This window comes from Salinisphaera dokdonensis CL-ES53 (genome assembly GCF_040361215.1).
GTDB lineage: Bacteria > Pseudomonadota > Gammaproteobacteria > Nevskiales > Salinisphaeraceae > Salinisphaera > Salinisphaera dokdonensis.
In genome coordinates this window covers 968,321-1,024,156 of record NZ_APND01000001.1, presented here as the reverse complement: position 1 = coordinate 1,024,156, position 55,836 = coordinate 968,321, and the positions used below count along the sequence as shown (strand labels likewise).

Annotated in this window: 53 protein-coding genes (2 of these 53 only partly in view); 23 read left to right on the top strand and 30 right to left on the bottom strand. The window is 64.8% G+C overall.

Annotation, left to right across the window (positions count from 1 at the left end; translation table 11 throughout):
- The 3 genes in view from pdxA to SADO_RS04730 are tightly spaced (at most 16 nt apart) and all read right to left on the bottom strand, a layout consistent with a single transcriptional unit that may run on beyond the window.
- Positions 1 to 661, bottom strand: the 5' portion of a protein-coding gene (gene pdxA / locus SADO_RS04740; protein WP_353109642.1) for a 4-hydroxythreonine-4-phosphate dehydrogenase PdxA. The gene continues 335 nt to the left of window position 1, outside the view; only the first 661 of its 996 coding nucleotides appear in the window; it begins with the start codon at positions 659 to 661; the stop codon falls past the left edge of the window.
- Positions 662 to 677: 16 nt separating this feature from the next.
- Entirely contained in the window at positions 678 to 2,078 is a 1,401-nt protein-coding gene (locus SADO_RS04735; protein ID WP_353109640.1) for a peptidylprolyl isomerase, read from the bottom strand.
- Complete coding sequence (locus SADO_RS04730) at positions 2,075 to 4,324, bottom strand: LPS-assembly protein LptD (RefSeq protein ID WP_353109638.1); 2,250 nt, start codon at positions 4,322 to 4,324, stop codon at positions 2,075 to 2,077. The genes SADO_RS04735 and SADO_RS04730 overlap by 4 nt, the downstream gene beginning before the upstream one ends.
- A gap of 329 nt (positions 4,325 to 4,653) precedes the next feature.
- Between SADO_RS04730 and SADO_RS04725 the strand changes: the two genes are divergently transcribed.
- The 4 genes from SADO_RS04725 to SADO_RS04710 all read left to right on the top strand — a co-directional run bounded on the left by SADO_RS04725 (position 4,654) and on the right by SADO_RS04710 (position 7,840).
- Positions 4,654 to 5,637 (top strand): aminoglycoside phosphotransferase family protein, encoded by a 984-nt coding sequence (locus SADO_RS04725; protein WP_353110082.1) that lies wholly within the window; start codon positions 4,654 to 4,656, stop codon positions 5,635 to 5,637.
- Positions 5,634 to 6,296 carry an N-acetylmuramate alpha-1-phosphate uridylyltransferase MurU gene (gene murU, locus SADO_RS04720; RefSeq protein WP_353109636.1) on the top strand — a complete coding sequence of 221 codons (663 nt, stop codon included), beginning with the start codon at positions 5,634 to 5,636 and terminating at the stop codon, positions 6,294 to 6,296. Before SADO_RS04725 ends, murU begins: the two co-directional genes overlap by 4 nt.
- Before the next feature lie 111 nt (positions 6,297 to 6,407).
- Positions 6,408 to 6,848, top strand: a complete 441-nt coding sequence (locus tag SADO_RS04715; RefSeq protein ID WP_353109635.1) for a hypothetical protein — start codon at positions 6,408 to 6,410, stop codon at positions 6,846 to 6,848.
- On the top strand, positions 6,845 to 7,840 hold the full coding sequence (locus SADO_RS04710; RefSeq protein WP_353109633.1) for an OmpA family protein: 996 nt from the start codon (positions 6,845 to 6,847) through the stop codon (positions 7,838 to 7,840). The genes SADO_RS04715 and SADO_RS04710 overlap by 4 nt, the downstream gene beginning before the upstream one ends.
- Positions 7,841 to 7,877: 37 nt before the next feature.
- Here the strand turns inward: SADO_RS04710 and lexA are convergent, their stop codons facing one another.
- Entirely contained in the window at positions 7,878 to 8,510 is a 633-nt protein-coding gene (gene lexA / locus SADO_RS04705; protein ID WP_353109631.1) for a transcriptional repressor LexA, read from the bottom strand.
- 303 nt (positions 8,511 to 8,813) lie between these two features.
- Here lexA and SADO_RS04700 point away from each other — a divergent pair, with 303 nt between their 5' ends.
- Positions 8,814 to 9,467 carry a hypothetical protein gene (locus tag SADO_RS04700; protein WP_353109629.1) on the top strand — a complete coding sequence of 218 codons (654 nt, stop codon included), beginning with the start codon at positions 8,814 to 8,816 and terminating at the stop codon, positions 9,465 to 9,467.
- Between the two features lie 158 nt (positions 9,468 to 9,625).
- Here the strand turns inward: SADO_RS04700 and folE2 are convergent, their stop codons facing one another.
- On the bottom strand, positions 9,626 to 10,492 hold the full coding sequence (folE2, locus tag SADO_RS04695) for a GTP cyclohydrolase FolE2 (protein ID WP_353109628.1): 867 nt from the start codon (positions 10,490 to 10,492) through the stop codon (positions 9,626 to 9,628).
- A gap of 143 nt (positions 10,493 to 10,635) precedes the next feature.
- Complete coding sequence (locus SADO_RS04690) at positions 10,636 to 10,977, bottom strand: histidine triad nucleotide-binding protein (protein WP_353109627.1); 342 nt, start codon at positions 10,975 to 10,977, stop codon at positions 10,636 to 10,638.
- Between the two features lie 160 nt (positions 10,978 to 11,137).
- Between SADO_RS04690 and SADO_RS04685 the strand changes: the two genes are divergently transcribed.
- The gene (locus SADO_RS04685) at positions 11,138 to 13,144 is read left to right on the top strand and encodes an SDR family oxidoreductase (protein WP_353109625.1); all 2,007 of its coding nucleotides are present in this window, start codon (positions 11,138 to 11,140) and stop codon (positions 13,142 to 13,144) included.
- Positions 13,145 to 14,093: 949 nt separating this feature from the next.
- Here SADO_RS04685 and SADO_RS04680 read toward each other — a convergent pair.
- Positions 14,094 to 15,170 (bottom strand): 3-deoxy-7-phosphoheptulonate synthase, encoded by a 1,077-nt coding sequence (locus SADO_RS04680; RefSeq protein WP_353109624.1) that lies wholly within the window; start codon positions 15,168 to 15,170, stop codon positions 14,094 to 14,096.
- A gap of 187 nt (positions 15,171 to 15,357) precedes the next feature.
- Here SADO_RS04680 and SADO_RS04675 point away from each other — a divergent pair, with 187 nt between their 5' ends.
- From SADO_RS04675 to SADO_RS04665, 3 genes are all read left to right on the top strand, one after another.
- The gene (locus SADO_RS04675) at positions 15,358 to 17,514 is read left to right on the top strand and encodes a dihydrolipoyl dehydrogenase family protein (RefSeq protein ID WP_353109622.1); all 2,157 of its coding nucleotides are present in this window, start codon (positions 15,358 to 15,360) and stop codon (positions 17,512 to 17,514) included.
- Between the two features lie 104 nt (positions 17,515 to 17,618).
- Entirely contained in the window at positions 17,619 to 18,356 is a 738-nt protein-coding gene (locus tag SADO_RS04670; protein WP_353109620.1) for a sulfite exporter TauE/SafE family protein, read from the top strand.
- A gap of 34 nt (positions 18,357 to 18,390) precedes the next feature.
- The gene (locus SADO_RS04665; protein ID WP_353109618.1) at positions 18,391 to 18,834 is read left to right on the top strand and encodes a PaaI family thioesterase; all 444 of its coding nucleotides are present in this window, start codon (positions 18,391 to 18,393) and stop codon (positions 18,832 to 18,834) included.
- Here SADO_RS04665 and SADO_RS04660 read toward each other — a convergent pair.
- The 10 genes from SADO_RS04660 to SADO_RS04615 all read right to left on the bottom strand — a co-directional run bounded on the left by SADO_RS04660 (position 18,818) and on the right by SADO_RS04615 (position 28,567).
- Entirely contained in the window at positions 18,818 to 19,471 is a 654-nt protein-coding gene (locus tag SADO_RS04660; protein WP_353109617.1) for a hypothetical protein, read from the bottom strand. The genes SADO_RS04665 and SADO_RS04660 overlap by 17 nt on opposite strands.
- 127 nt (positions 19,472 to 19,598) lie before the next feature.
- A complete protein-coding gene (locus tag SADO_RS04655; protein ID WP_353109616.1) occupies positions 19,599 to 19,850 on the bottom strand; it encodes a GlsB/YeaQ/YmgE family stress response membrane protein in 252 nt (83 codons plus the stop codon).
- 72 nt (positions 19,851 to 19,922) lie between these two features.
- Positions 19,923 to 20,732 carry an SDR family NAD(P)-dependent oxidoreductase gene (locus tag SADO_RS04650; RefSeq protein ID WP_353109615.1) on the bottom strand — a complete coding sequence of 270 codons (810 nt, stop codon included), beginning with the start codon at positions 20,730 to 20,732 and terminating at the stop codon, positions 19,923 to 19,925.
- A gap of 20 nt (positions 20,733 to 20,752) precedes the next feature.
- Positions 20,753 to 21,175: a YkvA family protein gene (locus SADO_RS04645; protein ID WP_353109614.1), complete on the bottom strand. Its 423-nt coding sequence runs from the start codon at positions 21,173 to 21,175 to the stop codon at positions 20,753 to 20,755.
- A 100-nt stretch (positions 21,176 to 21,275) separates the two neighbouring features.
- Entirely contained in the window at positions 21,276 to 22,865 is a 1,590-nt protein-coding gene (locus tag SADO_RS04640) for an FMN-binding glutamate synthase family protein (RefSeq protein ID WP_353109612.1), read from the bottom strand.
- A gap of 49 nt (positions 22,866 to 22,914) precedes the next feature.
- Positions 22,915 to 23,730: a bifunctional DNA-formamidopyrimidine glycosylase/DNA-(apurinic or apyrimidinic site) lyase gene (gene mutM, locus SADO_RS04635; protein WP_353109610.1), complete on the bottom strand. Its 816-nt coding sequence runs from the start codon at positions 23,728 to 23,730 to the stop codon at positions 22,915 to 22,917.
- A gap of 838 nt (positions 23,731 to 24,568) precedes the next feature.
- Positions 24,569 to 25,525, bottom strand: a complete 957-nt coding sequence (locus SADO_RS04630) for a DUF4340 domain-containing protein (protein WP_353109608.1) — start codon at positions 25,523 to 25,525, stop codon at positions 24,569 to 24,571.
- A complete protein-coding gene (locus tag SADO_RS04625) occupies positions 25,522 to 26,856 on the bottom strand; it encodes a GldG family protein (RefSeq protein ID WP_353109607.1) in 1,335 nt (444 codons plus the stop codon). Before SADO_RS04625 ends, SADO_RS04630 begins: the two co-directional genes overlap by 4 nt.
- Entirely contained in the window at positions 26,856 to 27,626 is a 771-nt protein-coding gene (locus tag SADO_RS04620) for an ABC transporter permease (protein ID WP_353109605.1), read from the bottom strand. Before SADO_RS04620 ends, SADO_RS04625 begins: the two co-directional genes overlap by 1 nt.
- Positions 27,623 to 28,567, bottom strand: a complete 945-nt coding sequence (locus SADO_RS04615) for an ABC transporter ATP-binding protein (RefSeq protein WP_353109604.1) — start codon at positions 28,565 to 28,567, stop codon at positions 27,623 to 27,625. Before SADO_RS04615 ends, SADO_RS04620 begins: the two co-directional genes overlap by 4 nt.
- Before the next feature lie 70 nt (positions 28,568 to 28,637).
- On the opposite strand from SADO_RS04615, the gene SADO_RS04610 reads away from it, so the two are divergent.
- Positions 28,638 to 30,656 carry a hydantoinase/oxoprolinase family protein gene (locus tag SADO_RS04610; protein WP_353109602.1) on the top strand — a complete coding sequence of 673 codons (2,019 nt, stop codon included), beginning with the start codon at positions 28,638 to 28,640 and terminating at the stop codon, positions 30,654 to 30,656.
- A 19-nt stretch (positions 30,657 to 30,675) separates the two neighbouring features.
- Here the strand turns inward: SADO_RS04610 and SADO_RS04605 are convergent, their stop codons facing one another.
- From SADO_RS04605 to radC, 5 genes are all read right to left on the bottom strand, one after another.
- A complete protein-coding gene (locus SADO_RS04605) occupies positions 30,676 to 31,407 on the bottom strand; it encodes a hypothetical protein (RefSeq protein ID WP_353109600.1) in 732 nt (243 codons plus the stop codon).
- 171 nt (positions 31,408 to 31,578) lie between these two features.
- On the bottom strand, positions 31,579 to 31,734 hold the full coding sequence (rpmG, locus tag SADO_RS04600; RefSeq protein WP_209060564.1) for a 50S ribosomal protein L33: 156 nt from the start codon (positions 31,732 to 31,734) through the stop codon (positions 31,579 to 31,581).
- A complete protein-coding gene (gene rpmB / locus SADO_RS04595) occupies positions 31,734 to 31,967 on the bottom strand; it encodes a 50S ribosomal protein L28 (RefSeq protein ID WP_353109598.1) in 234 nt (77 codons plus the stop codon). The genes rpmG and rpmB overlap by 1 nt, the downstream gene beginning before the upstream one ends.
- A gap of 145 nt (positions 31,968 to 32,112) precedes the next feature.
- Positions 32,113 to 32,772 (bottom strand): hypothetical protein, encoded by a 660-nt coding sequence (locus SADO_RS04590; RefSeq protein ID WP_353109596.1) that lies wholly within the window; start codon positions 32,770 to 32,772, stop codon positions 32,113 to 32,115.
- 132 nt (positions 32,773 to 32,904) lie between these two features.
- Entirely contained in the window at positions 32,905 to 33,579 is a 675-nt protein-coding gene (radC, locus tag SADO_RS04585) for a RadC family protein (protein WP_353109594.1), read from the bottom strand.
- 86 nt (positions 33,580 to 33,665) lie between these two features.
- On the opposite strand from radC, the gene coaBC reads away from it, so the two are divergent.
- The 6 genes from coaBC to SADO_RS04555 all read left to right on the top strand — a co-directional run bounded on the left by coaBC (position 33,666) and on the right by SADO_RS04555 (position 39,722).
- Positions 33,666 to 34,910: a bifunctional phosphopantothenoylcysteine decarboxylase/phosphopantothenate--cysteine ligase CoaBC gene (coaBC, locus tag SADO_RS04580; protein ID WP_353109593.1), complete on the top strand. Its 1,245-nt coding sequence runs from the start codon at positions 33,666 to 33,668 to the stop codon at positions 34,908 to 34,910.
- A gap of 6 nt (positions 34,911 to 34,916) precedes the next feature.
- Positions 34,917 to 35,360 (top strand): MAPEG family protein, encoded by a 444-nt coding sequence (locus SADO_RS04575; protein ID WP_353109592.1) that lies wholly within the window; start codon positions 34,917 to 34,919, stop codon positions 35,358 to 35,360.
- 11 nt (positions 35,361 to 35,371) lie between these two features.
- The gene (gene dut, locus SADO_RS04570) at positions 35,372 to 35,827 is read left to right on the top strand and encodes a dUTP diphosphatase (RefSeq protein ID WP_353109590.1); all 456 of its coding nucleotides are present in this window, start codon (positions 35,372 to 35,374) and stop codon (positions 35,825 to 35,827) included.
- Positions 35,828 to 35,853: 26 nt separating this feature from the next.
- Positions 35,854 to 36,765, top strand: a complete 912-nt coding sequence (argB, locus tag SADO_RS04565; RefSeq protein ID WP_434547886.1) for an acetylglutamate kinase — start codon at positions 35,854 to 35,856, stop codon at positions 36,763 to 36,765.
- A gap of 414 nt (positions 36,766 to 37,179) precedes the next feature.
- A complete protein-coding gene (locus tag SADO_RS04560; protein ID WP_353109587.1) occupies positions 37,180 to 38,886 on the top strand; it encodes a PHA/PHB synthase family protein in 1,707 nt (568 codons plus the stop codon).
- Positions 38,883 to 39,722 carry an alpha/beta fold hydrolase gene (locus SADO_RS04555; protein WP_353109586.1) on the top strand — a complete coding sequence of 280 codons (840 nt, stop codon included), beginning with the start codon at positions 38,883 to 38,885 and terminating at the stop codon, positions 39,720 to 39,722. The genes SADO_RS04560 and SADO_RS04555 overlap by 4 nt, the downstream gene beginning before the upstream one ends.
- 19 nt (positions 39,723 to 39,741) lie before the next feature.
- Here the strand turns inward: SADO_RS04555 and pyrE are convergent, their stop codons facing one another.
- Complete coding sequence (gene pyrE / locus SADO_RS04550; protein WP_353109585.1) at positions 39,742 to 40,398, bottom strand: orotate phosphoribosyltransferase; 657 nt, start codon at positions 40,396 to 40,398, stop codon at positions 39,742 to 39,744.
- 87 nt (positions 40,399 to 40,485) lie between these two features.
- Between pyrE and SADO_RS04545 the strand changes: the two genes are divergently transcribed.
- The 3 genes from SADO_RS04545 to SADO_RS04535 are packed head-to-tail and all read left to right on the top strand — an operon-like array spanning position 40,486 to position 44,013.
- Positions 40,486 to 41,277 (top strand): exodeoxyribonuclease III, encoded by a 792-nt coding sequence (locus SADO_RS04545; protein WP_353109584.1) that lies wholly within the window; start codon positions 40,486 to 40,488, stop codon positions 41,275 to 41,277.
- Positions 41,261 to 42,655, top strand: a complete 1,395-nt coding sequence (locus tag SADO_RS04540) for an AmpG family muropeptide MFS transporter (protein ID WP_353109582.1) — start codon at positions 41,261 to 41,263, stop codon at positions 42,653 to 42,655. Before SADO_RS04545 ends, SADO_RS04540 begins: the two co-directional genes overlap by 17 nt.
- Positions 42,652 to 44,013: a DUF4139 domain-containing protein gene (locus SADO_RS04535; protein ID WP_353109580.1), complete on the top strand. Its 1,362-nt coding sequence runs from the start codon at positions 42,652 to 42,654 to the stop codon at positions 44,011 to 44,013. Before SADO_RS04540 ends, SADO_RS04535 begins: the two co-directional genes overlap by 4 nt.
- Positions 44,014 to 44,057: 44 nt before the next feature.
- On the opposite strand, the gene SADO_RS04530 is transcribed toward SADO_RS04535, so the two are convergent.
- On the bottom strand, positions 44,058 to 44,945 hold the full coding sequence (locus SADO_RS04530) for a polyprenyl synthetase family protein (protein WP_353109579.1): 888 nt from the start codon (positions 44,943 to 44,945) through the stop codon (positions 44,058 to 44,060).
- Between the two features lie 255 nt (positions 44,946 to 45,200).
- On the opposite strand from SADO_RS04530, the gene SADO_RS04525 reads away from it, so the two are divergent.
- Together SADO_RS04525 and SADO_RS04520 are read left to right on the top strand one after the other, a co-directional pair.
- Positions 45,201 to 45,956: a phosphorylase family protein gene (locus tag SADO_RS04525; protein ID WP_353109577.1), complete on the top strand. Its 756-nt coding sequence runs from the start codon at positions 45,201 to 45,203 to the stop codon at positions 45,954 to 45,956.
- A gap of 118 nt (positions 45,957 to 46,074) precedes the next feature.
- Positions 46,075 to 46,701, top strand: a complete 627-nt coding sequence (locus tag SADO_RS04520; RefSeq protein ID WP_353109575.1) for an ABC transporter substrate-binding protein — start codon at positions 46,075 to 46,077, stop codon at positions 46,699 to 46,701.
- A gap of 21 nt (positions 46,702 to 46,722) precedes the next feature.
- Here the strand turns inward: SADO_RS04520 and idi are convergent, their stop codons facing one another.
- The 4 genes from idi to mvaD all read right to left on the bottom strand — a co-directional run bounded on the left by idi (position 46,723) and on the right by mvaD (position 51,699).
- Complete coding sequence (gene idi, locus SADO_RS04515; protein ID WP_353109573.1) at positions 46,723 to 47,304, bottom strand: isopentenyl-diphosphate Delta-isomerase; 582 nt, start codon at positions 47,302 to 47,304, stop codon at positions 46,723 to 46,725.
- An 11-nt stretch (positions 47,305 to 47,315) separates the two neighbouring features.
- Positions 47,316 to 49,592 (bottom strand): hydroxymethylglutaryl-CoA reductase, degradative, encoded by a 2,277-nt coding sequence (locus SADO_RS04510; RefSeq protein WP_353109571.1) that lies wholly within the window; start codon positions 49,590 to 49,592, stop codon positions 47,316 to 47,318.
- Between the two features lie 69 nt (positions 49,593 to 49,661).
- On the bottom strand, positions 49,662 to 50,708 hold the full coding sequence (locus tag SADO_RS04505) for a mevalonate kinase family protein (protein WP_353109569.1): 1,047 nt from the start codon (positions 50,706 to 50,708) through the stop codon (positions 49,662 to 49,664).
- A 4-nt stretch (positions 50,709 to 50,712) separates the two neighbouring features.
- Positions 50,713 to 51,699: a diphosphomevalonate decarboxylase gene (mvaD, locus tag SADO_RS04500; RefSeq protein ID WP_353109567.1), complete on the bottom strand. Its 987-nt coding sequence runs from the start codon at positions 51,697 to 51,699 to the stop codon at positions 50,713 to 50,715.
- Positions 51,700 to 51,860: 161 nt separating this feature from the next.
- Here mvaD and SADO_RS04495 point away from each other — a divergent pair, with 161 nt between their 5' ends.
- Positions 51,861 to 53,330, top strand: a complete 1,470-nt coding sequence (locus SADO_RS04495) for a hydroxymethylglutaryl-CoA synthase (RefSeq protein WP_353109565.1) — start codon at positions 51,861 to 51,863, stop codon at positions 53,328 to 53,330.
- A gap of 86 nt (positions 53,331 to 53,416) precedes the next feature.
- Here the strand turns inward: SADO_RS04495 and SADO_RS04490 are convergent, their stop codons facing one another.
- Together SADO_RS04490 and SADO_RS04485 are read right to left on the bottom strand one after the other, a co-directional pair.
- Positions 53,417 to 54,457 (bottom strand): NADP(H)-dependent aldo-keto reductase, encoded by a 1,041-nt coding sequence (locus SADO_RS04490; protein WP_353109563.1) that lies wholly within the window; start codon positions 54,455 to 54,457, stop codon positions 53,417 to 53,419.
- A gap of 37 nt (positions 54,458 to 54,494) precedes the next feature.
- Positions 54,495 to 55,379, bottom strand: coding sequence for a phosphoribulokinase (locus SADO_RS04485; protein WP_353109561.1), 885 nt, complete (start codon positions 55,377 to 55,379; stop codon positions 54,495 to 54,497).
- A 232-nt stretch (positions 55,380 to 55,611) separates the two neighbouring features.
- On the opposite strand from SADO_RS04485, the gene dctP reads away from it, so the two are divergent.
- A protein-coding gene (gene dctP, locus SADO_RS04480) for a TRAP transporter substrate-binding protein DctP (protein ID WP_353109560.1) crosses the window boundary here: on the top strand, positions 55,612 to 55,836 show its 5' end (the start). It continues 978 nt past the right edge of the window; 225 of the gene's 1,203 nt are visible here — the first part of the coding sequence; it begins with the start codon at positions 55,612 to 55,614; its stop codon lies off the right edge, out of view.

Here is a 55,836-nt window from a genome sequence, read left to right as displayed (position 1 = left end):
GCCCGAGATAGCCGTTTTCGCCCGCATGCGGGTTCAAGCCTGCGACCAACAGGCGCGGTCGATCGATGCCGAAGCGATCGCGCAGGCCACGTTCGGTCACGCCGAGCACATGGGCCAGATTTTCGCGCGTGAGGGCGGCCGGTACGTCGGCCAGCGGAATATGAACGGTCGCAAGGGCTACGCGCAGGGCCCCGTCGTCGGTGGCCAGCATCATCACGGGCTCGCCGCTGTGGCAACGATGCGCGAGATAACCGGTATGGCCCGAGAAGGCGATGCCGGCGTCGTTGATCACGGCCTTGTGCACCGGGCCGGTCACGAGCCCGTCGCAGTGCCCTGACAGACAGAGATCGGTCGCCCGATCGAGGGTGTCGAGCACGTAGCGCGCGTTGGCGGTGTCGACGTGGCCCGGAGTGGTCGGGCGCGCGCACTGCACGGGATCGATCGCCAACGTGCCGGCGGGCGTGGTTTGTGGCGCGGCGTCGAAATCGACCGGTACCAGCTTCAGCGGCAGGCCCAGCTGCTCGGCGCGTGCCTGCAAAAGGCCCGGGTCGGCAATCGCGACCAGTTCCACGGACTGCGCGCGCTGCGCGATACGAACCGCGAGATCGGGTCCGATGCCGGCCGGTTCACCCGGCGTGAAGGCGAGGCGCGCGGTGCTCAACCGGGATCAGGCGCGATCAGCTGCCGCTCGTGGACTGGTAGCCGGGCATACGGACGTCGACATAGGCCTCGTCGCGCAGCTTGCGTAGCCACATTTCGCCTTCCTCGGTGGACTTTTGTTCCCCGAGTGCGCGCCGTGCGCGTTCGCGTACGGCCTCACGTGTCTGATCACGTTCACGGCGATCGGCCACGCGAAGAATCTCGTAGCCTTCGGCGGTCTGAAAAATCGGGCTCACATCGCCCGTCGCGAGGTCGCTCAGCTGGCGCCGGGTTGCGGGATCCAGACGTTGCGGCTGAACCCAGCCAAGTTCGCCGCCCTGGTTGGCGGTTGCGCTGTCATCCGAATACTCGCGTGCGAGCGCTGCGAAATCGTCGCCGGCTTCGAGGCGTTCGCGCAGCTGGCGTGCCAGGTCGCGGGTGCGCTCGTCGTCACGAATTTCGTTCGGCTTGAGCAGGATATGGCTGGCCTGGACTTCCTGAACCATGACCTTCCGGTCGGGCATGACCGATTCGCCGCCGCGCACGTCCTCGAGCTGAACGAGGTGAAACCCGTCGGCGTCGCGAAATACGTCGCTGGTCTCGCCGGGCTGCAGCCGCGGGACCACGTCGGCGAACGTCGACGGCAGATAGCCGCCGTCCATCCATCCCATGTCGCCGCCTTCCATAGCGTTTTCGCCCTGAGACTGGCTCGCGGCCACGTCGGCGAAGTCGGCATCACCCGCGACGATCTCGTCGCGCAATGTCTGTAGCCGTTCGCGAGTGGATTCGACGGTTTCCGAGTCGGCGCCTTGCGGTACGGGCACCACGATATGGCGTACGCGGTACTCGCGATCTTCCGCGGCACGCAGAGACTGGTTCTCGAGATAGCGATCGACATCGTCGTCGCTGACCGTGACCTGCGACATCACTTCCTGACGCCGCAGCTTGGAGATCATCAGCTCCTGGCGGATCTGTTCGCGCAGCTGCGACATGGTCATGCCGTCCGAAGCCACCGCGCGGGCGAGCTGCTGCATGTTCATGCTGTTCTGCTGGGCGATACGGCGCAGGCCGTCGTCGACTTCCTGTTCGCTGATCTCGACATTGCGATCGCGCGCGCGCTGAATCTGCAGGCGCTGCATGATCAGCTTATCGAGCACCTGCGAACGCAGCAGGTTCGGCGGCATCTGGCTCGCCCGGCTGCCGGCGCGTGCCTGGATCCGCATCACGGCCTGGTCGAGTTCGCTTTCGAGAACCACGTCGTCGCCGACCACGGCAATGATCTTGTCGAGCGTCTGGGCGCCCGATTCACCGCTGCTCGGTGTCGTCGCCGAGAGGGAAAAATCGTCCGGCATGCCGAGGCTTTGTGCCGCGGCGGGCAGGGCGGTGAACGCCAGCGGCGTGATCGCGAGCACGAGGCTCGTAGCGAGGAGATGTCTCATGGGAAACGGATGGTATCAAAAGAGCTGCTCGAACTGCGGCCCCGGTCGTCTTCGTCATAGACGTCGTCGTCTACAAAGGACTGCACGGTGTCGCCGAACTGACCGAGGCCATTGAGCACGAACTGGAACATGATCGCGGTATCGAAGCTGCCATCGTCGTCGGCGACGTAACGGCGCCAGGCGACGCGGCCGGCCCAGCAGCACGAGGGGCGATACTCGAAGCCGGCCAGCGTTTCGACATTCTGGCTGCGTTCGAGCGAGTAATTCCAGCGGCCGAGCACGTCCAGATTGGCCGTGACCGGCGCGCGCAGGCCAACGGCCGTCTGCTCGAGGCTTTCGTATTCGCCGGGTACGACCTGGGCTTGGCGGGTATCGCCCACCACGGTGATTTCGCGCTGTGGGCGGTAGTCGCGATAGCGCCGATAGGCCAGATCAAGCTGGTAACCGCCGTCGGTCTTGTAGCTCGCCGATGCGATCGCGCGATTGACGCGGCTGTCGTCCGGATCGTACTGGACTGTGGTTCGGGCCGAGATGTTGTCGGTCGGACGCAATTCCAGTCCGGCAACATAGTCCGAACCCCGATCGCCGTAGCCGACTTCGCCGCTGTTGGGCAGGTTCACTCGCAGATCCCGAAACCCGGTGACCCGGCCGAGATCGAGTTTGGCCACGGTGCGCCCGCTGTCCGGCTCGATGAAGCGCGAAGACACGCCGAGCGTGAGCTGGTTGGCGTCGCCGATGCGGTCCGAGCCGACGAAACGGTTGTCGGAAAACAGGCGGTCGAAATGCAGATCGGCCACGCCGGAGTCGAACACCGGGATGTCGGACTGATCCTCGTAGCCGGTGTAGAGATACTGCATGCGCGGCTCGAGCGTCTGCACCCAGCCGTCGTTGAAGGTGCGCGCAAAGCGCAGGCCGGTCTCGGCGTTGAACTGCGGGATGCCGCGGGTGATGACATCGTCATCGCCCACATCGGCCCGGGTGAAATTCTGCGCGTCGTCGAAGCCGCGCAGGCTGTAGCGGGTCAGCCGGTAGGAGGCTTCGCTATTGGCATACCAACCGCCCTGGTCGACGCCCCAGAGCAGGCGTGGTTGCACTTCGCTGCGGGTCGCGTCGATATCGTCGTCGCGCTGAAAGTTGGTGAACTCGGCGTTTAGGCCAGCTCGAAACGGCGAACTCGGCGACAGCATCTCGAGCCGCGCCTGCGGCAGGCGCCTGTAGGGATCGTTGCTGAAGGCCCGATCGAAGTTGTCGTCGTCTTCATCCTGAAGATCGTCGAGGGTTTGGAAATCCTGCGCCAGCACGGTGAAGCGCACGCCGGTATCGGCCAGAGTCAGGCGCACGGCGCGCTCCAGCTGGGAGGTCGAGGTGCTGGCGAGGTCGTTGCTCAGATCATCGAAATATTCGTCGTCGCTGACTTGGGTGTAGTTCGCCTCGACGCCGACATACTCGTTGAGCTGGCCGATATGTTCGAAATGGAACAGCGCGCGGTCGTCGCCGTACTCGTTGTCGCTGGGCAGATATTCGCCGTCGAACTCGCCGCGGTGGTGTTCATGCAGGTAGCGGAACTGCCCGCCGAGCTGCAGGCCGCGATCGGCGAGCACGCGAGGCACGATGGTCGCATCGTAGTTGGGCGCGATATTGATGTAGTAGGGCACCGCCAGCTCGAAGCCGGAATCGCTCGAGCTGCCGAAGGTCGGCGGCAATACGCCCGTATGGCGTTTGTCGTCGATCGGGAAGTTCAGGTACGGCGTATAGAACACCGGTACGCCGTAGAAGCGCATCACCGAGTTGAACGCCTCGCCGCGGCCGCTTTCGCGATCGAGCTCGATACGGTCGGCCGAGAGCAGCCACGCCTTGGTCTCGCCTTCACAGGTGGTGTAGTCGGCGTCGGTCAGTTCGTATGCGCCGCCGCCGAGCGCGGTTACGGTGCCCGCCTTGCCGCGGCCGCCATTGGTGATGATCGAATAAGTCGCGGCGTTGAAATTGCCGGTTTCGTCGTTGATCTGGACGTCGCCGTTGTCGGCGGTCAAGTAGATGCCGGGGCGGTAGTACTGCATGCCGTCGCGCGCCTGGGCGCGCCCGCTCTCGCGGTTGTAGCGCACGAAAGGCGCTTCCAGGGCCTGGCCGTTGCGTTCGAGACGCACGTTGCCGGTGGCTTCGGCCACGCCGTCCTGGAGACTGGCCTGGTCGGCGACCAGCGTGGATTCGGCGCTTTCCTGCGGCAACGCCATCGGCGGTGGCACCACCGGACACCCCATTTCGGCGGCGATGCTAGGCTTTGCGGCCAGTGTGCCGACGCATACGAGCGAAGCGCCCACGCACAGCGGTGTCACCAGTCCATGGCGGCACGCCCCAAGACCAGCACGAAGACGGGAATGGTAATAAGCGATACGAATCACGGCGGGATCTGTCACCCATTGACGCGACGACCCACGACACGACTCATGCATCGCGGCGCCGCTGAAAGCGGTTGTGTTCGCAAGCGAACCCCCAAGTCCAACCGATTATGCGCACCCGGGATGCGCCCCGCAATAAAACACGGCGAAGCACCCGTGATGGGAGTCGCGGCATGAACATGCCTGTCGATGCGCGCCGCCAAGCGCTGGAAGCCTGGGTGGCCGACGAACTCAACGCCGCGCCGGAATGGGCAGTCGCCTCGGCCGATGCCAGTTTTCGCCGCTATTTTCGTGCGCAGGTACGTCAGGGCGAGGAAACGGTCAGCTATATCGCGATGGATGCGCCGCCCGAGCGCGAGAACAATGCTGCCTTTATCCAGATCGCGGGCCTGATGGCGGAAGCCGGCCTCAACGTACCCCGTGTGCTGGCTGCGGATCACGAGCGTGGTTTTCTGCTGCTGACCGATCTTGGCACGCGCACCTTCCTCGACGTGCTCGACGAGGACAACGCCGATGCGCTGTTCGGCGCGGCCAGCGGCGCGCTGATCGACTGGCAGCAGGCCAGCCGCCCCGGCGTGCTTCCCGACTATGATCGCGCCACGCTGGCCGCCGAGCTCGAGTTGTTCCGTGACTGGTATCTCGCCCGGCATCTGCAGTACGCGCCTACGGCTGAAGAGCATGCAGCGATCGACCGTGCCTTCGTGTTCCTGCTCGACCATATCTGTGCCCAGCCGCAGGTCTTCGTGCATCGCGACTACATGCCGCGCAATCTCATGATCAGCGATCCGCTGCCCGGCGTGCTGGATTTCCAGGATGCACGCTATGGCCCGGTCACCTACGACGTGGCCAGCCTGTTTCGTGATGCGTTCATCAGCTGGCCAACCGCACGTATCGACGGCTGGGTGCGCCATTACTGGGATGCGGCGCGCGAGCGCGGTATCCCAGTGGGTGACGATTTCAGCGTATTCAAACGGGATCTCGCGCTCATGGGCGCGCAGCGTCATATCAAGGTGCTGGGCATCTTTGCCCGTATCGCGCATCGCGACGGCAAGCCGCGCTACCTGGCCGATACGCCGCGTTTCGTGAAGTATCTGGAGCCCGTGGTGGCCGAGTACGAAGAGCTGGCGGCACTCGCGCCCCTGCTACAAAAGGACGCGCCATGAAGGCGATGATCCTGGCGGCTGGCCGCGGCGAGCGCTTGCGTCCGTTGACCGACCACACGCCCAAGCCGCTCATTGAGGTCGGCCCGCGCACGCTGATCGGCCATCACCTGGCCGGCCTCGCTCGTGCCGGTTTTGAAGACGTGGTGATCAATGTGGCCTACCGCGGCCGCCAGATCATCGAAGTACTCGGCGACGGCAGTCATTGGGGATTGCGGCTGCATTTCAGCGAAGAAACGCCGGGCGAACTCGATACCGGCGGCGGCGTGCGCAATGCGTTGGCACTGCTCGGCGAAGGGCCGTTCGCGCTGATCAGCGCCGATGTCTTCACCGATTTTGACTATGCGCGTCTGCAAGCACACGGCGATGCCGATGTGCATTGCGTGCTGGTCGACAATCCCGCTCATCATGTCGACGGGGATTTCGGTTTGAATCAGGGCGTGCTGATGGATGCAGCGCCGCGCTTCACTTATGCCGGGATGGGGGTTTTCGATAGCGCCCGATTTGCAGCGCGCGATACGCAACGCTTTGCGTTGTCTGCGGTCATACGTGAAGCCTTGCAGGCGGGCACGGCGAGTGGCGAACACCACGCCGGTAGCTGGATCGATGTCGGGCGCCCCAGCGCGCTTGAACAGGCCCGTTCCATGGTCATGAAGGGTTGATGCTCGGCCCTCGGTTCGAGCGCTGTTAGAATCCCGGCCTTGCCGCAGCGCGCCACCCGCGCGCACGCAGTACAGCGGTTGGGTCATAACCTCAGACAACGGAGATGCCGCATGCCGGCGAGCCCCCCGAAACCCGTACTCGTTCTTCGATCGCTGCTCGTCGTGGTCGCGATCGCGCTGGTCGCCGGCTGTGCCGGGCGCACGGTCGCGACACCGAGTGCGCCTGACGAGAGCATCCTCGCGCCGGCCGAGCAGGCGCTTGCCAAGGCGCGTTCTGCCGAGGCCGAACGCTTCGCGCCGCGTGCCGTCGATGCGTCGCGCCGGCGGATCGCCACGGCGCGCGACATTCTATTCGATGCAGCACGCAGCAGCCGTGATCTCAATGCCACCGAGCAGGACCGGGTCGAGCGCCTGGTCGCAGCGGCCGAGCTGGATGCGCGTTCTGCGTTGGTCCAGACCCAGGCCCGCGCGGTGCAGGCCAAACTCGCGGAACTGCAGGGCCAGTTGGGCCAGGGGCAGTCGTCGCAGACGCAGCAGGGAGTTTCGCCGTGAAGCAGTTCTGGATTGTAGGACTTGGCCTGCTGCCGCTAGTAGCGGGCTGTTCGCTGTTTGAAACCAACCCGGTGCCGCCGAGCCCGGCGCTGACCGGCGTAAGCGCACAGGACGCGGCCTGGAAAGATCAGATCAAGCGGGTGCGCGGTGCCGAAGAGGCGCGTTTCGAACCCCTGGTCGAGGCACGCGAGGCCGTATCCGCCGCGCTCGCGCAGCAGGGCGTGAACGACTACGACGCCGCGTCTCTCGAAGAAGCGCAACAAGCGCTGGATGCCGCCGAGAGCGGCTGGGCCGAGGTCGCCAACAAGCGTCGCCCCAATGGTGACAAGCTCGCAGCAATCGCCACCGACGCACATCGCGCCACGCGGCTGGCAGAAATTGCGCGCTACGCGGCCGTACGCGAGATCAATCTCGAAAAGCTGGTTGCCGTTAACGACCAACTGGAGACGCGCGAGCAGAGTCAGCCCACGCGCCAGGCGCGGCCGGTCACTGGCGACGCACGCGATCTGGTGGGTCAGAAAGTGGTGCCGGACCAGCTCGGAGAGGTGTCGTTCCAGCCGGGCACGGCGCGTATGAAGCCCGCTTCGCAGGAAATCGTGCGCCAGTTGGCAGGTTTGCTTGAACGGTATCCTAGCGTAGGCGTAGCGGTGTTCGGTCACACCGACAATGTCGGGCCTTCGGCCGCATCGCTGGAGCGTTTCGTCAAAGCCAATCCGAAGCTGGAGCAGCAGGCGCCGAGCCAGGCCGAGAAGGTTCGCGCCTTCAACCTGGCGCTGTCGGCAGCCCGTGCCCGCACGGTGGCGCAACTGCTGGTGGACAACGGCGTGCCGGCGCGTCGGATCGGCGCCCGTGGTTTCGGCGACACGCGCCCGGTCGCGTCGAATGACACCCAGGCCGGTCGCCAGGCCAATCGTCGTATCGAGGCCGTGATCGTGCCCGGCCCAGACAGCCCGGAAGCCCAGCGCGCGCGGGCGGAAAACGCCGGGTCCTAGCCATGTTCTTCGGGCGGGCGTGGTGCCCGCCCGACGTTTACAGCGAGCGGATCACGCCAACGGCGAGTCCTTCCAGTTCGAGCGATTCGCGGCGCGTGTCCACCACGATATCCGCATAGTCCGGGTTCTCCGCGATCAGGCGCGCATTGCTGCCTTCGCGCGAGAAGCGCTTGACGGTGACTTCGTCATCCCACCGAAAGACGGCCACCTGGCCGGCCCGCACTTCCGGCACGTTCGCCACCGCGAGCAGGTCGCCGTCGAAGATGCCTGCGCCGATCATGCTGTCGCCGCGTACGCGCAGCAGATAGTCCGGGTTCTGACTGAACAGCCCGGGATCCACTTCGCAATGGCGTTCGACGTGTTCGACGGCGAGCATCGGCGCGCCGGCCGCCACGCAACCAACGACTGCCAGACGCATTGCGTTGGACGCCGGCGGGGCCTGCTCGGTTGATGCATCGTCGTCGGTCAGCCGGATGCCGCGGCTCAGGCGTGCATTGAGCTCGATGAAACCCTTGCGCTCCAGCGTGCGCAGATGGGCCTGCGCCGCGTTGGCCGAGGCAAAGCCCAGCGCTTCGGCGATCTCTGCCCGGGTGGGCGGCGTGTGCCGATCCGCGATGGTGTCGCGGATGAATTCATAGACGCGGCGTTGTTTATCGGTGAGCTCATTCATGCTGTAAGAATATCCAGTCGCGCGGGTCGCGCGCAATAGATGGGACGCGTTCGCCCGGTGGCGAAACGCTTGCCGCGTCGGCGTGCCATTTGAAGAACGATGGGGTTGGCCTGTGTTTTCGTGGTGCCGTTTCAGAGTGCGAGCCTGAAAGGCGTTCCGCCGAAATTCCAGTTCGCGCGTCGCGAATAACACCCGCGGCGTTCATGTCAAGATATAGTTTGACGCAGTGCAGCAAAGAGGGTTATTGTTCGCACATGCTGCATCGCAGCAAACGACAAGAACTTATTGTGAGAGGGCCAACCTATGAAGATTCAGGAAATTGTTTCGGATGTCCGTAGTCGTGTCGGCACCGCCGGCAAGCAGTATCAGGATGCCTTCAAGGCTTACTTCGATACCCAGCGCAAGGTTGTCGGTGTTGTGACCAAGAATGGTCAGACGCTGGCGAACACGGAAGTCGGCGCCGCGAAGAACCTCTTCGCCGCTGCCAAGTCGAGCTTCGACAAGGCACGCACCGACGGTGTGCGCAAGGTCGCCAAGAACCCGCAGGCCTACGTGCCGAACGGCCGCGACCAGATCGTATCGGCCTACAAGGACACGATCGACCTGCTTGTGCAGACCGGTAACGAGCTGGGCAACGTTGTGACCAGCGGTTACAAGTCGGTGCTCGGCAAGCTCTCGGGCGAGACCAAGAAGAAGACCACCACGCGCAAGGCAGCGCCGGCCAAGAAGGCGTCGTCGACTGCCACGCGCAAGGCTTCGACCGCCAAGAGCGCGTCGACCAAGACGACCGCTGCCAAGCGCAAGACGGCCGCGACGCGCAAGACCACGGCGAGCGCCAGCAAGAGCGCTTCGACCGGTGCGACCTCGCGCAAGCGCAGCACCACTGCCAAGAAGTCGACGGCCGCCGCGTCGGCGTCCACCACGACCAATGGCAGCACCGACAACAACGCCTCGTAATAGCGTTGAATCGGTAGGCGCCTTCAACGGCGCCCAAGAAAAAGCCCGGCTCTAAGGCCGGGCTTTTTTGTGTCTGACGTTTGCGGGATCAGCCAAGTGGGTGCTCGGCGACCGCTCGTGTTCGCAGAGACAGTTCACGCTTCGAGCCGAGCGAAGCCTCAGGCGGCCGGCGCGTCCTTGTCTTGTTCGATCAACGCATAAGCCGAGTGATTGTGGATCGATTCGAAGTTCTCCGATTCCACCACGTAATACCGGAACCGCGCGTCGTCGTTCAGCCGCTGGGCGATATCGCGGACCACATCTTCGACGAACTTGGGATTGTCGTAGGCGCGCTCGGTGACCGCTTTCTCGTCGACCCGCTTCAAGATGCCGTACAGCTCGCAGGAGCCTTCCGACTCGGCGATGTCGATGAGCTCTTCCAGCCAGAAGAATTCCGTCGCACGCACGCGGATGGTGATCAGAGAGCGCTGGTTGTGGGCGCCGTAGTCGGAGATGTCCTTGGAGCAGGGGCAGAGCGTGGTCACCGGCACCTTGACCTCGACATAGAGATCGGTGCGTGTGCCGCGCTGATCGCCCACGAATGTGACGTTGTAGTCCATCACGCCTTTTTCCTGCGTGACGGGTGCGTACTTGTCGATGAAGTAGGGAAAGCTCATCTCGATATGACCGTTGTCGGCCTCGAGGCGTTCTGTCATCTCGCCAAGCATGGCGCGAAAGGACTCGACCGTGATCTGGTGTTCGTGCGCGTTGAGTATCTGCACGAAGCGTGACATGTGCGTGCCCTTGAAGTGATGGGGCAGGTTCACATACATGCCGAAGGTGGCCACGGTGCTCTGGTGGCCGCCCACGCGTTGCTTGATCGATACCGGGTGGCGGATATCGCAGATACCGACCTTGTTGATCGCGAGATGGCGCGGGTCCTTGCGACCCTGCACGTCTTCGATATGAGCACTGCTCTGAGCGCCGTCTTTCGAGGGGGCTGAACTGCTCTTGTTGGCGCCTTGCGCCTTTGCCACGGTGGTCATCGTGATGCTTTCCCGGTCAGGCGAATCGGCAGGCCGGCCGACCCAAAGCCCGCCATGTTAGCGCGCGGGCGTTGGGGCGACAAAGCCGGTACGTCCGGGTAATGGGGGCAGGCCGGGCTAGCGCAAGCGTGCGGGCCGTCGAATCAGCCCGGCGGCCAGGCGAAGTCGCGCCCCCCGAGGATATGCACATGCAGGTGGAACACGCTCTGGCCGACGGCTTCGCCGTTGTTCACGACCAGTCGGAATGCCTCGCCATAACCTTCATTGCGGGCGATCTTGCGTGCGCTGAGCAGCAGATGCCCGAGCAGGGCCTGGTCGCCGTCCTCGGCGTTGACCAGCATGTCGATCGGCTTCTTCGGGATCACCAGGATATGCATCGGGGCCTGCGGATTGACGTCGCGAAACGCCAGGCACTGATCATCCTCGTGAACGATATCCGCGTCGATCTCGCGGTTGATGATCTTGGAGAAGATGGTGTCGCTCATGGGTTCCCTGCTGAGTGGGCGAATGGCTAGGCGCATTGTGTCAGAAGCAATCATGCATACCGCAACAGTGGCGCTGGCGGCCCGGCCCGGTTTATCGTCATGGGTGCAGCGCCGCGTTGTGCGGTGCTTCGGATGATTTACAGACCAAGGCCACAAAATAATGAACTATCTCGTCACAGGTGCGACCGGTTTCATCGGCCGTTTCCTCGTGGAAAAACTGTTGGCCCGGCGCAACGCGACGGTATACGTGCTCATGCGGCGCGCCAGCGCCGATCGTTACGAAGGCCTGTGCGAGCGCCTCGACGTCGGCGAGGATCGCCTGATCCCGGTCTGGGGCGACATCACCCGCAAGGGGGTGATCGACGCCGAAGCGCTCAAGCACCTGAGCGGCCATATCGATCATGTCTTCCACCTCGCGGCGGTCTACGACATGAATATGACCGATGCCCAGGCGGACAAGGTCAATAACGAGGGCACGGCTAATATCGTCGCGCTCGCCGGCCAGCTCTCGAACGAGTCCGGCACCAAGCCGTGCTTCCATCACGTGTCGTCGGTGGCTGTCGCCGGTGCGGACTACGAAGGCGTGTTCACCGACGAGATGTTCGACGAGGGCCAGCAGGTCCGGCATCCCTACTACCGAACCAAGTTCCAGTCCGAAGCGATCGTGCGTGAGCACTGCAAGGTGCCGTGGCGGGTCTACCGGCCGGGCATGGTGGTCGGCCACTCGCAGACCGGCGAGATGGACAAGACCGACGGCCCTTACTATTTCTTCAAGCCGATCAAGCGCATCCGCGACAACGTCCCGAAGTGGCTGCCGCTGCTCGGGATCGAAGGCGGACAGATGCCGGTCGCGCCGGTCGACTATGTCGTCGATGCGATGGAGCATATCGCCCACAAGAAGGGCGTCGATCGGCGCGCGTTCTTCCTCATCCAGGACGAGCCGCCGACTGCTGGTGAGATGCTGCGTATTCTCATGCGCGCCGCCCACGGGCCGGATATCGTGCGCAACCTGCCGACCCACGAATGGCCGGCGAATATCGAGCACCAGTTCAAGCGCCTCGCCGGCAATATCCCGATGGCGGAATGGCTGGAGAAGCGGATATCCAAGAGCGTCGGCGTACCGTTGTCGATCCTCGGTTACGTGAACAATCGCGCGATCTTCGACGACGTGAATACGCGTGCCGCGCTCAAGGGCAGCGGAATCCATTGCCCGCGTCTGGAGGATTACGCGGACACGCTCTGGAAGTACTGGGAAATGCATATGGACTGCGATGTCCATGTGCCGGAAAAACTGCTGCGCCGGATGCAGGGCAAGGTCGTGGTCATTACCGGTGCGTCCAGCGGCATCGGCTTCATGGCGTCCAAGAAGCTGGCGCGTGCCGGGGCCAAGATCTGCATGGTCGCGCGGACACCCTCCAAGCTCGAGGAAACCCAGTCGGTGATCGAGAAGATGGGGGGGCAGGCGTTCACCTACCCCTGTGATCTGAACAGCATGGAGGCGATCGACGAGTGCACGAAGAAGATCCTCGCCGATCATCACCATGTCGATATCCTGATCAACAACGCCGGTCATTCGATCCGCCGATCGGCGTTCGAGTCGCTCAATCGTTTTCACGACTACGAGCGCACGATGCAGCTGAACTACTTCGGCGCGATCCGGATGATCTTCAACTTCCTGCCGTCGATGGCCAAGCGCCGCAACGGCCACATCATCAATATCTCCAGCATCGGCTGTCTGACCAACGTGCCGCGCTTCTCGGCCTACGTGGCGTCAAAGTCCGCGCTGGACGCGTTCTCGCGCTGCCTGTCGCCGGAGGTCGCCTCGCGCAATATCGATCTCACCACCATCTATATGCCGCTGGTGCGTACGCCGATGATTGCGCCGACCAAGCTCTACGATTACGTGCCCACGCTCACGCCCGAGCAGGCGGGCGACATGATCGTGTCCGCGATCCTGGAAAAGCCCAAGCGTATTGCCTCGCCGCTGGGCACCACCGCACAGATCAGCTATGCGCTGTGGCCCAAGGTGAACGACTTCGTGCTGCACAAGGCGTTTCACATGTTCCCGTCGTCCAAGGCGGCGCGCGGTGGCCGTGCCGGGCAGGCGGAGAAGCCGAATATTCCGGGGCGGGTGTTGGCGGCTTTGTTGCCGGGGCCTTATTGGTAGGGTGGGGTCGGCGTTTGCGAGTTGTACCTTGGCGCTAAATCAAAGGTTCGTCGAAGCGCTTGTTCTTGGAAGAATCGTGTTCTGAACTCGCGAGTTCTGAATCAACGGCGTAGACAAATTTCTACTTGGGGTTTCGCACTGCTGTGCGAGTGTCTTTTATTTGCTTGTCCAAATAAAAGGCACCAAAACAAAAGACACCCCGTCTTGCGCCGATGCTACGCATCAGTGCCCTGCGCGGCTCCGGCCGAAAGCGGGCCCGCCGGAAACTCGCCGCGCTACGCGCGACTCAAACATCCGGCTGTCTTATCCGCTTTCGGCCTCCACTGCTCGGCGCTGCGCCCAAGGGGCCCCAATACAGGCAAGTTCGCCTTCGCTCGCTCCTCGTCGCAACTCTCTTAGGTCGGATTAGCCGAAGGTGTAATCCAGCAGGAACATGGGCGCTCGCGGTAACTTCAACGCCGTAGCTGTTAGAGCTTCGGGTGCGCAAGTCTCGCTGTCTGTATTACCCCCCCCCTTGCACGGCGACGGAGACGCGCAGCGGCTAAGGGTGTCCGGCGCACTGCGCCGGTGCGGCCAGCTGTTTGAGGATCGCCTAAGCGATCCGACCTAGTTAGATTTTTTAGGGGCCGCATCCCTTCGCCGCGAGCATCGGAGTGCACCGGCGTAGCCGGCGCCGTGCCCGGGTGTCCTTTCCTTTGCTGCCTCTCGTTTGGACAAGCAAACGAAAGACAGTCGCACAGCAGTGCGAAACAAAAGCCGAGCCGAACTCGTGAGTGCCGCAAGACTCGTGGCCCGAATCACCGATTTTTACATCGACGATACAGGCGAAATTTAGCTCCCGGTTTCCCGCTGGTGCTTGATCAAGCCTGTTGATCATTGACTACCCGAGGTCCACATAAAAAAGCCGCCCGAAGGCGGCTTTCTCGCAACACACGATGTGCGTGTTCAATCAGTCGTCGTCGGCGCCATCGCGCAGATCACGACGCTCGGCCACGGCATGGGCGAGCGTGCCGAGCAGCTTCTCGGTATCTTCCCAGTGCAGGCAGGCATCCGTGATCGAGACGCCGTATTCCGGCTCCACGCCCGGCACCAGCTTCTGGTTGCCTTCTTTCAGGTGCGATTCGATCATCACGCCGAAGACGGCACGACTGCCGGCCGAGATCTGGCCGCCGACGTCGTCGCCGACTTCCAGCTGCTTCTTGTGCTGCTTGCGGCTGTTGGCATGCGAGAAGTCGATCATCAGCCGGCCCGACAGCTGCGCCTGTTCGAGCAGGGCGACCGCGCCGGCGACCGAGTCGGCGTCGAAGTTCGGGCCGTTGGCGCCACCACGCAGGATGATATGCGTATCGCGATTGCCTTCGGTGGCAAAGATGGCGGATTCGCCTTCCTTGGTCAGCGATAGGAAGTGATGCGGATGATGGGCCGCGCCCACCGCATCCACCGCGATCTTGATCGAGCCGCCGGTGCCGTTCTTGAAACCGACCGGGCAGGACAGCCCCGAGGCCAGCTCGCGATGGCCCTGACTTTCCGTGGTGCGCGCGCCGATTGCGCCCCAGGACACCAGGTCCGCCAGATACTGCGGCGAGATCAGGTCCAGGAATTCGACGCCGGCCGGGATGCCCTGGTCGGCCAGCTTGAGCAGCAGCTCGCGGGCCAATCGCACGCCCTTGTTGATCTTGAACGAGTCGTCCATGTCCGGGTCGTTGATCAGACCCTTCCAGCCGACCGTTGTACGCGGCTTCTCGAAGTAGACCCGCATCACGATCAGCAGATCGTCGGCATACTTGTCGCGGGCCTCGGCGAGCTTCTTCGCATACTCGAGCGCGGCATCCACGTCGTGGATCGAGCAGGGGCCCACGACGACCAGCAGGCGATCATCCTCGCCATGCAGGATTTTCTGGATCGCCGTGCGCGCGTTGAACACCGTCTCCGATGCCTTGTCGCTCACGGGCAGCTCTTCGAGAAGCGCCTGCGAAGAAATCAATTCCTGGATGCCCTTGATACGGAGATTGTCGGTTTCGTGCATGGTTGAGTCGCGCCGGTACAGCGTGCGAACGCCGCAAAAACAAGGCGCCGAGTCTAGCAGAAGCCAAGCGCGTCATGCCCGCGCGCGCTCGAGATAGAAATGTTAAGAAGCCGCGGCGCCGACGCGTTAGGCTGACGGTAAACGCGCGGCCAATTGATTGGCGCGCAATCCAACGGGGACCGAACACATGAACTGGATGCGTATTCTGCTGGCGCTGGCGGCGATCGGCCTGGTCGCGGCCTATTTCATCATCGACCCGGGGCAGTACCTGGGCGGTGACTGCAGCGGCAAGCTGTTCAGCCTGGGCTGTTTCGAAAGCCAGCGTAGTGCGCTGAGTGATCTGGCGGCCGCGAACAGCTTGTTGTTCGCGATCGGCTTCTTTGCCATCTATGTGGCGGTCACGGCCATCTCTTTGCCGGGCGCGGCGGTGATGACGCTGATCGGCGGTGCCCTGTTCGGATTGCTTCAAGGCCTGCTGCTGGTGTCTTTCGCTTCTGCCATTGGCGCGACGCTGGCATTCCTCATGGCGCGCTTCGTGTTGCGGGACAGCGTGCAGAAGCGTTTCGGCCAGCGGCTGAAGGCGCTCAATCGTGGCGTCGAACGCGACGGCCCGTTCTATCTGTTTGCCTTGCGGCTGGTGCCCGTATTCCCGTTCTTCGTGATCAACCTGGCGATGGGCCTTACGCCGATCCGCACCGTAACCTTCTACTGGGTGAGCCAGCTCGGCATGCTGCCGGGCACGCTGGTCTATGTGAACGCGGGCACTCAACTGGGTCAGGTCGAGTCGCTGTCGGGCGTGCTATCACCGGGCTTGATCGGGTCGTTCGTGCTGCTCGGGCTGTTCCCGCTGATCGCGCGAAAGACGCTGGATTTCTTTGCCACCCGAAAGGCGCTGCGCGGCTACGACAAGCCGAAATCCTTCGATCGCAATCTGATCGTGATCGGCGCCGGCTCGGCGGGCCTCGTCGCGTCGCTGATCGCGGCCACGGTGAAGGCGAAAGTCACCCTGATCGAAAAAGGCGAAATGGGTGGCGATTGCCTGAACACCGGCTGCGTGCCCTCCAAGGCGCTGATCCGTACCGCGAAGCTGATGCATGAAATCCGCAACAGCGAGCGCTACGGCATCCGTTCGGCCAGCGCCGAATTCGAGTTCGCGGACGTGATGGCGCGGGTGAAATCGGTCGTGGCCACCATTGCGCCCCATGATTCCGTCGAGCGCTACGAGTCGCTGGGCGTGGACTGCATCAAGTCGAGTGCGCGCCTGATCGATCCGTGGACAGTCGAAACCGACGACGGCCAGCGCCTGACTGCACGCAAGATCGTGCTGGCCACCGGGGCGGTGCCGTTCGTGCCGCCGATCGACGGCATGGCCGAGGTCGACTATCTCACCTCCGACAATCTCTGGGATCTGGAACAGCTGCCCGAACGGCTAGCCGTGCTGGGCGCCGGTCCGATCGGCTGTGAGATGGCCCAGGCGTTCGCGCGTCTGGGCAGCCAGGTCACGCTTGTCGAACAAGCCGAGCGGATACTGTCGGTGGAGGATGCCGATATCGGCGCTCAGCTTGCCGACTTGCTGGTCGATGAGGGTGTGGAACTGCGCACCGGCCACCAGGTCATTGCGGCGACCCAGCGCGAGCATGGTCTGGCGCTGACTTGCAAGAACGCGCAGGGCGAGACCGAAATCGTCTGCGACAAGGTGTTGATCGCGGTCGGGCGCCGGGCGCGTACCGAAGGTATGGGCCTGGAAGATCTCGGGATCGCCAAGAACGGCCGTATCGAGGTGAATGATCAGCTGCGCACGGTCGTGCCCACGGTCTATGCATGCGGCGACGCGATTGGCGGCTACCAGCTTACCCATGCGGCCTCGCACGAGGCCTGGCATGCCACGGTCAATGCGTTGTTCGGTGCGATCAAGACGTTCTCGGTCGACTACTCGAAGCTCCCCTGGTGCACGTTCACCGATCCGCAGGTCGCTCACGTCGGCCACAATGAGGACAGCGCGCGCGCCGAGTCGATCGAGTACGAGGTCACCCGCTACGATCTCGCCGAGCTGGATCGTGCCATCGCCGAATCCGCGACGCACGGGATGGTGAAAGTGCTCACCGTCCCCGGCAAGGACACCATTCTCGGTGCGACGATCGTGGGGGATGCCGCCGGCGAGCTGATCATCGAGTTCGTGAGCGCGATGAAGCACGGTATCGGCCTCAACAAGATCCTGGCGACCATCCATCCCTATCCCACGCTCGCCGAAGCCAACCGCTTTGCCGCCAGCGAGTGGAAGAAGGCGCACGCGCCGGAATGGGTGTTCCCGTGGCTGACGCGCTTTCATCGCTGGCAGCGTTAGCCGCGCAGGCCATTCGTATTGCGTGATGCGCGGCCGTTGAGCAATATCGACGGCCTGCATTTCATCAAGCCACCTGCGCCGCGCATGCCGAACATCGTGCTGTCGTGCTGTTGATCGTTGCCCTCGTGGCGGCCGCGCTGGTCACGGCGACGTTGTCCGGCATGGCCGGCATGGGCGGCGGCGCGATTCTGATTGCGGTGATGTTCGCCTTCGGCATGCCGCCAGCGCTGGCCTTGCCGCTGCATGCGGGCGTGCAGCTGGCCTCCAACGCCTCGCGCAGCATCGTCTATGGCCCGCATGTGCGCTGGGGCGCGCTGGGGCTGTTCATGCTCACGGCGGTGCCGGGGCCGTTTCTCATCGCGCCGCTGGTGGTCGATGCCAACCCGGACTGGATTCGACTGATCATGGCGGTGTTCATCGCCATGGCGGTCTGGCCCAGCTGGGCGCAGCGCCTGAAGATTCATGGGCGTGTCGGCCTGCTGGTGGCGGGCGCGATCGCCGGCGTCGTCGGCCCGGTGGTCGGTGCGACGGGCATTCTGGTGGCACCGTTCTTCCTGCGCGACGATTGGCGCAAGGAACAGATCATCGCGACGATGGCGGTGGCCCAGGCCTGCGGCCATCTGCTCAAGATGGCCGCGTTCTCGATGAACGGCTTCAATGTGCTGGCCCGGCTCGATCTGCTGGTGCCGATGGCCATCGCCGCGCTGATCGGTACGCTGATTGGCCGGCGTCTGGTGGGTCTGTTTTCGGAGCACAGCTTCCGCTACATGATCCGTATCGTCATGCTCGTGCTGTCGGTCAAGCTGGCATGGGACGGCGTGGCCGGATTGCTGGCCGGCTAATCGACTATCGATATGAAAACGAAAAAGGAGAGCCATGAGTCTGCTCAACCCAGACGAGATCGAGGCCGTCATCCGGCGTAACGTCGGTGCCCCGGGCAGCCCGCAGTTCCGGGTGCTGGAAGTCGGCGAAAGCCACGCCGATATCTGCCTGCCCTACGACGAGGGGATGACCCGGCTGGGCAACACGATCTCGGGCCCGGTGCTCATGACTCTGGCGGATGCCGCCATGTACACGGCGATCATCGCTCATGTGCCGGACGGCGAATACGCGGTCACCAGCCATTTCCATATCGATTTTCTGCAGCGCCCGCGGGCGGCCGACGTACTGGCACGTGCCCATTTGCTGCGCGTCGGTCGGCGTAGCGTGACCTGTCGTGTGGAATTGTTCTCGCAGGATTTCGATACGCTCGTGGCGCATGTCAGCGGCGCCTACGCACGCATGAAGACCGCGACGAGCGGGACTACCAGCGGCGCATAGCTTCGCGTGCCGCGTCGTTGGTGGGGCGGGCGACGAGTCCGCTCTGGCTGAGCGTGATGTCGTAGGCCGCGCCATCGGCCATCGGCAGATAGGTGGCACTGCCGTATTCGGCATCGACCAGCCCGGCCCAGCGCGGCATGCGTCGGGCCAGCGAGAATGTATTCAAACCCGGCTCACCGGCGCCGAGTGCGACTGCGCTGCGCGGACTGCCGTTCTCGTCCGCTATATCGCGATAACGACCGCTCAGGCGTTCGAGCCGAAACAGGGCATCGAACCCGAACAGGTTGGCCAGTGGTTGCCACTTGAGCACACGGGCGTCGAGTTGCCACTCGTCGCCGCGCATGTCGGCCAGCCGCAGGCGGGCGTCGGGCGTGGTCAGCGCAGCCTGGAAATGCTGGTCGCCGACGGCGACGAAATGCAGAGAGGCCACCGGCTGTTCGTAGCTCAGCCGTTGATAGGTATGCAGGTTGAGCAGGATAGCGCCGGCGATCGCGGCCAGCGCCAGGCACATCCCGCCGCCAGTGCCTGCGCGTGCGGCCGCAAGGCGCCGCCGCTGACGCAGTCGTCTGGCACTCGCGCCGAGCATCAGTACGCCCGCCGCGGCGAGCAACGCCAACACGCTATAGAACGTGATCACAGTGCGCCCGTGTCGAGAGAAGCGGTTCGGCTACATACAATCGTCGGCGTCATTTTCATATCGGTTGGCATAAAAAAGGCCGGCGCATGCGAAATGCGCCGGCCCCTCGTTCGGGAGGTGCCTGTCGCTAGCGCGACTTGACCACGCGATACAGCCACAGCAGCAGGATCGCGCCGAGGATGGCCACGACAAGGCTGCCGAGATTGAACCCGGAGACGCCGCCGAAGCCCAAGGCGGTGGCAATGAAGCCGCCGACCACTGCACCGAGAATACCGATGACGATCGTGACGATGATGCCGCCCGGATCCTTGCCCGGCATGATCAGCTTCGCGACCGCGCCGGCGATCAGCCCGAAGATGATCCAAACGAGAATGCCCATAGTTGTTCCTTGTACTTGCTGTTGACGCGATTCACTGTGCGCGCCGCCCGCGAGTGGCGCAAGTCCGTGATTTCACCCCTTGTGGCGGTAGCGCGCCTTTGCGCGGCGGCCTTTCGCCGCCAGCAGAGGACGCAGGGCGCGCGACAGGCCCGGCACCAGATAACCGGCGGTCGCCATCACGCGACCCATCGCCGGACGGGTACGCTCGACGCGGCCGTCCGCGGCACAGGCCAGCACCAGTTCGGCGATCTGCTCCGGGGTGCTCATCGACTGCGAAAAGGTGATGTCCGAGACCGCGTCGATATCGTCGAGGATGAAGCCGGTGGCGATCGGCCCGGGCGAAACCGCGCTGACGGTGACGTTTGTCTCGCGCAGTTCGTCAGCCAGCGCGTAGGTGAATGCACGCAGGCCGAACTTGGTAGCCGAGTAGGCCGCGCTGCCGGCCAGCGGCATCTGCCCAGCGATGGACGCGACGTTGACGATCGCGCCGCCGCCGTCCGCACGCAGCGCATCCAGTGCCAACCGGCTGAGCACCAGCGGCGCGCGCAGGTTGGTATCGACCATCTCGGCGAGTTGGTCGGCCTCGCGCTCGACGACCGGCCCGCGGTGATGGCTGCCGGCGTTGTTGATGAGCACATCGAGCCGGCCGTGCACTGCAATCGCCTGATCCATCAGCCGGCGACAGCCCTCGGTGCCGGATACGTCGGCAGCGATTGCCGTAGCGCCGATGCTATCGGCCACCTGCTGCAGACGCTCGATGCCGCGTGCCGCCAAGACCACCCGGGCGCCCGCTTTGGCGAAAGCGCGTGCCGTGGCCTCGCCGACACCGGCGGAAGCGCCGGTGACGAGCACCACGCGATCCTTGAAATCCGTCATGGCCATGATCGATCGACTCCGGCTGGTTATTCGACAGGCCGCAGCGGGCGCTTGTGAGCCGGGCGCTCGAACCACTGGTCGAGCTTGCGGGCCGTGCGCCGTCGCACGTCGTCGTTGATGTATTGCGACAACGCGACCACCGACAGCGACAGCGCGCCGAGATCGTCTGTCAGGCCGAAGCCGAACAGCCAGTCGGGAATCGCATCCGTGGGCAGGATGAAGTAGCCGAGGGCGCCATACGCGGTTACCCGCGCCCAGCGCGGCGTTTCGGGCCGCTGGGCGGCGTAGTGCAGCCAGAGCGCCTTTTCCAGCAGCTCGTAACCCGCGCGTTTGGCTACGCGCGAAATCTTGGTCCAGAAGCGCGTTTCCGAGTACTGGGTTGCGTAGTCGCGTACCTGTTCGGTGGTCTCGGGTGGGGCGCTGGGGCGTCTGAACGTGGGCAAGGCCATTACAAGTCTCCTGACACCGTGTCGGGTGCCGTGGACGAAAGCATAGATGTCGAGCCTAGCGCATGCGCCGCGCGCCGGGGTATCCGTATCGTTCGTCGCCCTAGGTGGCTGGCAGGAAGCTTTTGGCCTGGGCCTTGCGCCAGGCCTGTTCGTAGCGGCCGTCGCCCGTGGCGGTGAGCAATTCGCCCGTCTCGAGAAAGCGATACACCTGGTCGGCGGATTGGATCTCGGAATCGGTCGTGCGCCGACACAGATGTTCCGGGCGCAGCTGTCCGGGATGGTCGAGCCCGACCGTCGCGACCACTTCCTGCATTGCAGCGACCGTGCGCTTGTGGAAGTTGTAGACGCGCTCACCCTTGTCTGGCACCACGACGGCGCGCTGTCGCCACTTGTTCTGGGTTGCCACACCGGTCGGGCAGCGATCGGTATGACAGGACTCGGACTGCACGCAGCCGACGGCGAACATGAAACCGCGGGCCGAATTGCACCAGTCCGCGCCCAGCGCCATGTTGGCGGCCATCTTGAAGCCGGAGGTGATCTTGCCCGAGGCACCGATGCGAATGTGTTCGCGCAGGCCCGCGCCGACGAGCGTGTTGTGGACCCACACCAGCCCTTCCCGCAGGGGTGTGCCGACATGGTCGGCCAGCTCCAGCGGGGCGGCGCCCGTGCCGCCTTCGGCACCATCGACGACGATGAAATCGGGCGTGACGCCGGTCTTGAGCATGGCCTTCACAAGGGACATGAACTGCCAGCCGTGCCCCACACAGAGCTTGAAGCCCACCGGCTTGCCGTTCGCACCCTCACGCAGATCGGCGATGAATTCCATCATCTCGACTGGCGTGGAAAAGGCGCTGTGCGCGGCCGGCGAGACGCAGGTCTGGCCCACGCGGATACCGCGTGCCTCGGCGATCTCCGGGGTGACCTTCGAGCCGGGCAGGACGCCGCCGTGGCCGGGTTTTGCCCCCTGGCTGAGCTTGAGCTCGATCATCTTGATCTGGTCGTCGTTCGCGACCTGGACATACTGCTCGCGGTCGAAGCCGCCGTCCTCGGCCCGGCAGCCGAAATAGCCGCTGCCGATTTCCCAGATGAGATCGCCGCCGAACTCCTTGTGATGCCGGCTTACCGAACCCTCGCCGGTGTCATGCGCAAAACCGCCCTTGGCCGCGCCAAAGTTCAGCGCGCGGATGGCATTGGCCGACAGCGAGCCGAAGCTCATGGCTGAAATATTCAGCGTCGACGCCTCATAGGGTTGGGTGCACTGGGGGCCGCCGATGCGTACCCGGGGCGGCGTTTCGCTCGGGGTCTTTGCGGCGATCGAATGAGCGAGCCACTCGTGGCCTTCGGCATACACGTTCTGCTCGGTACCGAAGGCGTCAGCGTCGTTGACGTTCTTGGCGCGCTGATAGACCTGCGAACGATGCTCGCGCGAGAACGGCGTGGCCTCGGTATCGGACTCCAGCAGGTACTGGCGGATCTCGGGCCGGATCGCCTCGATCAGCCAACGAAAATGCGCCAGCAGCGGGTAGTTGCGCAGCAGGGCATGTTCGCGTTGGAGCAGGTCGTGCAGACCCATGCCCAGGAACGTGATGCTGATCAGAAAGAACAGCCCGAAGTAGCGCGGCAGGCCGAGGGTCAGATAACCGAAACCCACGGTCGCGACGAATACAGCGATCAGAGCGATATAGCGCATCAAGTGAGCCTAGGTTATTTCTTGAGCAGGCGGAAAGTCCGGCATGCGATCACTTCTGGCATACCGGGCAGAAGAAGGTGCTGCGCTGGCCGATCACCTCGCGCCGGATCGGTCCGCAGCCGCGCGGGCAGGGCTCGCCGGTCTTGCCGTAAGCTGCCAACCGCAGCTGGAAATAGCCCGTATCGCCATCGACGCCGATATAGTCGCGCAGCGTCGTGCCCCCGGCGATGATCGCATCGGCCAATACCTGGCGAATGGCTTTGGCCAGCGCGCGATAACGGATGCGCCCGATACGCCCGGCCGGCCGGCGCGGATGAATACGCGCCGCATGCAGGGCTTCACAGGCGTAGATATTGCCCACGCCCACGACCGTCGCGCTGTCCATGATGAAAGTTTTTACCGACGCCTTTTTTCCGCGCGAGCGCGCATACAGCCAGTCGCCGTCGAACTCGTCGCCCAGCGGCTCCGGGCCGAGATGGGCGAGCAGGGAAAACTGTTCCGGCGGGCCGTCCAGCCAGAACAGCGAACCGAAACGGCGCGCATCGTTGAAGCGCATGGTCCAGTCGTTGTCGAGCACGATATCGACATGATCGTGTCGGGCGACTGGCGTATCCGCGGGCACGATCCGCAGTCGTCCCGACATGCCCAGATGCAGGCAGGCATGGCCGGTGTCGGCTTCGAAAAGCAGATATTTCGCCCGCCGATGTACGGTATGGATGATTTGGCCGGGCAGCACGTGCGCGAGATCAGGCGAGACCGGCCAGCGCAGCTGGGGTTGGCGCACGATCACGGTACGCACGGTCTGGCCGCGCACATGCGGCTCGATCCCCGCACGCGTGGTTTCGACTTCGGGCAATTCGGGCATTGGGGTATTTTGCCATGGGAGGCTAGAGAGGCCGCTTAGGCTTCCTTTATAAAGGCCGATTAAGGCTCGCGGCTTCCGGGCACGAGTCTTCCGGCACTCACGAGTTCGTCGAACCTTTTGTTTCGCACTGCAGTGCGAGTCACTTCTCTTTGCTTGTCCAAAGAGAAGTGACCAAGAGAAAAGACACCCGGGCGCAGCGCCGGCTGGGCCGGTGCACTTCGATGCTCGCGGCGAAGGGATGCGGCAAAAACTCGCATCGCTTTGGCGATGCTCAAACATCTTGCCGCACCGGCGCTGTGCGCCGGACACCCTTCGCCGCTGCGCGTCTCCGTCGCCGTGCAACGGGGCCGTAATACAGGCGGCCTGGCCTCGCGTTTTTCGGCAAAACGACTGAAGAGTGGAAGTTGGAGTGACTGGCTGCGTTCCGGTCGAATTCGCCTCCGGCGTTATCCGACGCGCAAAGTCCGGTTAGCGAACTTGTCTGTATTCGGGCCCCTTGGCGAAGCGCCGAGCAGCGGAGCGCGGCCGGGATGAAGCAGCCGGATGTTTGAGCCGTGCGTAGCGCGGCGAGTTCCGGCTGCGCCCGGCCGGGCGAGCAGCGCAGGGCACCGATGCGAAGCATCGACGCAAGACGGGGTGTCTTTTGTTTTGGTGCCTTTTATTTGGACAAGCAAATAAAAGACACTCGCACAGCAGTGCGAAACCCCAAGCTAAAGTCAACATAAGCAGTTGATTTAGAAGCGCTGGAATTCATGCTGAACGCATCAATGCTTACGACTCCGGCGTTCCGTTCGTTCCTCGTCACAGCGCCAAACCGAAAACGGTCAACGCATCCTCTTTATCTGCGGTCGCCGCCCGACTCGCTGCCCGCCTCCGGCGCGCTAAGCGGAATCGCCGAAGGCTGCAGGCTGCGTTCGCGACCGGCCCCCAGCGAATCGGGATGCCGCATGTCCAGCAGCGGCGCGGCCAGCGTGTCGGCAAAGTGGTAGTCGATACCGAGATCGGCATCGCGCAGGATCAGCTCCGGCTCGCGCGCGATCACGTCCAGATGTCGGGTGCTGTCGTCGCCGAAACGCAGCGTGACGCGGGCCGTGCGCGCGCGCCCGAGATCGGCCGGCTCGAGTGACAGCGCGCGGCTTCGGCGCCAGGCGTTGATCGTGGCCTGCGCATAGTCCGCGCCCTGGTCGGCGCTCTCCGGCAGGACGCGCCAGCCGCCGGTTTCGCTGATCTCGAGCGTCAGGCGCGGCAATGTGAGTCGTGTCAGATCGGCATCACGGGCGAGCAGGGTCGGCGCGATCCAGCCGCGCCAATTGGTGGGCAGGCTGGACAGCGATCGCAGCTTCACGAGCAGCAACGCATGAGCGGTACGCACATAGCGGGTGCCGACCTGCGGACCGGGGTTGCCGATCGCGATCGGCGCTTCGTCGTTGTAGCGCAGGGTCAGCGGCGGATCGTCGAAGCCGGTCACGTCGTCCTCGATCGCATCGCGCGCATAGCGGCGCGTGGCTGTGGCTTCGGCCAGTTCGAGCAGCGCTTTGACGTGGGCGGTATCCGCGCGAGCGGCCACAGGGGTGGCGACTCGCCAGCTCTTGTTGTCGCCAGCGCCCCCGCGCCGCTCAAGCTCGACCATGGCATCGCGCAGATTGATATCGATATGCGAGATCGCTTCGACCGGCACATTGCTTACGCGCGGCTCGGGCGTGGGCTGCGGGCTGCGCGTCAGCCACAGCGCCGCGCCCAGCGCGATCACGCCGACGATCAGTGCCGCGATAAATATCAGTCGCTTGCGATTCATCGCCGACGTCGGCGTGCCCAACGGATCAGTCCGAAGCCGAGCAGAGCGAACGGCAGAATGAGCACATAGACCCACCACACGCCGCGAATCTGGCTCGCTGTCAGATCGAGATTGGCATCGGGTGCTGTGGCTACGTCGACGGCGATCTGTGCATCGCGATAGCCCAGCCACTGAAACAGAGCCAAAGCGAGCGGGCGGTTGCCGAGCTTGGCCAGATGGCCGTTACTCATGAAATCGCTGTCGGCGATGACGGCTGCACGCTGGGCCTGCGGGCCCTGGGGCGCCTGTACCGTGCGAGACAGCGCGATGCCCATATCGAGCGGGCCGCGCTGATCACCCGTATCCGGCTCGAAGCTCAGGCTGGCCTGTTCCAGATCGCCGGTCTCCAGCCAGCTGCGCGTGTTCGAGCGCAGGAAGGTCTCGGCCCGCCAGCCGCTCCCTCGGCTCATCGCAGCGATCGATCCGGCATAGGGAAACAGGCTGATACGGGTCAGATTTTCGGAGATCGGCGTATCTGGATAGTTCGCAACCACCGCAATCGCGGGGTGGCCGGTGCCGATCGTCTTGTAGTCGGGATAGATCAGCGTGCCCGGCTGCCAGCGAATGCCCAGGTCGCCAGCCAGCGCGCCGAGGCCGTAGCGCTCGCCCGGGTCGTCGGCCCAGAGCAAAGCACCGCCCTGCGCGAGATAGGCGCGGATCAGCTCCACTTCGCCGGGCAACAGGGCGCGCTGCGGGCTGGCGATGACCAGCAGCGCGGTGTTGTCCGGGATCGCGGCGGCATCGGCGATATTGAGCGTGCGGGTGGTCATGCCCTGGCTGTCGAGTGCTGCGGCGAGATCGCTGTAGCCACCGTTGCTCTCGTCGCCCGGATCGCGCTCGCCGTGGCCGCTGAGAAACACGACCCATTGATCGGTCGCGACCGACAGCCGCTGCAGAGCATTGGTCACGCTTTTCTCGTCGAAATCGGTCACCGTCTGGCTGCGGCCCTGGTAGCGGACCTGCAGCGCGCCGTCGTCGCCAATACGCAGTTCGCGCACTTCCTGCGGATGCCGGGCCGGGTCGACAAACTCCAGCGAAACCCGCGAGCTGGCGCGCGTGTAGCGGGCCAGCTGGGCGCGCACATCGGCGCGCTGCGGGCCCGGGTAGATATAGGCGCGCAGTGTGATCGGCCCGTCATGGAGCGCGCCGATCACGCGCTGGCTGGCCTGCGTGAGCGAGTTGCGGTTGCCGGCGGTCCAGTCCGCGCTGATCGACAGGCGCTGGCTGAGCATGCCCGCGAGCAGGGCCGCGGCGGCGATCAGCAGCATCGTGAGCAGATGGGCGGCGCGCATCAGTGGCGGTCCATATCGAGACGCACGACCGTAAGTGCGAGAAAGCAGAGCGTGAAGATCAGGAAATACAGCAGGTCGGCACTGGAGAATACGCCGCGCAACAGCGCGTCATGGTGGCCGATCAGCGACAGCGCGCGTGCCGCTTCGCCCAGCGGCAGAGCCGTGCCGAGCACGACCGGCTGCCAGTCCATGGTCGAGACCGCATAGAACAGCCACAGCAGCATCAGTGCGCCCAGTGTTGCCACGGCCGCGAGCGTGGGCTCGCGGGTGAGTGAGGACAGGAACAAGCCGAGAGCACAGAAGGCCGCCATGACCAGCCACAGCCCGATCAGCCCGGAGGCCAGCAGGCCCATATCCAGCGGCGTGGCAAACGCCAGCGATAGCGGCATGATCGCGATCAGCGCGAACAGCAGGGTGAGATAGCCCATTAGGCCGACGAACTTGCCGAGTACCACCGCGGTCAGCGAAGCGGGTGCCGACAGCAGCAGTTCGATATTCCCGGTCTTTCGTTCCTCGGCGAACACACGCATGGTCAGCAGCGGCACGACGAGCAACAGCACCACGGTGGCGAAGCGGAACAGCCCGCCGCCGACGATCGCCGAAACGCCGTCGTAGGCGCCGATACGCTGCGGATTGAGGCTGAGATCGGTCAGCGACATCGCGAACAGAATGCCGGTGAGAAGCTGACTCACCGCCAGCAGCGTCCAGGCCAGCGGCGAGACGAACAGACGCCGCAGTTCATGGCGGGCGATCGACAGGGTCAGGCTCATGAGGTTTCTGCCACGGTGTCGTGTTCGCTGCGAGTCAGATCGGCGAAGCGGCTTTCCAGATCCGGCGTGTGCGCGGTCAGTTCGACCAGATGCCAGCCATTGTGGACGGCGGTTTCGGCCAGGGATCCGCGGATATCGCGGCCGGGTGTCGCGGTGATGCGCCAGCGCCCGTCGCCGAGGTCTTCCACGGCATCCACGCCCGCGAGCGCGGCGAGCGTGGCGCGGTCGGGGCCGGCGCGCAGGCCGATATCGATCACGCCGTTGCCGGCGTCTGCGTCGGCCAGCGCTTCATCAAGCACCACGCGGCCACGGTGCAGAATCATGACGCGATGCGCGACCGCCTGGATCTCGGACAGGATATGGCTCGACACGATCACGCTATGCGATTCGGCCAGCCGGCCGACCAGTTCGCGGATACCGCGCAGCTGGTTCGGATCGAGCCCGGCCGTGGGTTCGTCGAGGATGAGCACATCCGGGCGATGCACGATGGCCTGGGCGATGCCCACGCGTTGCTGGTAACCCTTGGAAAGATTGCCAATCAGGCGCTTGCCGGTGTCTTCGAGGCCGCAGTCAGCCTTTGCACGCTCGATCGCTGCCCCTCGCTTCGCGCGCTCGACGCCGCGCAGCCGGGCGCAGAAAGCGAGATATTCGTCGACGGTCAGCTCGTCGTACACGGGCGGGCGCTCGGGCAGGTAGCCGAGATGCCGCTTGGCCTGGCGCGGTGCACGGGCCATGTCGTGACCGGCGAGCAGAATGCGTCCAGCGCTGGGCGCGAGCGTGCCGGCAAGCATGCGCAGCGTGGTGGTCTTGCCGGCGCCGTTGGGCCCGAGCAGGCCCAGCACTTCGCCGCCCGCCAGGCGGATGTCGATATCGTTCACGGCGCGCCGGCCCGCATAATCGCGGACCAGGCCTTGCGCCGACAGCTTCAAATCGCTTTCCATGATCGTTTCCGGCACACGCGGCAGGCGGCTTTATACAGGGCGGCCACGCCGAATCATCCGCTGAAGGGCCATGACCGTAAAGCACGACGACGAATCGACAAAGCCTTCTGCCACCGAAACCGCCGGCGGCGAGCTCGGCGTGGACACCGGCGGCACTTTCACCGACGTGATCGCGCTCCAGAACGGCGCGCTCGCGGTATACAAGATCGCATCCACCCCGGAGGCGCCGGATGCCGCGGTGATCGACGGCGTGCGCCATTTCGCCGGCGATGCCGCAGCCGACTGGCGCATCGTCCATGGTTCGACCGTGGCCACCAACGCGCTGCTCGAGAACAAGCTCGCGCGTACGGCTTATATCGCCAACACCGGCTTCGCCGATGTGCTCACTATCGGCCGCCAAGCCCGGCGCGAACTCTATGCGCTCGAACCTGAGGCCGCGCCCGTGCCGGTGCCTGCCGATCTGTGTTTCGAGATTGATGCCCGCCGCGATGCCCAGGGCGCGCCGCTGGTCGCGCTCGACGACGCCATGCGTGGCTCGCTGGTCGAACAGGTGCGCGAGTCGGGCGTCGAGGCGGTGGCCATCAATCTGCTGTTCGCGTTTCTCGACGGCGCGGACGAAGCGGCTATCGAAAACGCGCTGCGCGAAGCGCTGCCGGATCTGACCATCGCGCGTGGCAGCCGCGTGCTGCCTGAATACGGCGAATACGAACGCGGCATCGCCACCTGGCTCAACGCCGCGCTGGGCCCGGCGGTAGGCGGTTACCTGCGCCGCCTGGAAGCCGCGCTCGACCGGGTTGCGATCATGCACGGCGCGGCCGGGACGGTTGGTGTCGACCAGGCCGCCGATAACGCGGTGAATCTGTTGCTTTCCGGGCCGGCCGGTGGCCTGCTCGGTGCGCGCTTCGTGGCGCGCTCGGCGGGGCTCGAACGGGTGCTCACGCTGGATATGGGCGGCACCAGTAGCGACGTGGCACTGGTGGGCGACGAACTTGCCCTGACCAGCAAGACGCGTATCGCCGACTATCCCGTGGCTGTGCCCATGGTCGATATGCACACCATAGGCGCCGGCGGCGGCTCCATTGCGTGGCTGGACGCCGGCGGGCTGCTGCAGGTCGGGCCCCAGTCAGCAGGCGCCGAACCCGGCCCGGCCTGCTACGGCAAGGGTGGCGATCAGCCGACGGTAACCGATGCGCACGTCGTGTTGGGCCGGCTACCGGCCTCGACCCGGTTGGGGGGACATATGGGCCTCGACGTGGACGCTGCCCGTGCCGCGGTCGCGCGTATCGCCGAGCCGCTCGATCTAGGTGTGGAGGACGCCGCCGCCGGCATCCTGCGGGTCGCCGACGAAGCGATGACCGCTGCCTTGCGGGTGATATCGGTTGCGCGCGGTGAGTCGGTGGCCGACGACAGTCTGCTGTGTTTCGGCGGCGCCGGGCCATTGCATGCCTGCGCGCTCGCCGAAGGCATGGGCATGAAGCGTGTGCTGATTCCCGTGTTTGCCGGCGTGCTGTCGGCGCTCGGCATGCTGGTCGCGCGACGCTCGCGCGAACGCTCGCTGAGCGTTCTGCAGCCGCTCGCCGATATTGATGCGGGTCAGATCGACGAATGGCTCGCGCCACTGCGCAATGCCACGCGTGATGAACTGGTCGAAGAGGGCGTGGCCGAGGCCGATATCGAAGAGCGGCTTAGCGCCGATCTGCGCTATGCCGGCCAGAGCGCATCGCTCAATCTGCCATGGCAGACGCCGGACGATCTGCTGGAAGCGTTCCATGCCGCTCATGCGGCCCGCTATGGTCATCGCTTTGACCTGGCCGTCGAGCTGGTCAATCTGCGTTTGCACCGGGCCGGCCCGGTGCCGGATGTCGCACTGCCGGAGATAAAGGCCGGCGACGGCATGCCCGCAGCGGCGGAAACCGTGGCGGTACACGGGCTGGGCGACGATGTGCCTGTTTACGACCGCGATAGTCTGTGTGCTGGCCAGCGCTTCGAAGGCCCGGCCATCGTGCGAGAGAGCGTGACCACGACCTGGATCGCGGCCGGCTGGTCCGTAGACGTAGATCAGGCCGGCAATCTACTGCTGGAGCAATAAGATTGCCGACCCGTGAGCTTTAGCGAACGGTGATCCCGGTCGAAGGGAAATACCAGCGCAAGCCGGCGCGCAATGCCGTGATATCGATATCGGTACCATCGACATCGAGTTGAGTCCGTTCGAAGCCTGCAACGATCGAAACTCTCGGCGTGAGATCGAGAACGCCTCGAACGCCGAAACGAATGCCATCCAAAGTTTCGTCGATCGAGCCTGAGCTGCGGCCGAAAGGCCCGCGAACTTCGATATCCGGTTCGCCGTAATTCACATAGCCAATATACGGGTTTAGCTCGGTGTTCGGAGTGGTTAACCAGCGGATTCCCAAGGTGGCGCTGAAACCATCGGAGTCCCCTTCGACCTGCGTATCGCTTAGACCGAACGAGCTTTCGTACTCCAGATTTTCATAGCTGGCCTCGACATAGGCGTCGATCTGACCGGCATCGTCAAGATCACTACGGATATCCGCGATCGGTAGCCGATGCCCTGCGCCGATTGAGAACGTCCGCGCGTCGTCGCCCTTGTCCGGGCTCGTGAAATCGCCGCGAGCGAATACGTAGGCGTTTGGCAGGAATAGCCAAGAGGCTGATAGCCCAAATCCGTCGGCGTCATCATCGCCTAGGTCGGTATCAAGGTCTTGATTCGTGTACGTCGCTTGCGCGAACGAATACAACGAATCGGTCGTGGAATCGGCTGTGTACCCGATCGTTGGCAAGAGGAGTGATGCGAGCGCGAGGCCGAGTGTTGTTCTGTTCATGGTTCCCCCCGAGTATTGAGTCAGCGGTGAGGCCGCTGTTGTCGCGACGCATTTGTGTGCATCGCTCAACAATTTATCGGCGGTCGGGAGAAATAGCTTGAGGGCACAAAAAAACCGGCGCGCGGCCGGTTTTCTCGCGATCGAGATCGGCTCAGGCCGATCCAGCGAAGATCACTTGATCTTGGCTTCCTTGAAGGTCACGTGCTTACGCGCCTTGGGATCGTATTTCTTCATCTCGAGCTTATCGGGCGTGTTCCGCTTGTTCTTGTACGTGGTGTAGAAGAACCCGGTGTCCGCGGTCGAGACCATGCGTACTTTTTCGCGCATTATGCTTTCTCCTGCTTGCGGATTTTCGCAAGTACGGTATCGATGCCTTGGCGATCGATGATGCGCATGCCCTTTGCCGACACCCGCAGGCGTACATAGCGCTTCTCGGTTTCCACCCAGAAACGATGCCAGTGAAGATTGGGCACAAAACGACGACGAGTCTTGTTGTGCGCGTGAGAGACGTTGTTACCGGTCACCGGGCGCTTGCCGGTCACCTGACAGATCTGGGACATGACTAACCTCTTGGTCGCGCGCCGCGCGTCAGCGAGCCGCGTATTTAACCATCAAAGGCCACGCGGTACAACCGTTGTGGGACGAAAAAGACGATGGCCCGGGCTCGGGCCGAACCATCGTCGCAGAGGCTGGCCTGTTATGGGCCTAGAAGTTCATGCGTGCGCCGACGCGAAACTCGTTGTCAAAGCCGATATCGCGCCGCGCGGTCTCGACTTCGCTGGCGCTGTAGGAGGCGGTGAGCGCGAGCTCATCCGTGACATGCCCCAGGGCGCGTACACCGTAGCGTATGCCGTCAGCATCGCCGAGATTCACGTCGTCCTCGACATCACCGTAATCGACCCAGCCGATATGAGGATTGATCTCGACGCGGGGCGTCGCCATCCAGCGCAGGCCGGCGTCCGCGCCGTAGCCGTTGGCATCGGCCTCGTCGCCGCCGTTGATGCCGTCCAGCGCGAGTCGCTCGTAGGACACCTGGCCGTAATAGCCGATGCCGGTGCCTTCGGCGCCGCCGTAGTCGAAGAAGTCGTTGAGGCCCACGCCGACGCTCGCGCGGTTGGCTTCCAACGAGCTGCCATCGACATCGAGCCAGTCATACTTGCCGTTCACGAAGACGTGGCGGGTGATGGTGACCGAGCCTTCAACCCCGTAGCCGTCGTAGTCGTTGCCGGTGCCGTCGGCATCGCCGTCGGGAATGTAGTCGCCCTGGACATAGGTATAGCCGGGTGCGCCGGGCTGGTCGTTCGGTGCTGCCGTGGCTGCAAAGGGAATCAGCGTGGCGCTCACCGCGATCGCGACCTTATTCATGCGTTCTTCTCCTGTAATCGGTCCGAAACTGATTGAGGGGGAAGGAAAAAGTTTCGGCGCAGCGCAAGCTAGTGGCCTTGGCTGATGCTGTCAAAGCGTGGCTTTACGCAACGACATGCCGCGCGGTCTGTGCTAGATCAGCCCGCGTTCGGCCAGCGATGTGGTCTGGCGATGGCCGAGGATGATGTGATCGAGCACGCGGATATCGACCAGCGCCAGTGCGTCCACCAGGCGGCGGGTGATGTCCCGATCGGCCGCGCTCGGCTCAGCCACGCCGGAAGGGTGGTTGTGGGCGAGAATCACCGAAGCTGCGTTGTGGCGCAGGGCCGCCTTGACCACTTCGCGCGGGTAGACGGCCGCGCCGTCGATGGTGCCGCGAAACAGTTCCTCGAAGGCGATGACGTGGTTGCGTGTATTCAGGAATACGCAGGCGAAGACCTCGTGTGGCACGTGTGCGAGTTTCAGCGCCAGATAGCGGCGCGTGGCCTCGGGGGCGCTGAGTACGTCCACGTCCGCCAGTGTTTCAGTGGCATGGCGACTGGCCATTTCCATCACCGCCTGCAATTGCGCGAACTTGGCCACGCCGAGGCCGCGGGTCGCACAGAACGTCTTTTCGTCGGCCGCGAGCAAGGCGCCTAGGCTGCCGTATTCGGCCAGCAGATGCCGGGCGAGATCGACCGCGCTCATGCCGGTCACGCCGACACGTAGAAAGATCGCCAGCAACTCGGCGTCCGATAGCGCGCCGGCGCCGCGTTCGAGCAGTTTTTCACGCGGGCGTTCCGAGGCCGGCCAGTCTGCGATGCCCATACCGCGCTCCGTCTTGTTGTTGTTCGCGATGGCGGTAAGGGCATCCTCTCGCCGGCAGGCGGGCGTCGTCCAGTCGGGCAGGTACAATGCGGACCATGCGTGAACTGGCCAATCGCAACATCGTGCTCGGCATTACCGGCAGCATCGCCGCGTACAAGGCCGCCATTCTCACAAGGCGGCTGGTCGAGGCCGGCGCGCAGGTTCAGGTCGTGATGACCGAGTCGGCAAAGCGCTTCATCACGCCGATGACGTTGGCAGCGCTTTCGGGCCGCCCTGTACGGGATAGCCTCTGGGACCAGGCCGCCGAGCTGTCCATGGGGCATATCGAGCTGGCCCGCTGGGCGGACCTGATCGTGATAGCGCCGGCCACGGCCGACACCCTCGCGCGGCTGGTTCAAGGCCGGGCCGATGATCTGCTCTCGACGTTGTGCCTGGCCAGCGAAGCGGACGTGCTCGCCGCGCCGGCGATGAACCATGTGATGTGGGCGCATCCGGCCACGCGGGCGAACGTCGACACACTGGGTGCGCGCGGCGTGCGTTTCGTCGGCCCGGACGACGGCGAATTGGCCGAGCGCGAATCCGGCGCCGGCCGCATGGTCGAGCCGGAAGCGATCCGCGATGGGATCGTTGCCTATTTCGAGGACGCACCGGCCAGCGGCGTGCTCGCCGGTCGCCAGGTCGTGATCACCGCCGGGCCGACGCGCGAAGCGCTCGACCCGGTGCGTTTCATTACTAATCATTCCTCCGGGCGCATGGGTTATGCGCTGGCCGCGGCCTGCGTGGCCGCCGGGGCGCGGGTCACGCTGGTCTCCGGGCCGACCACGCTTGAAGTCCCCGCCGGCGTCGAGCGCATCGACGTGCAGTCGGCGGCCGACATGCACGCTGCGGTCATGGCCGTGATCGATGCCGCTGATATCTTCATCGGCGCGGCCGCGGTGGCCGACTACCGGCCGGCGACCACCGCCGCCGACAAGATCAAGAAAGCCGAGGGTGATACGAGCCTCGCGCTCACCCGTACGCGCGACATTATCGCCGACGTGGCCCGCGAGCATCCGCAGCTGTTCACGCTCGGCTTTGCCGCGGAGACCACCAATATGGAAGCCAGCGCGCGCAGCAAGCGCGAGCGCAAGAAGCTGTCCATGGTCGCCGGCAACGTGGTCGGCCCGGAGCATGCCTTCGGGCGCGACGACAATGCGTTGTTCGTGGTCTGGGACGGCGGCGAGCAGGAACTGGCGCAGGCAAGCAAGCAGGCGCTGGCCGAGCAGCTGGTCGCACTGATGGCGCAGCGGCTGGGTGGCGATGCCGGGCCTGCTACCGAGTCCGGGGACTGATCGATCATGCCGGTCGCGAGCGTGACGCCGTTCTATGCCGCGCTGCTGGCCCTGCTGTTCTTCGCACTCAGTGTGCGCACCCTGCGCGTGCGGCGTGGTCTGCAGATTGCGGTCGGCGACGCCGGCAACGCGCAGATGCTGCGGGCGATGCGCGTGCATTCCAATTTCGCCGAATACGTGCCGATCAGCCTGCTGCTGATCTTTATGTTCGAAGCCGCCGGCGGCTGGGCGCTGATGGTCCACCTGCTCGGCCTCAGTCTGCTCCTTGGTAGACTGCTGCACGCCTACGGCGTCAGCCGAACGCCCGAGGATTATCGTTTCCGGATCGTCGGTATGTCGCTGACGTTCACGGCGTTTAGTCGCACCGGCACTCGGGCTGCTCGTTCTCTACGCTGGGCGATTGCTCGCCTGATCATCCATCGTTCGAGCCGCGTCGCGGTTCGGCACTAAGCAAGCAAGCCATGTCCCGACTCCAAGTCAAAGTGCTCGACGACCGCATCGGTCGCGATTTCGATCTGCCCCAGCGCGCGACCGCCGGTTCCGCCGGTATCGATCTGCGCGCGATGGTCGAAACACCGATCACGCTGTCGCCGGGCGACTGCGAACTGCTCCCTACCGGCCTGTCGGTGTATATCGCCGACCCGAATCTCGCCGGCATGATCCTGCCGCGCTCGGGGCTCGGGCATAAGCACGGCATTGTGCTCGGCAACCTGGTTGGCCTGATCGATTCCGATTACCAGGGCCCGCTCATGATGTCCTGCTGGAACCGCGGCACGAAGGATTTCACCATCGAACCCGGCGAACGCATCGCCCAGTTCGTGCTCGTACCGATCGTTGCTGCCGAGCTGGACGTGGTCGACGAATTCGATGCCAGCGAACGCGGCGCCGGCGGGTTCGGCTCGACCGGCACGGCCTGATGACCACTCTCGAGGAACAGAAACGCATGTCGCTTGATCCCGAACAGGCCGCGCGCGTCGCCCGCGTGCTTGGCGAGGCGCTGCCCTATATTCGCCGCTTCGCCGGCAAGACGGTGGTGATCAAGTACGGCGGTAACGCCATGACCGACCCCGAGCTCAAGTCCGGCTTCGCACGCGATATCGCGCTGATGAAGCTGGTCGGCTTCAACCCGGTGGTGGTGCATGGCGGCGGCCCGCAGATCGGCAAGCTGCTCGAGCGCGTCGGCAAGCAGACCGAGTTCATCAAGGGCATGCGCGTGACCGACGAGGAGACCATGGACGTGGTCGAGATGGTCCTCGGGGGGCTCGTGAACAAGGAAATCGTCAATCTGATCAACCAGCACGGCGGGCGCGCGGTCGGTCTGACCGGCAAGGACGGCGGGCTGATCCACGCCCGCAAGCTGGCGCTGGTGGACGACGACACCGATCTCGGCTTCGTCGGCGAGGTCTCGCATATCGACCCGCATATCGTGCGGCGGCTGGAAGCGGACGATTTCATCCCGGTGATCGCGCCGATCGGTGTCGGCGCGGACGGGCGCAGCTACAACATCAACGCCGATCTGGTCGCCGGCAAGATCGCCTCGGTGCTCGAAGCCGAGAAGCTGATGCTGCTGACCAACACGCCGGGCGTGCTCGACGGTGATGGCCACCTGCTGACGGGGCTGACGCCCGAACAGGTGCGTGAACTGATCGCATCCGAGGTGATCCACGGCGGCATGCTGCCCAAGATCGAGTGTGCTCTGGATGCCGTGGCCTCCGGAGTGAAGGCCGCGCATATCGTCGATGGTCGGGTTGAAAACGCGGTGCTGCTCGAGCTGTTCACCGATGCCGGCGTGGGCACGTTGATCCGCAGCCAGCGCAGCGAGCCCCCGGCCGCGAACGATCCGACGCCTGCCTAGTTGGCGTCCGTTCGGCGCCGGCTCTCTTTGCCGGCGCCGAACGTCAGCTCAGCCCGCTTGGCGAGAGCTTGCATGGCGTTTCGATGGCCTCGAATAAGCCCGCGCCAATGCGCATCTGCCGTTTGTCGCCTTTCCGTCTACTCCCGCGGTAAACCGCGAGCGGCGTCCCAATGCCGTGATCGGCCGTGTCTTTTTCCCCCGCCCGATAGATCGCTGCGCCTTCGGTGCGTGCGGCGATATACAGCGCACAACAGTTCCACTACGGTGCTGGAAGGGGCGAGGTCGCACCGTCGCGGCGCATTTCCCGGTGGCTTGAAAGCCTGGCGGCGTTTCGACGCGGCCCGGCAGTCCGCCGGATTGGCTGCGGCAGACCGACGCCCGGATAACAAATAAACGATGAGAGGAGATCCATCCGTGTCAGCAGCTGCGCAGCAAGCAGAGAATGATGATCATGCCGATTTCGCCGTGCCACTCGACAGCCTGCTCGCGGATGCCGCGAACGGGTCGCTAGGGCGTTTCCTACCGGGTACGGAGGGCCTTCTGTTCGGCGCTGCCCTGGCGCGCCAGCCGCGCAATGTTGCCCGGCGCCTGGGCGGGTTGGCAGCCGACCTGGGCCGCATAGCGGTGGGCCTGTCGGATATCGAGCCCTCGCGTCGTGATGGCCGGTTCAAGGATCCAGCCTGGAACGGCAACCCGTTCTTCAAGCGTTGCGTGCAGAGCTATCTGGCGAGCGCCGGCACGCTGCAGCAGCTGTTCGACGATGTCGAGCTCGACCTGCAGTCCGAGCGTCGGCTGCAGCTGGTGATCGACAACATCATCGGCGCCGCGGCGCCCTCCAACATGCTCTGGCTCAACCCAACCGCGCTGAAGGCGATCATCGATACCGGCGGTACCAGCGTGCTGCGCGGCGCCCGTAATCTGTGCCGCGACATGGCGCGCGCCCCGCGAGTGCCGGCGATGGTCGACAAGAGCAAGTTCGCGGTCGGCGAATCGCTGGCGACCACCCCGGGCGAGGTCGTGCTGCGTACGCCCGAGTTCGAGTTGATCCAGTATCGGCCGACCACGGCCGAGGTGCGCAAGGTGCCGCTGCTGATGGTCCCGCCCATGATCAACAAGTTCTATATCCTCGACGTGGCCGAAGGCCGCAGCATGGTCGAGTACCTGGTTGGCCAGGGCCAGCAGGTGTTCATGATCTCCTGGCGTAATCCCACGGCCAAGCATGCCGGCTGGGGCATGGACACCTATATCAACGCGGTGCTGGAAGCGATGGCGGCGACCCGCCAGATCTGCCGGGTCGACAGTACGATCGTGCACGGCACCTGTGCCGGCGGCATCATTTCGGCGATGACAGCCGCCTATCTGGCGCGCATGGAACGCGCCGATGAACTCGAGGCGCTGGTGCTCGGCGTGACGCTGCTCGACCAGGCCGATGGCGGCACCACGGGGGCGATCATGGATCGCGCGCGTGCCGATGCGGCGATCGCGATGTCGTCCGCGATCGGCTATCTCGACGGCCGTAATCTGGCCGAGGTGTTTGCCTGGCTGCGGCCGACCGATCTGGTGTGGTCGTTCTGGGTCAACAACTATCTGCTGGGCAAGTCGCCGCCGGCCTTCGACGTGCTGTACTGGAATTCCGACACGACACGCATGCCGGCACGCCTGCACCACGATTTCCTCGACATGTCGATCAACAACAAGCTGGTTACTGCCGATCACGCCGAGGTGATGGGGGAGACGATCGATCTGTCCGAAGTGACCCAGGACGCCTATATCATCGGCGGCGAGACCGACCACATCACGCCGTGGCAGAACTGCTACCGCACCACCGGCCTGCTCGGCGGCAACAGCCGTTTCGTGCTCTCCACCGGCGGGCATATCGCCGCCCAGGTGCTGCCGCCGGAAAATACCAAGGCCAGTTTCCGCAGCATCGACAACGACAACCTCAGCGAGCCCGGCGATTTCGCGGCCCAGGCCGAGGAGCACGAGGGCAGCTGGTGGATCGACTACGGTGCGTGGCTGGGCGCGCGCAGCGGGGAAACCAAGAACGCGCCGAAAACGCTCGGGCGCGGCCGGTTCCGCCCGCTGGGCGCCGCCCCCGGCACCTACGTGCTCGACAAATGATGGCTGCGGTCGAGCCATTGCAACCCGAGGCGGAGTCGCAGGCGCACCTGCGCGAGATGGTCGTACGCGGCGCACGGGTGCGCGTGTCGATGCAGGGCGAGGGCGAGCCGCTGCTGCTGATCATGGGCATCGGCGCCAGCCTGGACATGTGGGCGCCGTTCGAACGGGCGATGGTGGCCCGCGGCTATCAGGTGATCGCATTCGACCTGCCCGGGGCCGGCGCATCGAAACCGTTGTTTCCGCCGCGACGGATGCGCGGGCTGGCGCGGATCGCAGTCGGCGTGCTCGACGCGCTGGAGATTGGCCAGGCCAGCGTGCTCGGCGTGTCGTTCGGCGGGGCAGTCGCCCAGGAAGTCGGGCATGTGGCGCCGGAACGCGTGCGTCGCTTGATTCTGGCCGCCACCGCGCCGGGTCTCGGCGGGCTGCCGGGCGACCCGCGAGCGCTCATGCACATGCTCACGCCGCTGCGTTACTGGTCGCCGAACTATGCTCGGCGCATTGCGGGCACGCTTTACGGCGGCCGGGCGCGCGAAGCGCCTGATGATCAGGCCAACGTGGCACTGCGCTTCATGCGCCCGCCGTCGTTGTACGGCTACCTGACGCAGATGTATGCGATCTCGGGTTGGACGAGCCTGCTCTGGCTGCACCGGCTGAAGCCACAGACACTGGTGCTTGCCGGCAACGACGACCCGATCATCCCGTTATTCAACGGCAAGATGATCGCTGCGGTCGCGCCCAATGCGACCCTGGAAGTGATCGACGGTGGCGGTCATCTGTTCCTGCTGGATCAGACGGACGAAGTCGCCGACATCGTCGATACGTTCCTGGCAGACTGAAGAACGGCGCGCCCGTGGATCAAGCGCCGGGCGCGGGCGTGACGCCGTATTCGGCCTGGTAGGCGCGGATGCTGCCGCGGATATCGGCGTCCAGGCCGCGACGCTCGGCATAGCCGATCACGTCGGTCAGGGTGGCAACGGCTACGGTCGGGATGCCTTCGTCGTCGGCCAGCGCCTGGATCGGCGAGCGCTGGTCGGCGCCGCGTTCCTGTCGGTCGAGTGCGACCAGCAGGCCGGCGACTTCGCTGCCGTTGGCGCGGATGGTATCGATCGCCTCGCGTACCGCGGTGCCCGCGGTGATCACGTCGTCTACGATCACCACCCGCTTGCCCAACGGCGCGCCGACCAGCGTGCCGCCTTCGCCGTGGTCCTTGGCTTCCTTGCGGTTATAGGTGAACGGCACGTTATAGCCGCGTGGCACCAGCGCGCAGGAAAGCGTGGCGACCAGCGGAATGCCCTTGTAGGCAGGGCCGAACAGGCTGTCGTAATCGATCCCCGCATGTTCGAGTGCGGCGGCATAGCCATCGGCCAGCCGTGCCATGCCGGCGCCGCTGGCAATCGAGCCGAGGTTGAAAAAGTAGGGGCTGACCCGGCCCGACTTGAGGGTGAACTCGCCAAAGCGCAGGGCGTCGTATTCCATGGCGAGATCGAGAAAATCGAGGCTGTGGGCATGCATCGTCGGGCGAATCCTTGTGGGTGTCGGGGGCAGCGCTTGCACGTATGATACGAGGCGAATTCCAGACCGTCGAAACAGGGTTTGCCAATGCGGGTCATGTCCTTCAACGCCAACGGCATTCGTGCCGCCCAGCGCAAGGGTTTCTTCGAGTGGATGCTCTCCCAGGACCCGGACGTGGTCTGTATCCAGGAGCTCAAGGCGCAGCAGCATCAGCTTGACGGCGTCGAGGCGTTCTGGCCCGAGGGCTATCACTGCTTCTACGAGGAAGCCACCAACCGCAAGGGTTATTCCGGGGTCGCGATCTATTCCAAGCGCGAGCCGGACGAGATCATCCGCGGCATGGGCCACGAGGAGTTCGACGGCGAGGGCCGTTATATCGAGGCGCGCTTTGCGATGCCCGATGGCGACCTGAATATCGCCAGCCTGTATGCGCCGTCCGGTTCGTCGGGCGATCATCGTCAGGATTCCAAGGAGCGCTATCTCGAGTTCTTTCCGGAGCTGCTTGCCGCACGCGCGGCTGCACACGGCAATTACCTGGTTTGTGGCGACTGGAATATCGCCCACAAGGAAATCGATCTCAAGAACTGGAAGAACAACAAGAAGAACTCGGGCTTTCTGCCCCACGAGCGCGAATGGATGGATCGTCTGTTTGGCGAAATGGGCCTGGTCGACGTATTTCGCGAGATCAATCCGAACGAGGATCAGTTCACCTGGTGGTCCAACCGCGGGCGCGCCTGGGACAACAATGTGGGGTGGCGTATCGACTATCACGTCGCTACGCCGGAACTCGCTGCCAGAGCCACGACCGAATCGGTCTATCGCGAAGAACGCCTGTCCGATCACGCCCCGCTGACGATCGATTATGACGTCGAATTCTGAAGTGACCGACGCCGGCAAACGAAACTGGCGCGCCGCGCTCGAGGTCTATGGCCAGCCGCGGGTCGTCGGCATGGCGTTTCTGGGCTTCTCCTCTGGCCTGCCTTTTCTGCTGGTGTTCTCCACGTTGTCGGCCTGGCTTGCGCAGGAGGGCGTGTCCAAGACCACGATCGGGTTCTTCTCCTGGATCGGGGTGATGTACTCGATAAAATTCTTCTGGGCGCCGGTGGTGGATCGTTTCCCGCTGCCGGTGCTCGGGCGTCTTCTCGGCCGAAGACGGGCCTGGATGCTGCTCGCGCAATGCGGGTTGATGGGCGGCTTGATCGCCATGGCATTGACCGATCCCACTGCGGATCTGGCCACGCTGGCCTGGTTCGGTCTGCTCGTGGCCTTCTCGTCCGCAACTCAGGACGTGGCCATCGATGCCTGGCGGATCGAGGCCGTGGCCGAGAGCGTGCAGGGCGCGATGGCGGCCAGCTATCAGGCCGGCTATCGCATCGCGCTGCTCACCGCCGGCGCCGGCGCGTTCTATATCGCTTCGGGCACGTCCTGGCCGTTTACTTATTTCGTGATGGCCGGGCTCGTCGGCGTGGGTATGGTCACCGTGCTGCTGGTCGCCGAGCCGGATGCCTCCAAGACCGCGGGCAGCCAGCCGCAGGAAGATTGGGTCGTCGAGCATCTGCGCCGGCATGATTTCTCGCCGGCCTGGCTGCACGGCGCCTACGGCTGGGTGCTGGGCGCGGTGGTCTGCCCGCTGGTGGACTTCTTCTCGCGCTATGGCAAACAGGCGCTGATCATCCTGTTGTTCGTGAGCGTGTTCCGGGTCACCGATATCACGCTCGGGGTGATGGCCAACCCCTTCTATCTGGACATGGAATACACGCTGGCCGAGATCGCCAGCGTGACCAAGGTCTTCGGCATCATCATGACGCTCGGCGGGGCGGCGCTCGGCGGGGTGCTGGTGGTGCGCTACGGCATCCTGCGCCCGCTGCTGGCTAGCGCGATCCTGGCCGCGCTCACCAACCTGGTGTTTGCATGGCTCGCGACCCAGAACGATCCGGGCACGCTATCGCTGGCGCTGACCGTGTCTGCGGACAACTTGTCCGGCGGCATGGCCGGCTCCGCGTTCATCGCCTATTTATCCAGCCTGACCAACACTGCCTATACGGCGACCCAGTACGCGCTGTTTTCTTCGCTGATGACCTTGCCCGGCAAGTTCATCGGCGGCTTCTCGGGTTGGGTGGTCGACAACTTCGGCTATGTCTGGTTTTTCAGCTATACCGCGATCGCCGGCATTCCCGCCGTCCTGCTGATCGTCTGGCTGCTCTATCACGACCGGCGCCAGCGCTCGGCCCACGAACAGGAAGAACGAACGTCATGATCTCCAAGCTGTCCACGCCCGCACTTTTCACGGCCGCACTGCTCGGCGCGCCTGCCTTCGCCCAGTCCGCCGGCGAGGACGACGGCGCCGTCGATGCGATGGCGATCTACAACCGTGGCGCGGCGGTCATCCAGACCACGCGCGATATAAATCTCGATACCGGCATGCAGACCGTCGGCTGGCCGATCGACGGCCGTCTGCGTGCCGATACGCTCTGGCTGGAAGGCGACGGCGTGCGGCTGACCGGCCTGAGCGCGCGCTCGAGCGATGACAGCGGCGCCGGGCTGCTGGCGGCGCGGGTCGGACAGCCGGTGACGCTGCTGCGCGATGACAGCGCGGGGCAGGCCCAGACACGCGAGGCTACGCTCGTTGGATTGAGTGGCGATAGCGCGCTCGTGCGTGTCGACGATCGCATCGAGCGGCTTACTCCGAATTCACTCTGGCGGCTTGCCTGGCCGGCCGGTGGCGACGCGCCGAGCGGCCTGCAGCTGGATATCGAGGCCGACAGCGCCGGCAGCCAGCCGTTGACCGCGACCTATCAGATTGACGGGCCCAGCTGGCAGGCCAGCTATACCGGGCGTTTCGATGCTGAAGCCGGTGAACTGTCGCTGCAGAGCCTGGCGGTGATCGACAACAGCGGTGGTAGTGACCTGAACGCGAAACAGGCCTGGCTGGTCGCCGGCGACGTATCGCGCGCCAACGGCCGCGGCCCGCAGCCGATGATGATGGCGCGCAGCGAAGCCAAGATGAGCGACAGCGCCCCGCAGGCCGTCGGCGACACCTATCGCTATACCCTCGACGGCCCGCTCAAGGTCGCTGCCGGTGCCACTCGTGCCGTCTCGATGATGGCGCCGGTCACGCTCGATGCCGAACGCCGCTACCGTTTCGAGAACAGCTTCTACGCGCTGGGCCGTGATGGCGCGCGCAGCCATGCCGCCGTGCAGTTGCATTTCGAGAACAGCAGCGATGAGCCGTTGCCGGCCGGCGTCGTGCGCGTCTACGACGGCAATCGCAAGGCCACGCTCATGGGTGAGGATTCGATCGCCGATACGCCCAAGGGCGCGCCGGTCACGCTGGCCATGGGCAGTGCTTTCGATATCACCGGTGAGCGCCGGATGGTCGAGGACAGCAAGACCGAGAACAACCAGCGCAAGCGCAGCGTCGAGATCACGCTGCACAACGCCAGCGAGCGCGACGCCACGGTCGATGTGGTCGAGCACCTGCCGGACGCCGCCGATGTGGTCTCAAGCTCTATCGAGCCGCGCGACGACAGCGCCGCCAACACCGCGACCTGGGAAGTCGATGTGCCGGCCAATGGCAAGACTACGTTGAGCTACAGCGCCAGCTGGCCCGGCTAAAGCGACCGCCGACGTGGTCAGGCCCGGCATGGCCTGATCAGCCCCTAGTGGTCGCGCTGGACGATTTCGGCCGCGATCACGCGTAGCGCCTCGGCGCGATCGCCGAAGACTGCCAGTGCCTCGAGCGCCTCGGCGTAGAGACGCTCGGCATAGTCGCGCGCCGCGTCCAGGCCGAGCAGGGCGGGGTAGGTGGCCTTGTCGTGGGCAATATCTGCGCCCTGGGTCTTGCCGAGCGTGGCGGTGTCCGACTCGATATCGAGCACGTCGTCGCGAACCTGGAACGCGAGCCCGATTTTGGTGGCAAAGCGATCGAGCGCCTGGCGTTCGCCGTCCGGCAGTTCGGGGAGGCCATCGGCTGCCAACACCACACAGGCGTGCAGCAGGGCGCCGGTCTTGAGGCTGTGCAGGCGTTCGAGCGTTTCGACGCCGATCGTCTGTCCTTCGCTGGCCATGTCCAGCGCCTGACCGCCCACCATGCCGCGCGAGCCACAAGCGCGAGCCAGCGTAGCGAGACGCGCAGCTCGGATTGGCGGGGTTGCGTCCTTATGCGAATCGGTGGCCAACGCTTCGAAAGCAAGGCTTTGCAGCGCATCGCCGGCGAGGATCGCGGTCGCCTCGTCGAAGGCGACATGCGCGGTCGCCCGGCCGCGGCGCAGGGTATCGTCGTCCATCGCCGGCAGATCGTCGTGGATCAGCGAGTAGGCATGGATGAACTCGACCGCACAGGCCGGCGCATCCAGCTGGTCGGACGTCAGCCCGAGTGCCGCGCCGGTGGCGTAGACCAAACGGGGCCGGATACGCTTGCCGCCGCCGAGCACCGCATAGCGCATCGCCTCGTGCAGGCGTTCAGGGGATTCCTCGGCCGGTGGCAGCAGGCGTTCGAGTCGATCCTGGATGCGTTGGCTATAATCGTGGTCAGGGCAGTGATCCATGGCGGCGCGTTCGACGCAGACGATGCAGATCGTGGGGCGAAGGCGCGCTAGCTAGCCACTAATGCGCAGGCCCGTCAAATACCCGGGCGACGCGTTTGTTGTCGGCCATGGATCGCAGCAGGATTCAAAACACGCGGACGCCGTTATTCAGCACGCGCCACTGCACAACGCCATGCCCGCGCCGGCCGTATCGAGCAGCGCTGCTGTGCGGCGGGCCATGATCGCTCGTGCCGGTGACCGGCATCGGCGGCGGCCATGACCACCGCCGTCGGGTTGAGCCTGCCCACGCGCGCCCGCGTAACGCGGCCCGGCATCGTCGCCACGTTACCGGCCGAGGCCCGCGCACTGGCTCGACTGCGCCTGCGCGGCCGCGCGCTGCTCGCGGGCGGCGGCCAGGTGGCCCTGTCCGGCCTGGGGGCGGCGCGCGCCGAGGCCACGGCCCGAATGCTCGTTGCCGAAGGCGTCAACGGTCTCATCAGCTGGGGTAGCGCGGCTGGACTGGTGCCCGCGCTCGCGCCCGGCGATCTGCTGTTGCCGCATGTCGTACGGGGTCGCGATGGCGTGCGTTACGAATGCAGCCCGGACTGGCTACTGGAGATCGCCCATGCGAGCGAGGGCCTGCGTGTACGCCATGGTTTGCTGGCCGAATCCCCCGGTGCATTGATCGATCTTGGCGCGAAACACGCGCTGCAACACGCCAGCGACGCGGTGGCCTCGGATATGGAAAGTGTGGCGATTGCCCGGGTCGCGGCGGATTTCGATTTGCCGTTCATCGCCATCCGCGCGGTCGCCGACGATGCCACCATGATCCTGCCGCCGGTTATCCATGCCGCGCTCGACGAAGACGGCGCGCTGCGACCGCTGCCGCTGCTGCGCGCGCTCGCCGGCCGGCCGCGTTCGATGCACGCCCAGCTGCGTGCGCTCAAGCAACTGGCCGTGGCATTTCGGGCCGCCCAGAACAGTCTGGCGCGGGTGGCCCCGTATCTGCGCGACGCCGGGCTGCCGGATTAAGCTTCGATGACCGGCGCCGCGGCGTCGAACTGTTCGATGCCTGCCGTGGTCACAGCTTTCGAGTCGCGTATATGCGGCGACGATTCATCCGGCTTGGGCCGGGTCGGGAGCGGCGCTCATGAGCAGTTATCGTCAGAAACTTCGTCAGACGGTCGTTTGCGTGGTCGCCACGCTTGTCGTATTCGGCTGTATCGGTATCTGGGCGGCGGCCGCGGCGCATCCGGCGCGAGCGGTGATCGATCGATTCGACAGTGCATTGCTGACGACCATGAAGCAGGGCGAAGCGCTTGGATTCTCCGGCCGTTACGACAAGCTCGCGGCGAATGTCGATGAGGTCTTCGATCTACGTCGGATGGCGCGAGAGGCTACGGGCGGTGCCTGGGTCGGACTGAGCGCGCGGCAACGCAGCGCGCATACCGCGCGTTTTCGTCATGACCTGATCAGGTCATTCGCGCGCCAGTTCGACGAGCACGACGGTGAGCGCTTCGAGGTCACCGCTGTAAGCAATAAGGCTGGCCGCCAGCGCGAGGTTTCGACTGCCTTGGTCGCGCGTGATGGCGAGCGATTGCCGATTCGCTACAGGCTCGCCAACAACAACGGGCAGTGGCGCATCGTCGATGTGGTCGCGCCCGGTAACAGCGACCTTTCGGGGCAGCGCCACGATTATGCGAGGCGTATCGAGCGCGACAGCGACGCGCCGTTGCGGGCACGAACCCCGCGGCATACGGCAGACCATCGGGTGTAGAGCGGCCGAAGTCGGCTACGTCTAGCCTGCGAGTACGCGTTCCACGGTCGACCAGTGCTCGTTGCGGATTCGCGGCCACTCGAGCTGCAGCCACGGCGTATAGCTGCTTGGATTGGTTTCCAGCTCACGATCGAGGGTCGCAGGCGCGATGGCTTCGCTGGCCGCGATCTCGTTCGGATTGGTCGCGATCGGCGTGGCGGACCGCGCCACATAGACAGAGCACAGCTCGTGCTCCGAGCCGATGTCGCCGAAACGGGCGTGGTACTCGAAGCGATAAAGGAAGGTCATTTCTGCCTCCACGCCGAGTTCCTCGCGCAGACGGCGCGCGGCCGCAGCATCGACGGTTTCGCCGCGGCGCGGGTGGCTGCAGCAGCTGTTGGCCCAGTAGCCACCCCAGAGCTGCTTGCCGGGGGCGCGCTGTTGCAGCCAGATATTGCCGGCGTCGTCGAACAGGAAGATCGAGAAGGCGCGATGCAGTACGCCGTCGCCTTCATGGGCTTCGGCCTTGGGCCGGTACCCCAATACGTTGTCGTCGCTGTCGACGAGGATCAGCGGTTCGTCGTCGAAGGAGACGACCGGGGCGTTGTCGGCGGACTCGGCCATGAGATTCCTGTTCAACGGATTTCGGTGATGAAGGTGTTGTAGCCGGCACTGCGCATGGCGGAGGCGATCGGCTGGGTGCGCTCGGGTTCGGCGATCGCGATCATGGCGCCGCCGCCACCGCCGCCGGTCAGCTTGGCGCCCAGGGCGCCGTTCTGGCGCGCGATTTCGACGAGCTCCTCGATCTCGCGTGACGAGACCTGCAGCGCATTGAGCAGGCCGTGGTCGATATTCATCAACTCGCCGAGCTCGGCGATATCGCCTTTCTTGAGCGCATCGGCGCCGGCCAGCGCGAGCGCGTCGATCTGCGAGAAGATGCTCTCGTAGCGTGCCGGGTTCTTTTCCCAGGCGGCGCGCACGCTGCCGACCGTCTGCATGGTGAGCGTTGCGACGCCGGACAGGCCGATGACCACCGGAATCGGCGCCGGCGTGCTCAGGTCACGGATCTCGGCACGCGCGAGCGCGTTTTCCTTGCGGAACAGGATCGGCCGGCCAAAAGTCGCGAGCGTGTTGTCGATGCCGGACGGCGTGCCGTGGGCGATCTTTTCGCAGTCAAAGGCGAGGTTCGAGATCTCGCGTTCGCTGATGTCCACTTCGAAACAACGCGCCATGGCACGGATCACGGCCACCGCGAGTGCGGCCGAGGCGCCCAGACCGTTGGCGCGCGGTATATGCGGAAACACGTCGATACGCATGCCGCGGTCGGCGAGGTCCAGCCGCTCGGCGATGAGCGTGATCGAGGCGTGTAGCGAACTGACTGAACGCTCCGGCTCGGACAGGCGCATCTCGACGCCCCAGCGCGGGATCATCAGATCGGTGTGTTCAGGCTGCGGTTTGACCTCGGCCCGGATATGCAGGGGTATCGGGGCGGCGATCGCGTGCCGACCGTAGACCACCGAGTGCTCGCCCAGCAGGATGATCTTGCCGTAGCCGATATCGCCCGCGGCGTCCGCGTGTTCGATCACTTCCTGACGGTCACTGCGGCCGGCCGCCTGCGAGCGCTGGTTGTCCTCGAGATCGGCGATGATCTCGCGCGCTTTCCAGACCTTGATATCGCCACCGGCGACCAGCCGGTCGACCACGTCGTCGAAGGAGGCCTCGCTGGCGCCGGCCGCCATCGCCACGCTGCGCGCATGCAGCGTCATGTGCCCGCGCTGGATGCCGTGGGTGGACAGCGCCTTGATCGCAGCGAAGTTCTGAGCCAGACCGACGGCACCCATCACTTCTGCCAGTTCGGGCGCGGATTTCACGCCGAGCACGCGATGGGCGATGCGCACCGCCTGATTGGATTCCACCTGACCGCCGACCGTGCCGACCTTGAGCGGGATTTCGAGCTCGCCGACCAGATCGCCGGCGTCGTTGGCACACCAGCGCGTCAACGAGCTGTAGCGCCCGGTGCGCGCGGCGTAGGCATGGGCGGCGGCTTCGATGGCGCGCCAGTCGTTCCCGGTGGCAATCGCAACGGCGTCGATGCCGTTCATGATGCCCTTGTTGTGCGTCGTCGCCCGGTAGGGATCGCGTTCGGCGAACTCGTTGGCGAGGATGATGCCGTCGCGCACTTCGGCGCCGGAATAGTCACCCGCGGCGAGCCGGTCGACCGGAATCACGGCCTTCGAACGCACCAGGGCGCGGTCGGTCAGGTTCGACAGGATGCGCAGGAAGACCCGGCCGCCGCTTATCTTCTCCACCAGCGGGGCAGCGCCTTCGCACATCGTATTGACCAGGTTCGCGCCCATCGCGTCGCGCGTGTCGACAAGCAGATGCACCACCAGCATGTCGCCGTGTGCGGCCGTAGCGCCGTGCGTGTGTACCTCGATCTCTCGCGCGCCGCCGCCGCGCGCGACCATGTTCGGATGCAGGCTGTTGGCGAGGTTGAGAATCTCCTCGCTGTGCTGGAGCAGCGCCTGGCGGGCATGGGCCGCATGCGGCACGTTCACGACCTGGATCTGGCCGATGAGCAGCGGCCGCTCGGCCGTACTGGTAAAACCGCCGGTGCTGCGCACGAGTTTGGCCGCCGAACTGACCGCCGCGATGATCGATGGCTCCTCGACCACCATGGGCACGAGATAATCGCGCTCGTTGACCTGGAAATTCAGGCCCAGGCCCATGGGCAGACCGAAAACGCTGATCACGTTCTCGATCAGACGGTCCGCCTGGTCGGCATCCAGCATGTGGGTGCCGTCGATGAGCATGTCGTACTCGGCCTGATCGATGACGTCGCGCTCGAGCAGCACCCGCAGCCGGTTGGCCACGGAAAACTTGTAGAACGACGGAATCCGGGACTGGCTCATGGCGTGTTTCGGCGTCTGCTGCGCGTCTCGGGGCCGGCTGCGGCCGTGATCGATGTGGGGTACAACATGCTATCGCACCTGTGTGGCGGCCATCGTGCCGGCGTTGTCGATACGAACGCCGGCCGCACCAAACGACAGATCCACGATCTGGGCATCGGTGGCGGCCAGTGCCTGGCGCACAGCCTGTTCGTTGGGGCCACGGGCGACAAAAACCAGCCCGACGTCGCCGCCACCGGCGCCGGATGTCTTGAATACCCCGCCTGCGTTAGCGACGAGATCGGCGAGCGCGTGGTGCTGCGTGCAGACAATGCCGGCCTGTGCATGGTCATCGAGCCTACACAGCGCAGCAAAATAAGCCGCCGCCAGATCGAGAAAGTCGGACGTTTCGGCCAGCGCGCGGGCCGCAGTTTCGGCCAGTTCGGCCAGACGCGCGATATCGCGGGCATGGGTATCGGGCTCGCGTGCCGCGTAGTCGCGCACCCGGCCGACGAGATCTGGGGTGCTGGCGCCGGTTCCGGTGATCACGGCAAGTGCGACGAGATCGCGCGGCCATTTCAGCGCGACCGGGTCGGTATCGCGGGTGTAGCTGATCAGGCCGCCATAGACCGCGGTCGCCACATCGCCGCCGCTGCCGGCGCCGTTCTGGGCGCGTCGATGCGCGCGGATTGCGCCCTCGGCGAGCGCGGGGCGTGTCAGCGACAACCCCGCAGCGTGGGTGAGTGCGGCGTACAGCGCAGCCGCTACGGCGGCGCTGGATCCCAACCCGAGCTTGTGGCCGTCGCGCGCGAAGTCGGCGCTGTCGATCATGACATGGGTCGCATCGAGTGGTGCGCCGCTGGCCGTCTCGGCTTCTTGGCGCACGGCATCGAAGACGGCGAGCTTGTGTTCGATATCGGCGGCGAAGACAGGGCGTTCGCTGGCAACAGCTCCCAAGTCGAGGGCATCGATGCCCAGATTCGGCGCGGTCAGCGACCAGCGGCCGTCGCGTGCGCTTTCGACCCGGACATGGACACGTCGGTCGACCGCGGTCAGCAGGGCCGGCGCGCCGTCGAGCACGGCATATTCGCCGATCAGAAACAGCTTGCCCGGTGCGCTGGCTTCTACCGCGGTCGTCATGGCGTCAGTCGAGAACGTAGGCGGCCGGCCCGAGCGCGCTGCGGCGTGTGTCGAGCACGCCGGGAACGCCTGCCAGTGCCTGCTCGACCGTGGCGGTGTGTTCGGGCGGGCAGATCGCCTTGACCTGCGGGCCGGCGTCGATCGTGAAGTAGACCGGAACGCCGTCGCTGCGCAGCGCGCGTACGGCCTGCATGGCCGCGACGGTGGCCGGGTTCCAGTAGATCAGGCCGGGGCGGGTCGACATCATCAGACCGTGCAGCTTGAGGCAGCTCATTTCGGCGAGCGCGCCGACGGTCTCGAAATCGCGCGCCGCGATCGATTCGCGCATCGCGTCGAGATCGCCGTCGGCGTGCGATACCCAGGCGTTGTAATAGTCGGAGCGATCTGCCAGTCCGCTCATGCCGGTCGACGAATTCACCGTCTTGGGCGCGCGGTCGGTAATGGCCACGACGATATCCAACGGCCATTCGGCCGCGTCCAGCATGGGCTCGGCAAACGCATCGCTGCCGTCGTCGCGTGTACCGCGATGCATCTCGACGAAGCCGCCGAACAGCGAACGCGCCGCCGAGCCCGAGCCTTGGCGTGCCAGGATCGACAGTTCGCGCGCATCCAGATCGAGTCCTGCCGCGCGGGTCGCGGCCAGTGCCAGCGCAGCGAAGCCGGAGGCCGACGAGGCCAGGCCCGCACCGGTCGGAAAATTGTTCCAGGACTCCACACGCGCGCGGTAGTCGATGCCAGCCCGGGCGCGCACGAGATCGAGGAATGCCGTGAACGGCGCCGGATCGGTCTTGCGTCCGCCGATATCGACGCTGTCCTGTGCTGCGCCGGGGAAGAAGCTCACCCGCGTATCGCTATAGAGCGCGTCGAGCGTGATCGAGATCGAGCCGACGGCCGGCAGTTTTAGCCGATCATCGCGCTTGCCCCAATATTTGATCAGCGCAATGTTGCTGTGGGCGCGTGCGGTACAGCTATGGGTCGAGCGTGCGCTCATGCGGCAGGCTTGGCGGCGGTTAAAACGAGGCGCAAGGATACGCCAAAGGGCGCCCAAGGCCCATTTGCGCGGCACGAGACAGAGTGCAGCATTTGCTAGCATACGACCGAATAAGATTTGCCTGCCGTGCGCGGCAGCACCGCGATTCAACGAGAAAGCCGATGCCTGGAATCAGTGGACTGGCACTCTATCTGCCGCCTTATCGTGTGCAGCTTGCCGACTGGTGCGAATGGAACGACCAGCCCTGGGACAAGATCCGCAACGTCGTCGGGCGCAGTTTCCGTATGCGCGGGCCGGAACAGAGCGTGTACACGCTGGGCGCAAACGCGGCGTGGCGGCTGATTCAGGCCTACGATATCGATCCCGGTGAGATCGGCTACCTGGCGCTCGGCACCGAATCCAGCAGCGACAATTCCGCGGGCGCGGTGATCGTGAAGGGCATGCTCGACGACGCGCTGGCCGCACACGACATGCCGGCGATGTCGCGCGAATGCGAGGTGCCGGAGTTCAAGCACGCCTGTCTTGGCGGCGTATATGCAATGAAGGCCGCGCTGCGCTATCTGGCCACCGACGGGGCAGGGCGCAAGGCGATTGTCGTCTGTTCGGACATCGCCGAATACGAGCGCGGCAGCAGCGGCGAACCCACCCAGGGAGCCGGCGCGGTTGCGATCCTGCTCGAATCCGAGCCGCAATTGCTGCATGTCGATCTGTCGCGTGCGGGCAGTGCTTCGGATTACCGCATGGTCGATTTTCGCAAGCCGTTCGCACGCTTTCGCGATCAGTCGCCGCGCACGGACGGGCAGATGCAGGATCTGCCGGTATTCAACGGCCGTTATTCCACCAGCTGCTATGTCGACGCCACGCGTCATGCCATGAACGCGATGCTCGCCCGCCAGCCGGATCGGCATCCCGACTATTTCCACGCGGTGGACGCGGTGTTCATGCACCGGCCTTATCACCGCATGCCGGCTGCCGGTTGGGCCATGGCCTGGCTGTTCGCACTTGCTGACGGCGACGATGCCGCGCGTGCCGAACTGCGCGACTATTGCACGGCTGCGGATATCGATCCTCAGGCCCTGTTCGACGAGATCGCGGGCACGGCGCCCGATATGCGCGAACGCGTGCGTGAAGGGGCCAGCGGTGACGATGCGTTCCCGCTGGCCAGCCTGCTGCTGCGCAATCTGCGCCGGACCGAAATCTGGGAACGCGTGGTCGCCGGCAAGCTGTCGCTGGGCAGCGAGATGATGCGTGATCTGGGCAATCTCTACACCGCCGCGCTACCGGCCTGGTTGGCTGCCGGTTTCGTGCAAGCCGATCGGGAAGGCATGCAGCTCGAGGATCAGCGTTGGCTGGCTCTGGGTTATGGCAGCGGCGACGCGGCAGAGGCACTGCCCATGCGGGTGGCGAGCGGCTGGCAGGCCGCCGCTGCGCGAATCAATTTTCAGGATGCGCTCGGCACACCCATGGACCTCGACCAAGACCAGTACGCCGCGCTCCACGACGGCCGCCCGGCCGCGCTGGAGCCGGTGCCGGCGCACGACGAGTTCATCGTCGACCATATCGGCGCGACCGATCGCCCGGACTTTCGCGACACGGGGATCGAGTACTACCGCTACGTCGCCGCCTCGTAGCGCGGCTGCGCCACGGGCCGGCTTTAGCCTAGGCTCGTGGCGCAATCATGAGTAGATGAGACGCTTGGAGAACGTCCGGAAAACCTCTAGGGGCAGGGCGTGGGGTTGTCCGCGTGGATGGCCTCGATGGATTCGATTAACTCGTCGGACAGCTCCACGTCGGCGCTGGCGATGTTGGTTTCCAGCTGTGCCATCGTGGTCGCGCCGATGATGTTCGAGGTGAGAAAGCTGCGGCTGTTCACGTAAGCCAGCGCCATCTGTGCGGGGTCGACACCGTGCTTTTGCGCCAGGGCGACATAGGCGGCCGTGGCCTGCTGTCCGCGGGCATTCGTATAGCGCGAGAAACGCTCCCAGCGCGTCAGACGGGCGCCTTCCGGCGCGGCGCCGTTCAGATACTTTCCGGTGAGCATGCCAAAGGCCAGCGGTGAATAGGCCAGCAAACGCACGTCCTCACGCTCGGCACATTCGGCCAGGCCTACTTCGAAACTGCGGTTGAGCAGCGAGTAGGGGTTCTGGATCGATACCACGCGCGGCAGATTCTCGATCTCGGCAGCACGCACGTAGCGCATCAGCCCCCACGGCGTTTCGTTGGAAATGCCCACGCAGCGGATCTTGCCCTCGTCGACGAGCCGGCCGAGTTCGCCGAGGGTTTCCTCGATCGGTACCGCATCGTCCTCTTCGTTGTGGACATAGCCGCGCTTGCCGAAGGTATTGGTCGAGCGGTCCGGCCAGTGCACCTGATACAGATCTAGATATTCGGTATGCAGGCGTTCGAGGCTGGCTTCGACGGCACCGCGGATCTGGCGCGGGGTCAGGCGGGTTTCGAAACCGTCGCGCAGGTAATCCATCTTCGAGCGGCCGGTGACCTTGCTGGCCAGGACCACGTCGTCGCGCCGGCCCGAAGCGGCCAGCCAAGAGCCGATGTATTCCTCGGTACGGCCGTGGGTGTCGGCCTTGGGCGGCACCGGGTACATCTCGGCCGCATCGATGAAGTTCACGCCCTGATCGAGCGCGTAGTCGATCTGTCGGTGGGCCTCTTCCTCGGTGTTCTGCTCGCCGAAGGTCATGGTGCCGAGACAGATTCGGCTGACGTCGATATCGCTGCGGCCGAGTTTTCGGTATTGCATTTGGGTCTTTCCTGGGCTTTTGTTCGAAGGCGGCTGTCTAGCGCGAGAGTGCGGCTTCGCGCTGTTCCAGCAGCCGCCGGATGATGGGGCCGATGATGATCTCGATGGCCATGCGCATCTTCGTGCCGGGCACCACCACGGTGTTGGGCCGCGACATGAAGGCCCCATGGATCATGGTCAGCAGATAGGGGAAATCAACCGCCCAGCGGTTCGGATCACGAAAACGGATCACGACCATGGACTCGTCGGCATTGGGCACATCGCGGGCCACGAAGGGGTTGGACGTGTCCACCAGCGGCACGCGCTGGAAGTTCACGTCAGTACGTGAGAACTGCGGCGTGATATAGCGCACATAGTCCGGCATGCGTCGCAGGATCACCTTGGCGACGTCTTCGGGCGCATAGCCGCGCACGTCGATATCGCGACGGATCTTCTGGATCCATTCGAGATTGATGGTGGGTACGACGCCGACCATAAGATCGACATGCTGGGCCACGTCGATCTGGTCGGTGACCGCGCCGCCGTGCAGGCCCTCGTAGAGCAGCAGCTCTGTATCGGGTTCGATCGGTTCCCAGTCGGTGAAGGTGCCCGGTTCGCGATCGAATTCTGCGGCCTCGATCTCGTCGTGCAGATAGCGGCGCGTCTCGCCGGTGCCGCTGACGCTGTATTCGGCGAACAGCGCCTCCAGGCGATCGAGCACGTTGGCCGACGGTCCGAAATGGCTGAAGTTCTCGCCGCGAATGGTCGCGCGCCGCACGGCCTTGGCCATCTCCGGGCGGCTGTAGGCATGGAAGGCATCGCCGTCGACGAACGCTGCCTTCACGTGCAGCCGGTGGAAAATGTGCTCGAAGGCGGTACGCGCGGTCGAGGTGCCGGCCCCGGACGAACCGGTCACCGCCACGATGGGATGAATCACGGACATGATGACAACAACTCTGAAGACAGCGGGGCTGACGCGCAAATTCTTACCACAGGCGCCATGTCTCGAAGACGGCCCTGTGATCGGCAGGCGACAGGAATTGACCGAAGATACCACCGACGGCTGCGGCCGCGGTGTGCCGCGATGCGCCATTTGGTCGAACGTCGGCTTGACAGCCACTCGTGGATGGCCTGTAGTGAATCCTTGAAACAGTCCAACTTATCAAGGGGGAACCATGCGCCTGATCAAGGCTTTTTCCACTTACTGTGCCGTCGGCGTGACCGCATTGGCGCTCACGGCTTGCGGACAATCCTCGTCCGACAACGAGCAATCGGCCGATAGCGCCGATGCGTCCGAGAGCGCGCAGACCTGGCAGTTCGGCCTCGAGGAAATCGAAGGCAGTGTCCAGCACCAGTACGCTGTCGAATTCAAGGAGATGATCGAGGAGAAGAGCGGCGGC

What these genes read in the sequence shown, in the direction of transcription:
- pyrE (WP_353109585.1), bottom strand. Translation starts at nt 40,398, where the DNA reads ATGCATGCCCACAGCCTCGATTTTCTCGATCTCGCCATGGAATACGAC.
- SADO_RS04540 (WP_353109582.1), top strand. Translation starts at nt 41,261, where the DNA reads ATGACGTCGAATTCTGAAGTGACCGACGCCGGCAAACGAAACTGGCGC.
- coaBC (WP_353109593.1), top strand. Translation starts at nt 33,666, where the DNA reads ATGCGGACCATGCGTGAACTGGCCAATCGCAACATCGTGCTCGGCATT.
- SADO_RS04685 (WP_353109625.1), top strand. Translation starts at nt 11,138, where the DNA reads ATGAACTATCTCGTCACAGGTGCGACCGGTTTCATCGGCCGTTTCCTC.
- SADO_RS04625 (WP_353109607.1), bottom strand. Translation starts at nt 26,856, where the DNA reads ATGCGCGCCGCCCATCTGCTCACGATGCTGCTGATCGCCGCCGCGGCC.
- rpmG (WP_209060564.1), bottom strand. Translation starts at nt 31,734, where the DNA reads ATGCGCGAAAAAGTACGCATGGTCTCGACCGCGGACACCGGGTTCTTC.
- SADO_RS04615 (WP_353109604.1), bottom strand. Translation starts at nt 28,567, where the DNA reads ATGGAAAGCGATTTGAAGCTGTCGGCGCAAGGCCTGGTCCGCGATTAT.
- folE2 (WP_353109628.1), bottom strand. Translation starts at nt 10,492, where the DNA reads ATGACCACCGTGGCAAAGGCGCAAGGCGCCAACAAGAGCAGTTCAGCC.
- SADO_RS04545 (WP_353109584.1), top strand. Translation starts at nt 40,486, where the DNA reads ATGCGGGTCATGTCCTTCAACGCCAACGGCATTCGTGCCGCCCAGCGC.
- SADO_RS04645 (WP_353109614.1), bottom strand. Translation starts at nt 21,175, where the DNA reads ATGGCCTTGCCCACGTTCAGACGCCCCAGCGCCCCACCCGAGACCACC.
- SADO_RS04700 (WP_353109629.1), top strand. Translation starts at nt 8,814, where the DNA reads ATGAAGATTCAGGAAATTGTTTCGGATGTCCGTAGTCGTGTCGGCACC.
- SADO_RS04530 (WP_353109579.1), bottom strand. Translation starts at nt 44,945, where the DNA reads ATGGATCACTGCCCTGACCACGATTATAGCCAACGCATCCAGGATCGA.
- SADO_RS04535 (WP_353109580.1), top strand. Translation starts at nt 42,652, where the DNA reads ATGATCTCCAAGCTGTCCACGCCCGCACTTTTCACGGCCGCACTGCTC.
- SADO_RS04630 (WP_353109608.1), bottom strand. Translation starts at nt 25,525, where the DNA reads ATGAATCGCAAGCGACTGATATTTATCGCGGCACTGATCGTCGGCGTG.
- SADO_RS04665 (WP_353109618.1), top strand. Translation starts at nt 18,391, where the DNA reads ATGAGTCTGCTCAACCCAGACGAGATCGAGGCCGTCATCCGGCGTAAC.
- SADO_RS04510 (WP_353109571.1), bottom strand. Translation starts at nt 49,592, where the DNA reads ATGAGCCAGTCCCGGATTCCGTCGTTCTACAAGTTTTCCGTGGCCAAC.
- SADO_RS04520 (WP_353109575.1), top strand. Translation starts at nt 46,075, where the DNA reads ATGAGCAGTTATCGTCAGAAACTTCGTCAGACGGTCGTTTGCGTGGTC.
- SADO_RS04610 (WP_353109602.1), top strand. Translation starts at nt 28,638, where the DNA reads ATGACCGTAAAGCACGACGACGAATCGACAAAGCCTTCTGCCACCGAA.
- SADO_RS04495 (WP_353109565.1), top strand. Translation starts at nt 51,861, where the DNA reads ATGCCTGGAATCAGTGGACTGGCACTCTATCTGCCGCCTTATCGTGTG.
- SADO_RS04675 (WP_353109622.1), top strand. Translation starts at nt 15,358, where the DNA reads ATGAACTGGATGCGTATTCTGCTGGCGCTGGCGGCGATCGGCCTGGTC.
- murU (WP_353109636.1), top strand. Translation starts at nt 5,634, where the DNA reads ATGAAGGCGATGATCCTGGCGGCTGGCCGCGGCGAGCGCTTGCGTCCG.
- mutM (WP_353109610.1), bottom strand. Translation starts at nt 23,730, where the DNA reads ATGCCCGAATTGCCCGAAGTCGAAACCACGCGTGCGGGGATCGAGCCG.
- SADO_RS04735 (WP_353109640.1), bottom strand. Translation starts at nt 2,078, where the DNA reads ATGAGACATCTCCTCGCTACGAGCCTCGTGCTCGCGATCACGCCGCTG.
- SADO_RS04640 (WP_353109612.1), bottom strand. Translation starts at nt 22,865, where the DNA reads ATGCGCTATATCGCTCTGATCGCTGTATTCGTCGCGACCGTGGGTTTC.
- argB (WP_434547886.1), top strand. Translation starts at nt 35,854, where the DNA reads ATGTCGCTTGATCCCGAACAGGCCGCGCGCGTCGCCCGCGTGCTTGGC.
- dut (WP_353109590.1), top strand. Translation starts at nt 35,372, where the DNA reads ATGTCCCGACTCCAAGTCAAAGTGCTCGACGACCGCATCGGTCGCGAT.
- SADO_RS04650 (WP_353109615.1), bottom strand. Translation starts at nt 20,732, where the DNA reads ATGGCCATGACGGATTTCAAGGATCGCGTGGTGCTCGTCACCGGCGCT.
- SADO_RS04715 (WP_353109635.1), top strand. Translation starts at nt 6,408, where the DNA reads ATGCCGGCGAGCCCCCCGAAACCCGTACTCGTTCTTCGATCGCTGCTC.
- SADO_RS04725 (WP_353110082.1), top strand. Translation starts at nt 4,654, where the DNA reads ATGCCTGTCGATGCGCGCCGCCAAGCGCTGGAAGCCTGGGTGGCCGAC.
- SADO_RS04680 (WP_353109624.1), bottom strand. Translation starts at nt 15,170, where the DNA reads ATGCACGAAACCGACAATCTCCGTATCAAGGGCATCCAGGAATTGATT.
- SADO_RS04605 (WP_353109600.1), bottom strand. Translation starts at nt 31,407, where the DNA reads ATGAACAGAACAACACTCGGCCTCGCGCTCGCATCACTCCTCTTGCCA.
- SADO_RS04575 (WP_353109592.1), top strand. Translation starts at nt 34,917, where the DNA reads ATGCCGGTCGCGAGCGTGACGCCGTTCTATGCCGCGCTGCTGGCCCTG.
- SADO_RS04590 (WP_353109596.1), bottom strand. Translation starts at nt 32,772, where the DNA reads ATGAATAAGGTCGCGATCGCGGTGAGCGCCACGCTGATTCCCTTTGCA.
- SADO_RS04490 (WP_353109563.1), bottom strand. Translation starts at nt 54,457, where the DNA reads ATGCAATACCGAAAACTCGGCCGCAGCGATATCGACGTCAGCCGAATC.
- lexA (WP_353109631.1), bottom strand. Translation starts at nt 8,510, where the DNA reads ATGAATGAGCTCACCGATAAACAACGCCGCGTCTATGAATTCATCCGC.
- SADO_RS04525 (WP_353109577.1), top strand. Translation starts at nt 45,201, where the DNA reads ATGACCACCGCCGTCGGGTTGAGCCTGCCCACGCGCGCCCGCGTAACG.
- rpmB (WP_353109598.1), bottom strand. Translation starts at nt 31,967, where the DNA reads ATGTCCCAGATCTGTCAGGTGACCGGCAAGCGCCCGGTGACCGGTAAC.
- idi (WP_353109573.1), bottom strand. Translation starts at nt 47,304, where the DNA reads ATGGCCGAGTCCGCCGACAACGCCCCGGTCGTCTCCTTCGACGACGAA.
- mvaD (WP_353109567.1), bottom strand. Translation starts at nt 51,699, where the DNA reads ATGAGCGCACGCTCGACCCATAGCTGTACCGCACGCGCCCACAGCAAC.
- radC (WP_353109594.1), bottom strand. Translation starts at nt 33,579, where the DNA reads ATGGGCATCGCAGACTGGCCGGCCTCGGAACGCCCGCGTGAAAAACTG.
- SADO_RS04485 (WP_353109561.1), bottom strand. Translation starts at nt 55,379, where the DNA reads ATGTCCGTGATTCATCCCATCGTGGCGGTGACCGGTTCGTCCGGGGCC.
- SADO_RS04555 (WP_353109586.1), top strand. Translation starts at nt 38,883, where the DNA reads ATGATGGCTGCGGTCGAGCCATTGCAACCCGAGGCGGAGTCGCAGGCG.
- SADO_RS04505 (WP_353109569.1), bottom strand. Translation starts at nt 50,708, where the DNA reads ATGACGACCGCGGTAGAAGCCAGCGCACCGGGCAAGCTGTTTCTGATC.
- SADO_RS04620 (WP_353109605.1), bottom strand. Translation starts at nt 27,626, where the DNA reads ATGAGCCTGACCCTGTCGATCGCCCGCCATGAACTGCGGCGTCTGTTC.
- SADO_RS04655 (WP_353109616.1), bottom strand. Translation starts at nt 19,850, where the DNA reads ATGGGCATTCTCGTTTGGATCATCTTCGGGCTGATCGCCGGCGCGGTC.
- SADO_RS04690 (WP_353109627.1), bottom strand. Translation starts at nt 10,977, where the DNA reads ATGAGCGACACCATCTTCTCCAAGATCATCAACCGCGAGATCGACGCG.